We start from the raw sequence: 53,730 nt of genomic DNA, 5'->3' as shown, positions 1-53,730 counted from the left end.
AGCTGTATTTTCGGCTTCGCTTTGCAATAGCCAATAGTGGCTTAATGTCCTTTGATGCGCGTAAAGAATCACCGTGAACTTTGTATCGGTGGCTGATTATGGCGAGTGCCTTGTTATAAACAAAACGTACAGCGCCAAACTGCCGATCCAATTCGGCTTTTGCCTGATCGTTCGGATACAGCCTGACTTTCATTGCGCGTAACATGAAGATGAATATACTGTATGTATACCCAGCCATCAAGGTTGTCGTATGCATGAAGATGCGATCCGAAAGCGGCATAGCGTAACGCTACTTTATGTCCATTTGGTGTTCACAACCAAGTATCGTCGGAAGGTATTAACCGGGCAACACATATGGGATCTGTCTTGGGCATTTAAGCATGTATGCGCCAAGCATGGCTGTGAACTCGAGCAATTCGATGGTGAGCGCGATCATGTTCATCTACTTGTGAAATATCCGCCGCGCATTTCGGTGTCTTGGCTCGCGAATCAACTTAAAGCTACCGGATCACGACGGCTGAGGGGCCTGCACTCTGACTTGCGGAGGTTATCGAAAAGTTCTGCTCTTTGGAGTCGATCCTATTTTGCCTGCTCTGCCGGTGTACCGACTATAGACATTCGGCAGTACATCGAGCAACAAGAAACCCCACCAGGCTAGCGCCTGGACGCCTTATATCCGCGCCCTAAAAGGGGCGAGGGTTTACGGCGCAACTGCTAAATCAGCCTGCAGATCCGCGCGGTAGGATGAACGCACCATCGGTGCGCTGGCAACGCTTTTAAAACCAAGCTCTTTTGCGATACGACCAAACTCTTCAAATTCCTCTGGCGTCACAAAGCGATCGACGGGCAAATGATCACGGCTAGGCTGAAGATATTGGCCCATAGTGATCATGTCGATATTGTGGGCACGCATGTCCTTCATAACCTGAATCAGTTCTTCAGCGGTTTCACCCAGCCCAAGCATTAGGCCTGACTTGGTCAACACATCGGGACGGCGTTCTTTGTATTTCTTAAGAAGATCCAGTGACCACTGGTAATCTGAACCAGGGCGGATTTTCTTATACAAGCTGGGCACGGATTCCAAGTTGTGATTGAACACATCGGGCGCTTCTTTTTCGAGAATATCCAGTGCAACATCCATGCGACCACGGAAATCTGGCACCAATATTTCAATACGGATTTTTGAGCTGCGCTCGCGAGTTTCGCGAATACAATCAGCAAAATGCTGAGCGCCGCCATCGCGCAGATCATCGCGGTCTACCGAGGTAATAACCACGTATTTAAGCTGCATTTCGGCAATGGCCTCAGCCAATTCCCGTGGTTCGTTTTCAGCTAGCGCGTTAGGACGACCATGAGCGACATCACAGAAAGGACAACGCCGGGTGCAAATTTCACCCATAATCATAAATGTGGCGGTGCCACCGCTAAAGCACTCGCCCAAATTTGGACAGGCCGCCTCTTCACAGACCGATGCCAATTTATGCTTACGCAGAATACTTTTAATGCGACCAATTTCTGGGCCCGCAGGCATTTTCACCCGAATCCACGACGGCTTTGTTGGCAGCTCAACAGTGGGGATTACTTTAATGGGGATGCGTGCGACTTTTTCTGCGCCGCGCAGTTTCTCGCCCTGCACTACTTTTTTAGCCGCTTTATTCGGCGCTGATTTACCGACGATTTCGACGGCGATTTGATCAGTTTCGGTTTTCATAATTCCCCCAAGGTCTCCGGCAGCGCGTGTTCGCTTGCCTCTCGACAATTTAAATAGCCTAGCAGCCCAGCTAATTCTGCGCTCAAAGCCTGAATAAGTTCAGCTTGTGACGGCGGTGCGGTATTGCGCTGACGACGAATATCAGTCACTTCCATACCTTGATGACCACAGGGGTTGATGCGTAAAAACACACTCAAATCCATGTCAATATTCAAGCTCAATCCGTGAAACGTACAACCACGACGCACTCGCAAGCCCAGTTGCGCAATTTTTGCACCACTCTCAACATATACGCCCGGTGCGTCAGCACGAGGGTGCGCAGCAATACCCAATTTAGCCAATACGGCTACAATACTGTTTTCAATTGCAGTGACTAAGTCGCGAATACCGATTCCCAAGCGCCGTAAATCGATTAACACATAACCAACCAATTGACCTGGACCGTGGTAGGTCACCTGCCCACCGCGATCCACCTGCACCACTGGAATATCACCCGGCATCAATATATGTTCAGCCTTGCCAGCCTGCCCCTGGGTGAACACTGCATCGTGCTCTAAAAACCATAGTTCGTCTGGGCTATCGGCATCGCGAACATCAGTGTACTGCTGCATAGCGCGCCACACCGGCTCATAGGATTGACGACCGAGCTTGCGTACATAGATTGAGTCGGGGCGGCTCATCACAACACCATTTTAACGATGCCAGTCGCCTTTAAATCGGTAAAAATATTATCTAATTGCGATTTACCCGTTGCGGTTATCGTCACCGTAACAGAGACAAAACGACCCTCGCTACTGGCACGTTCAGTGATAATAGTTTCGTCAAAATCACCGGCATGGATACGCATAATTTCAATAACCCGTTCACGCAGATTGGCGTCACCATTGCCGATCACCTTGATCGGGTATGCGCAGGGAAATTCTAATAGCGGGGGATTGTCATTCATAAAATAGTCCGCGCCGCCGCAGGCGGCGCTTTGCTTATTCAATAGCGAAAGTGATCTGTAGACACTCGCCTCAGGAAACCAAATTTAAAAAGAATAAAATAATGCTGTCCCACAGACGTTTAAATATACCGCCTTCCTCAACCGCCTCGAGAGCAACCAGCGGGACTCGTACCTTTTCGGCGCCATCTAAACTCACCACCAGCTCTCCGTATTCTTCATCGGCGGCAATGGGTGCAGTGAGCACTTCGTCGACAACCAATTGGGCATCGAGGGCTTCGCTCTTGCCGCGAGGAATCGTCATATAGACGTCTTTCTGCACGCCAAGAGTCACGGTATCGCTACCGCCCTTCCAGACCTTGCTGCGAGTCAGCTCGCTACCGCCAGCATAGAGATGGTGAGTTTCATAGTAACGGAAGCCATAAGAAAGCAACTTTTGGGTTTCACGTTCACGGGCACGCTCGCCGCTCGCGCCCATCACGACTGATATCAAGCGCATGCCATCACGTTTAGCCGAGGTCACCAAGCAGTAGCCAGCTTCAGCAGTGTGGCCAGTTTTTAAGCCGTCAACACTAGGGTCGCTCCACAGTAGGCCATTACGGTTACTTTGGCGTATGCCGTTATAGACAAATTCGCGCTCGCTATAGAGTTGGTATTCTTGAGGGAAACCAATGATAGCCTTGGCCAAAAGAGCTAAATCCCGTGCCGTAGTATAGTGATCGGGATCAGGTAAGCCGTGGGAGTTCATGAAATGGCTATTGTGCATACCCAACATACCGGCATGTTGATTCATAATCCCCGCAAAGGCGTCTTCGCTACCAGCAAGATGCTCTGCCACCGCGACGCTGGAATCGTTACCCGAAGAGATCACTACACCCTTGTGCAAATCATGCAGCGCTACTTGCTTGCCGACTTCAATCCACATCAACGATGAACCGTTAAAGATGGGGTTCTGCGCCCACGCGTTTTTGCTGATAGTCACCATATCGTCATTGCTGACTTCGCCGCGCTCCAGCTCGTAAGACAGTACGTAGCTGGTCATCAACTTGGTTAAACTGGCTGGCGGTAAACGCTGATCGGCATTGTGCTCAATTAATACTTGGCCACTATTCGCATCCATCAGCAAATACGCCGACGCAGCCACACCCGGGGCCGCAGGAATAAGATTTGCCTGTGACCACACGCCCGAGGACATCAACAAACCCGCTGTAAACGCCAAAAACCTTTGCTTAAACATAGCTGCCTTTTCTGATTTCGTGAACGATTTAAGAGTCGTTGGCCTCAACCACCAAATGGGGTTTTCCTGACCAGCGCTGCTTCAATACTTTTTTCGCGGCCTGAGCCGAGTAATAATCAATAAATGGGCCTACCCGAACTCGGTGCAAGCTTTTACCGTGATCGCCACTGCTGGCAATTAATACTGGATAGCCTAAACCCGCGCTTAAATTGCGCTGCAACTCCGTTGCCGAGTTTAGCTCCTTAAAGGCACCGACCTGCAAATAATAACGAGTAGCATCAGCACCGCTAACTACCGCACTATTATCCGTGTCTATGATCTCAATTTCCACCGGTGCGGTGCCCTGATCAGAAAATCCGAGCTTTACCGCGGCAGCATATGACAGATCCATTATTCGGTCAGAATGAAATGGGCCACGATCATTCACGCGAACAACGGCCGTGCGGCCATTGCGCAAATTAGTCACTTTGACATAAACCGGAATCGGCAAAGTACGATGCGCCGCAGTCATCTCATAAAGGCTGTATATTTCACCATTAGAGGTCGCATGGCCGTCGAACTTGGTGCCATACCATGACGCGATACCACGCTCTTTGTAACGGCGATGATCTTCAAGCAAGGTATATTCCTTGCCGTTCACTATATACGGACTGACATTCCCCGACGTTCGAATCGCCTCATAACGCGGCATGGCATCAGCGATTGTTGCAGGATCTAAACGAATCAGCGGCGCGCCATCTTGCTGCTGCTGATAGCGGCCGTGATTGGTGGGCTTGGGTGTCGTTGATGCAGATGAGTCAGTGCCGCTGCCTGGCACCCGCTGCACGGGTGCACAGGCCGCGAGCAGCATGAGTACAGCAACACAGAAAACAAGACGCAGACTCAAGATCCAGCCACCCCATTGAACTTCGCCTCAATCAACTGGCTCAACTGGTAAGCCGCCATCGCATACATCGCGCTGTGGTTATAACGGGTAATAACATAGAAATTTGGCAGTCCAATCCAATATTCATCGCCGTCATCACCATCAAGGCGCATCGCAGTCGCCTTCAACTCTGGCGATAAGGCGCGATCGCTGCCTATACCGGCTTTGCTCAATTGGAGAACGGTTTTTTCCGGTTTTAGACCAGCATTAAACAAGCTGGTGTCGGCGTTCTCTTTCAGCACGGCGCCACTGACTACCGGCTGCCCAGCGCGCCAACCGTGACGTTTGAAGTAGTTAGCGACACTACCGATGGCATCGACTGGATTGTTCACAATATCTACTACACCGTCGCCGTCAAAGTCGACTGCGTAAGCGCGATAGCTGCTTGGGATAAACTGACCAAAACCCATCGCGCCAGCGTAAGAGCCTTTTAACTCGAAAGGTTCAAAGCTCTGTTCCCGGACCATCAACATGTATTCTTCCAATTGGCCAAGGAAAAACGTGCTGCGCCGCGGGAAGTCAAAACCCAATGTCGCCAGTGCATCGACGACACGATAGCTGCCTTTATTGCGCCCAAAACGTGTTTCAACACCGATAATACCAACAATCATCGACGCCGGTACGCCGTATTCCCGCTCGGCACGAGCCAAAGTAGTACGGTGCTCTTGCCAAAACTCAGCGCCTTGCGCAACTCTGGAATCTTGGATGAATATTTTCCGGTAACGCCCCCACGTCATCACTGACTCAGCGGGTCGAGACATGGCATCTAGTATCGATTGCTTCGGCTCAGCCCCCTTAAGCATCGAGACAACCCAATCCCGGTCAAAGTTATGCTTTTCAACCATCTTATTAACAAATGCTTCGGCACCAGGATGAGCACTATAATCTGCCAAACTTGGGCCGGTAAGCAGCAGAGCAGCAGCCATACCGCCGCATAACTGTTTGAACATGACTTTTAGCTTATTTTGTTTTTTCACAGTAAATCCTATTATCACTGGTGCACTAAGCGCTCATCGGCGCAAATACCCATCAAAATCCCAAACCCCACCAACAGTGTTACTAGCGAGGTACCGCCCTGACTCACCAGAGGTAAAGGAACACCTACCACCGGCAGTAAACCCGAGACCATTCCCATGTTCACAAAGACATAGACAAAGAAAGTCAGGATAATACTCCCGCCTAATAAACGGCCGAAACATTGTTTTGCCTGACTGGCGATCCAAAGACCACGACTAACGATCAAACCATAGAGTAACAATAACAGCAAAACCCCACGCAGGCCGAATTCCTCGGCAAGCACGGCAATAATAAAATCGGTGTGGCTTTCGGGCAAAAAATCCAGATGTGACTGGGTACCCAGTAGCCAACCCTTGCCTTCAAAACCTCCTGAGCCAATCGCCGTTTTCGACTGAATAATATTCCAGCCCGCGCCAAGTTTATCGCTCTCAGGATTAAGCATAGTCAGGATGCGTTGGCGCTGATAGTCATGCAGCAAAAATTCCCATATCGGGTACGCCATTACCGCTAATAAACCAAAGCAGGAAAAAATAAAGCCCCAACTAATGCCGGCCAAAAACAGCACAAAAACCCCAGACGTCGCGATTAAAATCGAGGTGCCTAAATCTGGCTGGATAATAATCAAGCCTGTTGGCACAAAAATTAGCACCAAACTCATAAAAGTATGGCGAAAACCCGGCGGCAGCGGGTGGCTCGACAAATACCACGCGAGCGCCATTGGCATGACTAACTTCGCAATCTCTGACGGTTGAAAGCGAAAGCCACCTATCGCTAGCCAACGCTGTGCACCCTTGGCGCCTACCCCCACAAAATCCACCGCAAGCAAAAGCAACACACAGCCAATATAGGCAAACGGCGCCCAGCGCTGCAATTGCTCAGGATGAAGCTGGGCAACCAAAAGCATCACCACAAACGCGACGGACAAATAACGCCCTTGGCGCATTACCGCACCCATGTCGCCGTCACTTGCGCTATACAGTACCGCTAAACCAACACCGCTTAATATCAGCAGTAAGATCAAAAGGGGAATATCAATACGCAGGCGCTGACTAATTGTGCGCTGACTGCTTATGCTGCGGTTACTTCCAGGCAGCTGACGTACAAAATCGGAATTATTCATCTACCCACACCTCAGGCGTGATATCCATTGGCATAGGGGCCGCGTTCGGATCGCCAAGCAAGTATGCTTCGAATACTTTGCGCGCCGCCGGTCCAGCGACACTGCCACCGTGTTCGCCATTCTCAATGACCACCGACACTGCAATCTGCGGATCTTCTGCAGGAGCAAACGCCACAAATAGCGCGTGATCCCAGTTGCGCTTATGCAGCGTGCTGGAATCGTATTTTTCACCCGCGGCAATACCGACAACCTGCGCGGTGCCGGTTTTTGCCGCCAAACGGTAGGTTAGTCCCGCTTTGAGCCCGCGGGCAGTACCTCGCGAACCTACCACCACCTGCTCCATGGCGCGTGTAATAGCATCCCAATGCGCAGCCGGTATGTTATCCATTCGACCCAGCACTGGCGCCACCACGGGCTCGCCATCTACCGACGCCAGTAGTCGCGGCGCCCGCAATTCACCTCGTGAGGCTACCACCGAGGTCGCTACCGCCAGCTGCAACGGCGTTGCCAGCATAAAACCTTGGCCAATCCCGACACTAATGGTCTCACCTGGATACCAGTGACTATTGCGCACCTCTTCTTTCCACGTCCGCGACGGCAGTATACCACTGCGCTCATTAGTGTTATCGATACCCGTGGGCACCCCTAAACCAAAGTGCACACCAAAATCATGAAGGCGGTCGATTCCAAGCTTATAAGCAAGCTCATAAAAATACACATCACAGGATTCCACAATCGCCTGCTCTAAGTTCATCGACGCTCCATGACCGCCCCGCTTCCAATCGCGGTAACGGCGCGTATCATTCGGTAAACTAAACCAGCCGGGGTCGGCAATTCTGGTGGAGGAAGTGACCGTACCGTAATGCAAGCCGGCCAAGCCCCAAATCGGTTTGATGGTAGAGGCCGGCGGGTACTGCCCCTGCAAAGCGCGATTATATAGAGGCAGATCCGGATCATTCTGCAGCCCGCTATAATCTGCACTACTGATTCCATTAACAAACAAATTGGCGTCGTAACTCGGGGTGCTCACCATCGCAATAATACCGCCCGTTTTCGGGTCCATTGCGACTATTGCGCCGCGCTGGCCCTCTAGCGCATCAAAAGCAACTTTCTGCACATAGGCGTCGACGTTAAGGTGAATATCACCGCCGGGCTGCGGATCATGCCGTTCCAGCACCCGTAAAATACGTCCGTGGGCGTTACTCTCAACGTTTTGGTAACCTACCGTGCCGTGGAGTAATTCTTCGTAGTATTTTTCTAAACCAATTTTACCAATGTGATGAGTGCCGCTGTAATTAACTGGGTCAATATCATCCAACTCTCGCTCACTAATCCGGCCAACGTACCCTAATACATGGGCAAATAGCTCGCCGTGAGGGTAGTGCCGCACCAATTGCGCATCGATCTCCACCCCCGGAATGCGGTAACGATTTACAGCTATTTTGGCAATTTCCTCATCGCTTACCCTAAATTTTAAGGGTACCGCTTCATAAGGTCGACGGCGACTTAGGCGCTTGCGAAACTGTTCAATATCATCGTCGGCAAGCGGGATCAGCTCGCCAATAATAGCCAAGGTGTCATCCAGCGAAGCTACACGCTCTTTAACAACCGTGAGGGTATAACTCGGGATGTTTTCTGCCAATAACACGCCGTTGCGATCAAAAATTAATCCGCGCTTAGGCGCAATGGGCAATAATTGAATACGATTGCGATCAGAATGGGTTTTGTAAATATTGTAATCGGTGATTTGCAACTGCCCGTAACGGGCAATCAAAATCGATGTCATGGTAATGACAAAAATAATAGAAATCGCCACCCTATGGCGGTATACCCGGCGTTCATAATGGGTGTTTTTAAGTTGCTGACGCCTAGTCATAGTAGACAGCCATCAGCGATGATAAGGGTGGTTATTGTTTATCGTCCACGCTCGGTAAAGCTGCTCCGCGAACAACACCCGCACTAGCGGGTGGGGCAAAGTCATCGCTGAAAGCGACCATTTCTGCCGAGCCAAACTTAAACACTTGGCGCTAAGCCCATCAGGACCGCCAACTAAAATACTGACATTGTCCCCATCCATCTGCCAATTTGCCAACGCCTCAGCCAATCCATGGGTACTAACCGCTTTGCCTAATACGTCTAACGCAATAACGCGATCGCCAGCTGGAATAGCCGCGATCATTGCCTCGCCCTCTTGGCTAATCGCGCGGCGAATATCCGTATTCTTGCCCCGCTTAGGCAGGGGCAATTCTTTAATATCAAACTGAATCTCGGCGGGCAGGCGCTTACGATACTCGGCAACACCTTCCTCAACCCAAGCGGGCATTTTAGTGCCAATGCAAATAAGGCTAACTCGCATTAGGCTCTGGCTCTGAGCCTGGCTCTGGCACCTGCCACAGACGTTCTAGATCATAAAACACACGGGCTTCCGGCAACATAACGTGCACAACCACGTCACCTAAATCGACCAACACCCACTCACCGGTCTCTTGGCCTTCCATACCAATTGGCACCAGGCCTTTCTTTTTTACTTCTACCCAAACATTGTCTGCCAAGGATTTAACATGGCGATTAGAGGTGCCACTGCACACCACCATATAATCCGTTACGCCACTCATGCCACGTACATCGAGGGTCACAATTTCCCGGCCTTTTACATCTTCAAGGGCGTCCTGCACCAGCTTTTGGAGTTGTTCAGCATTCATCAAACGGGTATTCCTATGTATTTCACTGTGTATATAAACCGTGTTCAGCGATATAGTCCGCGACAACGTCGGGAACAAGGTAACGAATTGACCTGCCAGACGCCAAGCGTCGACGGATATCAGTGGCCGAAATCGGCAACTGGATCAAACCTAAATCATAAAACCCACCCGCACTGCGTGCTGTCAGTGCAGATGCAGAACCAAGCCGGCGTCCGGCCACAAATTCCGCGACCTGCACGTCCATTCCCAACGGATAGTCCGCGCGGTGTAGAACTAGCACATTAGCCAAACTAAACAGTGCTTGCCAATCTCGCCAGCGGTGCAATTTATTAAAAGCATCACTGCCCATAGTCACCGTTATCGAAATATTACTACCGCGCTCCGCCCGCAATTCCCTGAGCGTATCCACGGTATATGATGGGGTCTCCCGCAATAATTCACGGCCATCAACCACCAGTCCAGGCTCCTGCGCCACCGCAGCGCTAACCATCGCCAAACGCTGCAGACTATCTGCCCCCGGTTCGCCCCGCAATGGCGGCCGGTGACTGGGCAATAACGCCAATTCATCCACACCTAAGGCTTCTTTAATTTCGATCGCAGTGCGCAGATGGCCGTGGTGAATCGGATCAAAGGTGCCGCCAAAAATGGCCAACGAGGCTCGCGGCCCGGCGGTCTTCGCAAGCGACTCAGTCATTTAGTTACGAATATGGCCATCGCCAAGTACCACGTACTTCTGCGAAGTCAAACCCTCGAGCCCCACTGGGCCGCGAGCGTGAATTTTGTCGGTCGAAATACCAATCTCGGCGCCCAGACCATATTCAAAACCATCGGCAAAGCGTGTTGAGGCATTAATCATCACTGAGCTGGAATCGACTTCCCGTAAAAAGCGGCGACCGGTCGTATAGTTTTCGGTCACAATCGATTCAGTGTGAGCAGAGCTATAACGCGCAATATGATCCATGGCCTCATTAACGTCGGCCACCACTTTAATCGACAGTATCGCGGCCAAATACTCGGTACCCCAATCCTCGTCACTCGCCTCCACTGCCCCCATCAGTATTTGCCGAGTGCGCGGGCAACCGCGCAGCTCAACACCTTTGGCATCTAGGGCATCAGCAATACTGGGCAATAATTCTTCAGCTCGACTCTCAGCAATCAGCAAGGTTTCCATGGTATTGCAGGTGCCGTAGCGGTGGGTTTTTGCATTTACTGCAATCGCTAGCGCTTTATCAGCATCAGCGGCGTCATCGATATAGACATGGCATATACCGTCGAGGTGCTTTATCACCGTTACCGTCGCGTCGCGGGAAATTCGCTCAATCAAGCCCTTTCCGCCGCGCGGCACAACCACGTCGACAAATTCAGGCATGGTAATGAGTTCACCCACCGCCGCGCGGTCAGTGGTTTCTAGAACCTGCACCGCATGTTCAGGCAGACCTGCAGCCACTAAACCTTCACGAATACAGGCAGCCAGCGCCTGATTGGAGTGAATTGCCTCCGAGCCACCACGCAAAATCGCGGCATTGCCAGATTTCAAACACAGGCTCGCCGCCTCGACTGTCACATTGGGGCGCGATTCATAAATGATCCCAATAACACCCAAGGGCACTCGCATTTTACCCACTTGAATACCGCTGGGCCGATAATTTAAATCGGTAATGGCGCCGACAGGGTCAGCCAAGGCCGCAACTTGGGTCAAACCTTCGATAATGCCGGCAATACCCGCAGCATTAAGCGCCAAACGATCCAATAACGCGGCATCTAGGCCAGAGGCCTCACCAGCAGCGACATCCTTGGCATTAGCGGCAAGAATCTCGTCACGCCGGGCATCAACAGCCGTCGCGATTGCCAACAGGGCGCGATTCTTAACACCGGTATCAGCGGCAGCAACCAATCGGGATGCTATCCGAGCCTGACGCCCGAGCTGATTCATATACTGCTTAATTTCCATGGCCCTACTAACCCTCTCACCTTTGCGCGACCACAAAGGTCAATACCTACCTATTCCCCCCATGCGAAGGAAGGAAAAATGACCGCTAGTATAACGGATTGGAAAAGGACTCACTATCGACAATATCTACAGTCAGCTTTGCGCTTAGCTCGATATGGCGTCAACAATGTCATGGAGGGCGTCTAAACGCGCGAGCGGCTCGTCAATGCCAAGAATTTGATAAGCATCAGCGGCAGGCAGCGGCAGCAATTGCGCAAGGCTATTTGCTAAAGCACCCGCCGACGCCACATTCAACTGCATCCCCAAACGCTCAACATGCGGATGCTCACCCAATTGCTGCAATAAATCATGCAGCTCTGTGCTCCTCGGCGGTAAAGGCACATCCTCCTGCTCAGGCAGCCAGCTTATTTTGCCCATGTATAGACCGCTCTTGTCTTGGCGAGCGGATTCAATGCTAAAGCGCCGACGCCCCTCGACCACAATTCCTAGCAGCCCATCTGGCAACTGGTCCCAGTCAGCAATATGCGCTTCAGTACCAATTACAGCTAACGCGGTTTGGGGCTCACTAGGTTTAAGTACCTCGGCGCCGCCTTCAGCCAGCCAAACAATGCCGAAACTTTGCTGATTACGCAGAGAATTACGAATTAAATCTATGTAGCGACGTTCAAAAATTCGCAAGCCCATCCGCCCGCCCGGCAGCAACACTGTATTCAGCGGGAATAGCGGTAGCTCTTGATCAACGTCCAGCGTGGAATCAGACATGCCCTTCCGGCCCTAAGGGTTTCACAACTAAGATTAATTTAGGCAACAGCAACATGGCACCCAACAAAGCCGCTACCATCGCTAGACCCGTTAGCAAACCGAAATAAATACTCGGAGTGAAATTTGATAAGGCCAAAATCGAAAAGCCAAATACAATAATGACCGAGGTGTAGTACATTGCTTTACCAATACTGGCATGACAGCGGTACATCGTCGCAATATAGTTGCGGTCTTTCGGAAATTCTTCTTTAAATCGATGCACGTAATGAATGGTGTCATCTACACCAATACCCACCGTAATCGCCGCAATGGTGATCGTCATCATATCTAAAGGAATGCCTGCCAAGCCCATTCCGCCCAATACCGCACCCGCCGCCAGCAAATTTGGTGTTAGGGCAATCATGGCGAGGCTCAGTGAGCGAAACAACACCATAAACATGGCCAGTATCGCCACAAATACGGCACTCAACGTCATAATCTGCGAGGTAAACAAGCTTTGCAGCATATTGTTATATAAAACCAACATTCCAGTAAGATGCACTTGCTCAGGCTCAAAGCCCAGTTCATTAACCAAATGATCTTCAATATCAATTAACAACTGCTTGCGATTAAGAGTACGGCTAGTTTCCTTCACCCGCACGCTAATGCGCACTTGGTCTACTTCGGACGACATATAGGGATCAATCAAAATTGACGAGATCGACTCCGGCAGCGAACGCTGGGCCAGCGCCAACTGAAGGTCGTCGACATTACCCATTATGATTTGCATCAACTCATAAAAGGTCGACAGTGACAACACCTTGCCGGTCTCCGGAAAACTATCGACATAGTCGTGTACGGATTTGATCCGCTGCAGGCCGGCAACAGTAAACCACTCGCTCTGGGCTGCGCCGCCACCGCTAAAGTCGTCGCCAAAGTCATCGGCAAAATCATTACTGAAATCGTCGAAATCATCGCCACCCGCGCTCGCAGGTGCTGCCACGGCGGGCGCCTTTTTAGGTAGATCCAAAATAATATCGAGGGGAATTGTACCGCCCAACTCGGCGTCAATAGTTTCCATGCCCTGATAAATTTCAGTAGTGTCGTGAAAATAATCAATAAAGCGGTTTTCAACCTTGAGCTGCGAGATTCCCACGACACTCAAGACCAGCAAGCCCAACGACACGACAATAATCGTTTTCCCGTAATGCTCGGCTGCCTGCGCAAAATAGCGTGTAGACCCACCCGATTCAGCACTCGCTACCTTTTCGGCGCGGGGCTTTAAAAGCATTAGCACGCAGGGCATCACAATGAAGGTCAAAATTAGTGCCGATGTCACCCCGATCGTCATCATCCAGCCAAAATCAATTACCGGCCGAATGCCGCTGACCACCAAGGACGCAAAGGCGACCAAAGTCGTTAACGAAGTGTAAATACAGGGCCGCAACATCACCCTAACCGTTTGCGACACCAGCGTAAATTGATCCGCCCCGGGTTGCGCAGCTGCGTATTCACGGAAACGCACCACCAAGTGAATTGTGACCGATAATGTGATGATTAACAGCAAGGCAACAAAATTTGCAGAGATAACCGTGAGCCGCCAATCGAGAAAACTCAGCAAGCCCAGCATAAATACCACATTCAACACGCAGGTCGACAAGGGAATAAGCACCCAGCGCAGGCTGCGGAAAATAACCACCAACAACGCGACAATAAACAGTAGTATTCCCGCACCAAATACCCGCAAATCACTTTTAACAAAGGCTATCATATCCACCGCGATCATCGGCACGCCGCCGAGAAACACCGTAGCATCATCGCGATAATCATTAACAATATCTCGCGCAAGAGCGACTAACTCCGCCTGCTGGTCGTGCGCCTGAGCGGTATAATCAGCAAAGGTTTTTTCTAATGTCGCCAGCTCGGCCTGTTCCCCAGCACTGGCATTTTGTGCAGTTACTTTCGCGCGCAGATCATCGCGCTGATTAAGCAATTCGAAGTAGCGCTCATCGCGATTGATATTCACTTGTATTGCCGTTGTACTGCCGTCGGTACTCGTCAGCAGGGACTTGTATATAGGGCTGGTTGATAACTCTTCACGAACCAGCGCCATATCAACACCCGGCGTACGCAGGGTTGGAATATCGCCGGCCGTCACCTGGCTCAAGGACACTCGAGGGCTTTCCAAAAGTGGCACATCCAAAATAGACGTCACCGAGGAAATATTGGGCAAAGCCGCCATGCGGTCACGAATTTCACCTATGGTTTGCAGCTGCTCAGGAGCAAACAAATCGCCCTTGGGCTGGTAGGTCACCAAGAGAAAATCTTCCGAACCATAGCGTTTGCTTATTTCTCGGTAATACGCCAGCGACTCGTCGCCTTCCAATACCAGCGCATCGGCTGAGGCATCTAACTGCAAAGTCGGAATATAACTCCCCAACCAGCCGACAAGGGCGAGTAATATCGCTAAAACCCAAAAGGCATTACGCAGTATTACGCGTTGATACACCGACAATAACATTGCACTCATAGTTGTCCCTTAAGCATCGTATATTGCCGACTTCGCTAGCCCGGCTCTCTTTATAAAATCGATTATTACTCGCCCCAGCGCGGCAGCAGATCCTGCGGCACACCGAGGTGATCCAAAATTCTCGCCACCACAAAATCAATTAAATCAGCGACGCTCTGCGGTTTGCGGTAAAAACCCGGCGAGGCCGGCATTACCGTCGCGCCCATTTGCGTCAAACTGAGCATATGCTGCAAGTGAATCGCCGACAGCGGCATTTCTCTTGGCACCAAAATTAATTGGCGACGCTCTTTGAGCGCAACATCCGCAGCACGTTCAATTAAATTGTTACTGGCTCCGCAGGCAATGGCTGAAAGCGTTCCCGTGCTCGCCGGACACACCACCATCGAGCTCGGCGCGCCACTGCCCGACGCGACTGCCGCCATCCAGTCTTCAGGACCATGCACCTTGAGTTGCTCAGGCGTACATTTAAAGCGCTCGCATAAATATCGCGACAAAACTGCAGGCTTAGCCGGTAGCGTTTCATCCGTCTCCGTAGCGACCACTAACAGCGCCGCCTTAGAAATCATGAAATGCACTTCGCAACCCGCCGCCAATAGACATTCCAGCAAGCGCAAACCGTATTGCGCACCAGAGGCGCCGGTCATCGCCAAGGTTACCGATTTCATTCGGCCGACTCCCAACGCTTGCGCAGTGCCGCAATTAAACGCTGATGAACACCGCCAAAGCCGCCGTTGCTCATGATGACCAAATGATCCCCGGCCGACAGGCTGGCACTAAGTTCGGCAATAGTCTGACTAAGATCCACACTTAACCTTGCACGGCTCGCGCTCGCGGCAATCACAGAGTCCAGCGACCAATCCAAACCCGGCGGCTGATACCAAATGACCTCATCGGCATCCTCGGTCGCGGGTGCCATCCGGTCCTTATATATACCCATACGCATGGTGTTAGAGCGCGGTTCTATCAACGCAACAATTCGCCCTTCGCTAACCCGGCCCCGCAAACCTTCGAGTGTCGTCGCAATTGCAGTTGGGTGGTGAGCAAAATCATCGTAAACGGAAATACCCCCAACAGTCGCCAGCAATTCCATGCGCCGCTTTACGCCCTGAAATTGATTTAATGCCTCAATCCCATCTTTGGGTTGAACACCAATATGGTGGGCTGCAGCCAAGGTCACTAGGGCATTATTCACATTATGCGCGCCAGTGTGAGACCAGTTCACTCGCCCCTGCGGCACCCCGTTATACAAAACATCGAACTGGGAGAAATCACTGCTTACCACCTTCGCCTGCCAATCTGCCGCTTCGCCAGCCTTGCTACTGACGCGCTCGATCTCGCTCCAGCACCCCATATCGAGCACTTCGTTTAAGGCTGGCTCGCCGGCGGGAATCACGATACGACCAATCGCAGGAACAGTACGCACCAAATGATGGAACTGACGTTGGATTGCGGCCAAATCAGGGAAAATATCCGCGTGGTCAAATTCTAGGTTATTTAGAATGGCCGTGTATGGCCGGTAGTGGACAAATTTGGAACGCTTATCAAAGAAAGCACTGTCGTACTCATCCGCCTCTATAACAAAGAAGTCGGATTCCCCAAGCCGCGCCGACAAACCGAAATCTGCAGGCACCCCACCAATTAAAAAGCCAGGTTGGTAACCGCAATCCTCCAAAACCCACGCTAGCATGCTACTGGTCGTGGTTTTTCCGTGCGTGCCCGCGCAGGCTAACACCCAGCGACTCTGCAACACATTATCGCTAAGCCACTGCGGCCCAGAGGTGTAGGGAATTCCACGATTAAGCACGTGCTCAACCGCCGGATTACCTCGGGACATTGCATTGCCAATAATCACCAAGTCGGGCTCCGGCGACAGATGCGCCGCCTCGTAGCCTTCCATCAGGGTAATACCCTGAGACTCTAACTGGGTGCTCATCGGCGGATAGACATTGGCATCGGAGCCAGTAACGGTATGACCTAACTCGCGAGCGAGAATAGCCAAGCCACCCATAAAGGTGCCGCAAATACCTAAGATATGAAGGTGCATAATTTAAAAAACGCCACACGAAAAAGTCTGTGTGGCATGGTATCACTGCTATGGCGCCAGCTCTACGCCGACACACCGCATTGCGCGATTACCGCAGCGAGTTAGGGCACATAGCTAATAGGGTAGTTGGGGTAGGTAAAGGTAGGCACTGATTTTGCCTCAAATTTCAGCATACGGACCCGCTGTAACAGTTTATCCTTTAAATCTGGATTAAAAAAACTGGATGATACTATTTTAGCGTCACTCACTGAGCCATTCGGCTGAATGGTTAGGCTCACAACCACAGTACCAGCACGAATGGTGCTGTCTTTACGGGCTGCCCGATTAAAAATAGCGTAAAAGCCTGTTTTGCTACGATCAAAAGCCAGCTGAATCTCTTCTAAACTGCGCGAAGGCTTGGCATTTCCGCCGCCACCGCCACTAACTGCGGTTGAGCGCGAGGGAATCGCAGCCAGCTCCTCAGTGTTATGACTCCCAATACCGGTATTGCTCTGCTGACCGCTAACGCTGCGCTGGCCCACTGCGCCATGCCCAGCGCTATTTTTACTCGCCGAGAGGCGATCTGCACTCGTTTCGGCCGGCTCGCTGCTTACCATGCCACGATCACGTAGATTTTTTTCAGAAACAACCACGCTATCGCTGGTATCGCGCATTTGCGCTAATTGCTGGCTAAATGCCATCACCCCTGCCTGCGCTGCAGTCGCCTTTGCCGCAGCCCGGCGCCGCGCTGCTGCCGCTGCGGCATCTTCGGCCTGCTTCTGTACATTAAGCGGTTTGGGCGCCGGCGCGGCTACAGGCTTAGGCTTTACTGGCTCTACTTTTTTAACGGCTGCGGCGGCAACCGGTTTTGGTTTGGGCTTTGCTATCACGGGCTTCGGCGCCGGTTTGGCAACGGGCAGCAGCTCTAAGGCATAGTTCGCAGCAGGCTTAAACGGTGTTAATTCCGGTTCGTCCATCACCCAAAACGGCAGCGCGAGCAATACCGCTATCAGCACGCTTATCACATTCCCCAGAATGCGCTTAAATCGCCGATCCGCAGCTAAGGTGATTCCCCAGTAGTCCGTGCCAAGAACCGCTTTCCCTGACACTAACTGAGCTGACAACAAGGTGCTCATGCTCCGCCTCCCTGAGCAATTTCTCGCACTGCGAGGGACACACGGTCAAATTTAGCATCGACGCAGGTAGCCAGTATCTTCTTTAACAAACTGTAAGGCGTATCCTTATCAGCAACAATATTAACATCGCGACCGCTCGCCCGCGCCTCGCCGCCTAGCTCTCTGGAATCAGTCGCGCCATCGTCCTCGGCATGAGGTATTAACTGGAGTTGCAACGCCGACGCCAACAGCCCCAGCACGCGCTGCTCTGATTGCAACGCTTCCTCAACACTCATAATCCGCGTTTCATCTAGCAAAATATCGTCGGCACTCACCGCAACCGTAACTGTGCGCTTGGCGTCGTCAGTCGCGATGGAGCTTGGTAACAGTAAATTCTTATACTCAGGAATAACCTCAACAACGAGTGCGTTCACCAAAAGGTAAAACACCAAAATCGCAAATATATCGATCAGCGACACGACGTTGATAGCAACATCGCGACCCGCTTGCTTGATCTTGCGATTCAATTTGCGCTCTTGCCGTCGACTCATGGCTGAATCTCCTTTGCGCCATTATTATCAACAGGCGCATCGCCCATCGAAATTGAAGGGAACAACACGGTACTGCCATCAACAGCAACACTACCGTCAGGATATTCGCGACTGCTATCCATTACCGCAACAATATCCGCGTAAGCAATATCCTCAGCAATAAATAAGGTCAATTTAGATTCAGTAGGGTGATCTTTTTTAATCTCGATCAACGCCTGTGTTAACCCGGCCGTGTCGTAGTCGGCGCCAACTTTCGGAAACTTTTTACGTAAACCTTCGCTGCTTACGATCTCCAAATAATCTTCAAATAAATTTACCGCCAAATCCAGCGCAGGCTCGTCACTAACAAGCGGCTGTTCGGATACCGATGGCAAACTTAATTTAAGCGCATGTAATTTACTTGCCGAAACAGAGGAGCCAACCAAAAGGAAAAACACCATCACTGCGAACACATCAATCATCGAAACAATATTTAGTTCGCCATCTGGCCGCTGACGCAGACGACGTTTCAACCGCCGCAAACGGCGTGAGCTGCGCGGTGCTTCATCGAATTCAGGCTCTATACCAAACATCGCACTCATTTCAGAACCTCAACGCTGTAGTGATTTGCTGCGGCTAATAACAGTCACAAACCGTGAGCATGCAGATTCCAAGGTGTCGACCAACTCGCCTGCCTGGCTTTGTAAATAAGCATGCGCAAAGAGCGAGGGAATCGCTACCATCAGGCCGAATGCGGTACAGCTCATGGCCTCCGAAATACCAGCCGATAATAAATTAGCTTTTTCAACTGGATCGGCGTTCCCGAGGGCGCCAAACGCAACTATCAGACCCAGTACCGTCCCCAATAAACCAAGTAACGTCGCTGCATTCGAAAAAGTCGCCAAGTAATGCGTGCGACGCTCAATAGCTGGCAGCAATGCCATCAATCCATCTTCAGTGGCGATTTCAACGTCGCTGCGACGGCTATCTATTCGCGCCTGCTCCAAGCCGCAGCTTAAAATATGAGCGACCGCCAACTTAGAATTGCCAACCAAATCTTCCGCTTCGCTGATTTTACCGGCACTTAACATCGGCCAAATCTTTTCCCAAAACTGCTTGTTATCACGAAGTGATTTATTCAAAAAAACAAAACGTTCAATACTTATTGCAACGGCAAATGCCAGCACCAGTGCAATGGGGTACATGAAGTGACCGCCATTGTTAAAAAACTCAATGAACGTCGATATAGCTTCCATAATTATTCCTCAAAATTAAAATCTAAAGTCCTAGCGTTCGTCGTCCACTAACGTGCTACCAGTTATCACTCTGTAGGCGCCACAAACGATATGCCCGGTGTGCCTGATGCCATTCGGCGTAGCGCTGAAACTCTTCTGGATTAATTTGCTGTGGCCCTTCGTCTATTAATTGCGGCGGCCGATCAATATCGCTAACCGGCTCTTCACCCCAGGGCATTAGGTACAAGCCGACCGCTGCTTCGTCATCGCCATGAATGGTCATTCCCATTTGCTGTTCGCCGCCGACAGGGTTTGCCGCTGCGACTGGTAGCGCGGCAAAAAATAGAATAAGCGGAATGATTTTCATCAGTTCACCTTCGATGTATTTACTGCGACATAATCGGTACCGGACTCTAAATTGTGGATCCATGCACTAACCAACATATTGTCACCGCCGGTGAGCTCCTGATAGCGACGGTAATGCTCGAGAGCTTGGCTACTTTGCTTTAGCACCGTCTCGTAAAGAATGCCGATATTCAAATGCGTCGGTGCGTAGTCATTTCGTGCAGCAAGTGCCTTGTTATACCAATCTAAGGCGCCGGTAAAACTGCCATTTTTACTGGTCACAAAACCCATCCAGTTTAGCGCCGTTACATTTTTAGAATCCCGTTGCAGCGCCGCCAAAAAATACTTAGCCGCCGGTTCATACTGCTCCTGTCGCGCCGCAATAATACCCAAGTTTGTTAATGGCCCAGTGGATCGCGGATAGCTTTCGCTGAGTTTTAGAAAAGCCTGTGTCGCGCCCTGAATATCGCCACTTTTCATTAGCGCCAATGCCTTCTCGAATTCTGCCGGCGACGATTTGTGCGACGATTTAACTACGTGCATAGGCTGTGGACCGGAGCTACACGCCACCACGGTTGCCAGCACCAGTAATACCGCCGAAATTTTAATTAAGCGAATCATAACTATTCTCCAACTGGGGCTGCTTGCCATATTTGGCCGGGGCTAATTCTGCCAATGCCACGAGGCTCTTCCGCATACCGGCTGTCCACACACCGTCTTTTACCCGCGCAACATTGGCCTCGAAAGCAGTAATGGCCTTTTCTTCAAATGGGTAAGCTTGCTCTTCTAGGAGCAGCGCATACTCCTCTAAGACATCACCACTCAAACCTTTGGGTTTTTCCGATTTCATCAGCGCGTGGGCAAAGTGACGGAAGAGATCACCCAACTCATGCCCAGCGACGGTGGTGATATCCGCAAAGCCATAGGATGCAGCCCGTGCCAAACTATCTATGGCGGTTTCCATAGCGCGCTGGCGGCGAGGCAGACTGCTTGTAATTGGGAGTCGTAGTTCAACTTTATTCGCGTTCCGTACATCTAGCATGGCCAATTGCAAGCTGGCATCAGCGGCAAGTAATTGCGATGCCGGTAACGGTGTGGCGGCGCGTTTATCTGCTGCAACAATCTCCCGTAGCCAGCGCAAATGCGCCGCACTATAGACTGGCGCCATATTCGCTAGACGCTGACGAAACTGCTGAGCTTCAAGTAAAGGCTCCGGGAATTGCGCAACATATGATTCGATTGCAGTCCGTGCTTGCGCCCGCTGCCCGGCTTGATCATAGAGCTTTGCTGCCATGACACTGGCCTGACGTCGGGTCTCAATATCAGTATCGTGGTGTTGCGCAATACGAGAATAAACTGCCGCTGCCAGCGCAGGTTGCGACGACTTCTGAAAGGTATCGGCCAGTAGTTTGTCGCTTTCCGCTGCCATCGCATGGCCCGGAAATTCCCGCTGGAAAGCCTGTAAAACACTGGCTGTTTTGAGCCAATTTTCAATGACGTAAAACTGCCCTGCCGCATCAAAACTCGCGTTAGCCCGCAACTCTGCATTCGGGCTTAGCTCGGCTGCGCGCAAAAATAATTTTGCTGCCAGAGTACTGTTACCACTTGTTCGCGCGGTTTCAGCGCGGCGATATACCGATACGGCTAAACGGTCAGCCGCGGTTTTACGAAGTTCAGAGTCAGCCACTAACATCGGCATTAGTTGACTGTAGTAAATTTCGGCCTGGGTGAAATTCTCCTGTGCGAAATACGCATCGGCGGTAACGCTCAAGGCCTTGCGCTGCAAACTCAGCTCCGGCCACTGACCATCAGCCAACAACGGTACACAAATCGCAATAGCGTCGTCGTATCGATTAAGGCGGTACAAATCTTCTGCGCTGGCCAGCAATATGCGACTGCGTTCGGGGTGTTGCGGAAACGTTGAGGCCAAGCGTGCGCTAGCCGCAATTACCGCTTTCTGCGCGGCATCACGTTCGGCATTTGGTGCGGCGTCGAGGAATTCTCGATAGGCTTTAACGGAAGCCAATGCCGCGTCGGCAGGCTTATCGGGGCTGGCTAAATCATAAGCCACTCGCGCGTACTGTTCAGCCGCGGCATTAAGCTCACCACCATCGTACAAGGCATCTGCATAGCGCATATTCGTTTTCGCAAATGCCGAGTCGCTCGGAAACATTGTCAGCATCGTCCGATAGCGTGCCGCGACAGCAATAAAACGGCTATGGCGTAATTCAGAATCAACTTTCGGTGTTTGTTGCGCCTCTGCGTGACGGTAGTCCAACACATCGTTCATATAGCCATGCAACAAAGCAAGTTTGGCTGCGGCAATATCTGCACCATCTTGCGCAAGCAGGTCAACAGCGTAGCGGTCAACGTAGGCCTCCTGCGCCGCGACCATTAAAGCAGTGAATCCGCCCTGCTTATAAGCGGCTATCGCCTTTTCACTGTGACTAATCGCCAATTCATGTTGCGGATAAGCGCTGGCAAAAGCATCGAACACACTGGCAGCATCGGTATAGCGCTTTTTACGCAGCAGTAAGTCACCCAAGCTGTTATAAACTAGGGGATAAAACTGATTCCCAGGTAATGCGGCGAAATAGCTATTGATACTGTGGCCCTCTGGCTTGGCAGCCAAGGCCAGGGTCAATCCGCGCAAACTGTCGCGCACAAGTTCAGCCTGTGTCGGCGCTACCAGCGCCACAAGCTGGCCGATACTATTCACCTCACTGCGCATTTTTAACTGCGTCAGAATCGCTGTAAAAGCGGCGATAGCCTCATCGGTGTGATTTAACTGATACTGGCTCCACGCATATTTATACTGCGCCATTTGCCAGTAAGGCATCGTAGAATTCTGGCTTACCAATTTTTTGTATTGCGCGCTGGCTTCGTCGTAGCGCTTGCGCAAATAAAGCATTTCCGCTGAACGAAAAAGCGCATCATTTGCACGCGAGGACATCGGGTAGTCGTTTGCTAAGCCCCGCAAGGTATCAATCGCGAGTTCACTGCGACCAGACAAGTCGTAGGCCCGAGCCAACTGATAAACAACATGGTCGTTATTTGGGTAATCAGGGAATTCAGCCAGAAGATTTTGATAGAGTCCCGCAGCCAGTGCGACCTCGTCCATATTTATATCAAGTCCCTGACCGGCGGCCTCAATCCGCAAGTCCGCGGAGCGGCGCATGGCCTCCGCGCGCACCCCAGGGGCTGACTCCATACTTAGCACCGATTCGTAATGACTTAATGCCGCGGCTTCAACCCGCTGAGTTTCCGCATCGATATCAACAATTTTCTTCGGGGCTATTTTTTCCATCATCAAACGATCAGGATTTTGACCATTGCGATCCAACAAACCACCGATGGTTTGCGTAGTGCTTCCACCTGGTTTAACGCCTTGCTGGCAGGCCGCCAGTAAACTGCAAGCGACCAACAACGTAAGTTTGAAACGGATATTGTGGTGCTTAGATATCGCCATTGCAGCGCTTGTCATCGTCTCGCCTCCCCATCCCATACCACATCGTTTAGTTTCCGACGGGTATTTTCATGGTTCCTTGCCAATGCAAAATTAGCCTCAGCCAAATACGCTTCCGTACGTTTGCGATGGCGACTTATTTCTGCAAGCGCCTCACGATCGAGATTTGCCGCCCAAGTCGCCGCACTCGCGTTTAATTTTAGCAACAGTGTTTCAAGCTCATCGGCTAGTGCGCCACGACGACTGTCCGCCATGAAGGTGTTCTGATATTCGCTCAATACCGTGCTGATATGCGTCAACTGACGATACTCACTGAGCGCGCGGTGAAATTCTGAACTATCGAGCAGTAAATCGAGATAAGCATCCTTGCTGGCAGTGAGCGCCGACAACCAAATATCCCAGCCACTGTCGTCACTCCGATCCACTTGATCAATAGCGCCGCGCAAACCGCCATTTTTAATGTCGGCACTCGCGGTGTCCAAGGTCTGTAAAGCCTGCTGCAATTGATCGCTAGCAGAAACATAATATTTTTCAGCGCGTTGCGACTGCCCAGCCCAGTGCGACATGGCATAGGGTAATATCAGCAAGCCCTCTTGTACTGCGGGGTCCAGCGGGTCGCGGCTAATCAATTCCATCCACGGCACCATCGCCGCTTGCAAATCCTCGGCCTTTTCGCCATGTGCTACCGCCCACGCCCGGCGAAACGGTGCATGACGGCGCGCCCATGCAATTTCGTCTTCGCTACCCGACCACAAATACGGCATGGACTTCGCTCCCACGCCAGGGGAATTCAAATCATTCTCGGCAGAGGAAGCCGCGCTTCGACTCGGTGTTAGTATGGCCCAGCCTAGTCCAACCAATGCTTTGTTAGCATAGGGGCTTAAGCGACGAACTTTGCTAAAGTATTCTACTGATTTTTCACTGTCGTCCTGCTTTAAAAAGTGGAAGCCAAGCGCTAAGTTTGTTTTATCCCGAAGCAGTATTTCCTCGTGCGGATAAGACTCGCCTTCGCTCAATTCAACAAGTATTGCCACACCCTCGGCATACTTCCCTTGTTGAATAAGCGCAACACCGGCGTTATAGCGTGCAAACATGGCGCTGAGCGGTGTCTTTTGATCGCCGCCGCTACGCTCAACGATGCCCTGTAGTTCCGGTAGTTCGCCGCGCAATCCCAACTCAGCTACGCTTTGGCTTAAGGCTTGCTTTTGCTTGTCAGAAAACAGTGCGACGCCAGCGCCACTTTTAATGATCGCTATGGCATCCGCCAAAGCATCAAAGGCGAGGTGACGCCTTGCATTAAAGTACGCCGCTTTTAATCGAGGCTTGCTATCACTGCCTACATTATTTTCCGGGCCGAGATCATGCACTCGTATCTCCGCCTTCGCTTGCATTTTAAACAAACCACCACGGACTAACTCCAATTTCAGCTGAGTATCATTCTTTAAGGAAATCGCTTGCTCGAAACGAGGGTATAAACGCCCAGCATGAATGCCCGCATCAACATCGATCACCACAAATTTTGCAGCAATTTTATGTTCACCAGCGGGTAATTGCAGTTCGATCAAAAGATGAAGGCCACCATTATTCAAAGCCTCTGCGTCCCGCTCACTGTAGTTGTAACGCGCTGACTCGCGTCCGTCGACACTAAAAATTACCGACTGTATAGCAAGGTCTTGCTCATGATTAGCAATGTACACAGCAACGCTATTGCCGTTATTTGGCACGGCCTCTTCGGCCATTTTGAGTTCGCTATACAAATTCAACGCTTGCGCTTTTAAGCTGGCACTATCGCCCGCATTCACCGCCGCCGACAGCAGCAGCGCAACACACCAGACGGCGTACTTTAGAATGCTAAGCGATGGAATTTTCACAAATGACACCAAACCAATTTCAGTACTTTAAGCGACTAGCGCAGGCTATGTTGGCGCTGCACTCCCTTATCGATACGATCCTTCAGCTTAGTGATAGCAAAAGCCGCGCCAACGAATTATATTTTTCGAGTTCTGACGAATTGCTTTAGCGTTTTCAGGGTATAGACTGGCTTTCTGTGCACGAGGACACAAAAATATTAAAGGCAGGGGCGTTTATTTTGAATCGAAAATTAGGTCTTATTAAAGATTAGATTTTGAACGCACCATATTAACACAAAGGGAAATAGGTATTAACCGCAATACTGCACCACAATAAAGCAACGCCACGCAGCAAGTCAAAATAAGACTAGGCATCGTGCGAAAGGAGGGTCACTAGCGCCCCAAACTCCACACTAGACACATCAACAATATAAATGAAATTCCTTGCCAGACCCGCAGTGGATTACGAGTTAACAAGGGCTGAAAGCTATCCTTGCTGTAGACCGGATTTGGATGCTGAAGGTCATGTACAAATTCAGCAATATCGTTATAGCGCAGCTCTGGGCTAATACTTAAAGCTCGGGCCAAGGCGGCGTCTAGCCAAAGCGGAACGTGCGGGTTGTAATGACATGCAGAGATATACTCAAGCCGCGTAAACGCGGCTGTTGTAGTACAATTTTCTAAACGCCCCTGATATGGCTTATGTGCTGTTAACATTTCAAACACAATTGCCGCCAGCGAAAACTGATCGGCGCGGGCTCCAGGCCGTCGACCAAGTACATGCTCAGGCGCCGAGTATTGTGCAGTCCCCAACACACGATCACGAACTATTGGTACGGCAATCTCAGCCAACCCGGCAACATAGCAGGAGCCAAAATCTATAATTTTGACCTGACCACTATCGCCCACCAATATATTATCTGGTTTAACATCCTGATGGATCGTGTCGCGCCGATGCATTGCTTGCAAACCCTTCGCAGCAGGCAAAATAATATCCAACATTTGCTGGGTAGACGGCAAGGGATTCTCGAGCATCCACTGACCGAGAGTCCTGCCCGGCTCGAACGCCGATAAATAATATAAACAGCTTGGCGACATCGGCGGGTCAATAACCGCTATGACGTTTTCACTTTCAATACGGCGCCCTACCCAACTCTCCAAAATGAAGCGCTCAATATACGCAGGGTCGTCATTGAAATTGGCAGAGGGCGTCTTCATCACATAATGCCGATCTGCAGTGGCATCATAAACTTTATAAAGCTGGCTGCGCGGGCTGGCGTGTATTTCATCCTCAATCACCAATCCGTCAATGACCATACCTACCGATAACGGCGGCGGAAACGACAATGCGGTTAATTTCCGATAGACATCGCCAGCGTCTTCCAACGGTAAGGCGTCTACTCGCAATAACTGGCAACTAAGATTGTCATCACTACCCGCAGCCAATGCGTCATCAATCATCCGCTGACAAGCAGTGTCGAGATCATCACCCGCCTCGCCAATGATTGCCTGCAAGTGAGCACTGTTCAACACATCATGAATACCATCGGTGCTGAGTAAAAAAATATCCGCCAGCGCCACATCTGCAGCGCGATAGTCGACATCTAAATTAATATCCAAGCCCATTGCACGGGTTAGGTAAGACTTACCTCGACTGATAGGCATGGCGTGATCACGCGTCAATTGCTCAAGGCAACCTTCGCGCAATCGATATATTCGGCTATCTCCGACATGAAATAAGTGAGCAGTTTGAGATTTAAAGATCGCAATACTCAGGGTTGAGACATAACCCTTTTCTGCTTGCAGATAATTTTGACCCTGACCATATAGCCAGCGATTAAGTGCGTTCAAAACTTGTTGCGCCGAACGCTTAACCGACCAAGAATCAGGGGTAGAAAAATAGTCACTCAAAAACCCGGTTACACAGGTTTCTGCTGCCTCCTTACCCGCCTCAGCCGCCGACACGCCATCCGCTATTACGGCAACCGCACCTTTGGTCGTTAACTGCTCATCCTTGGGAACGCAAATCCCCAAACTGTCTTCGTTAACGGACTTTTGCCCAGCGCTGCTGCGCTGAGCAATAGCCAAACTCAAACCACCATCAAAGTGCATGAATCATTCCCAAGGCCGATGTCACAGAGGCATTTCTGTATCGCTCAGGTACTTTAACTTACTTCTATGAGCGCAACACTACCATCATCATTTACTTCAGCGGTGTGCCCCTGAGGCTCTTCCATAAACTGAACAGCAATAAAGATAAAAGCCGCGCAAGCCGCAATAACAAGGAAAAAGTTAGATGCGCTAACGAAGGACAGTACAGTCAAAAATATTACCGCACCAACATTGCCGTAAGCTCCAGTCATACCTGCAATTTGCCCAGTCATACTGCGTTTAACCAAAGGCACTATTGCAAATACCGCGCCCTCGCCAGCCTGCACAAAGAAGGAACAGCACATGGTCGCAACCACAGCAACCCAAATAGTCCAGCTTGAATCGATAGTGCTTAGCACCATATAACCCGCAGCCAAACCAGCAATCAAAATAGAAAGTGATTTGCGGCGACCAAACTTATCTGACAAGTAACCGCCGCCAGGGCGGGCTACCAAGTTCATAAAGGCAAAACCAGACGCCAACATACCCGCAGCAACGGCAGTGAGCTCAAACGTTTCCATAAAGAACAGTGGCAACATTGAAACCACCGCCAACTCTGAACCAAAAGTTACAAAGTACGCCACATTCAAAATGGCAACCTGCTTAAACTTGTACTGCTGCATCTCTGGTATCGGCACATTATTCAAAACATCGCTATTTACACGCAATATCTGGCTAATCTGGACCACAAACAAGATCGCCAAAACCACATACAGCGCCATTGATGCCGTCCCGTTTAACATTCCCAAATTCGCTGGCGACAACTTCCAGGTCAATGTTGCAAGCGCCAAATACATGGGCACACACATAACAATATAAAACACCAAGTCACGCTTACTGCTTACAACCAAGCCACCAGATTTCTTTGGCTTAAAATAAGTTGAGCCCTTTGGGGTATTACGAGCGCGCCAGTAAAAGAACACACCGTAAAGCGAAGCCACCACACCAGTAGAGGCGATCGCGTAACGCCAGCCATCTGGGCCACCAAAGTAAAGTGCCAAGGTTGGCAGGGCCATCGCTGCAGCGGCAGAACCGAAGTTACCCCAGCCGCCGTAAACACCTTCTGCCAATCCAACTTGCCGAGCGGGAAACCATTCGCCCACTAAACGAATTCCGATAACAAAACCAGCACCAATAAAGCCCATCAAAAATCGCAACATGGCGATAGCTTCATAGCTATTAGCAAACGCGAACGCCACACAAACTATGCCGCCAGACACAAGAAGTGCACTATAAACTATCCGAGGACCGAAACGATCCACCAGCATCCCGATCACCACGCGAGCCGGGATCGTTAAGGCCACGTTCAAAATCATGAGCGCTTTAACTTGTTGATTCGTCAGATCAAAGGCTTCTTTAATCGACGACAACATCGGCGCAAAGTTAAACCACACAACAAAGCTTAGAAAGAACGCAAACCAGCTTAGGTGAAGCAATCGAATTTTTTCTTGCTTGAGATCAAGCACATTTAAAGTCGAGGAAGACATTAATAGCTCCGTTATGGCCATTTAAAGGTATTGCAACGGAACAGCAAGGCCTATGCCAAACACACGCCCATATTTCGGGCGCAAACCCTAAGCCATTGTAAGTTATGATTTATTTTTTATTCAGTAGATCCAGAACGACTTCTTTGCATTGTTTTGGCGCAATACTGTGGCCACCACCCCCTCAACAATCCGCACCAATATATGACATAACGCCCCAGCAAATCCCGCAAAGCGATTATCAAACACCGCGAATTCCGCACTATTTTGGCGCCCAACTTTGTAATACCCTTTTAAAATCAATGCCTTAATATGCAGCAAAAACGATGGCACAGCTCTTGCTAAATCTAAGCAGTATCCACATGCAGCACAGGCCGCCCAGACAGCCAACGCGCCAAGCCAAAAGTATTAAAGGAAGTAACCATGCCTGACAAACAACGCTTACTTATTATTGGGAATGGCCCCGTCGGCCACCAATTCATTGAGTCTATTATTGAAAGCGGCCAAGGCGGGCAGTTCGATATCACAGTTATAGGCGAAGAGCCTCGACCTGCATATGATCGCGTCCACCTCACCGCGTGGTTTGAAACCCGCGAAGCTGCGTCATTGAACATGGTCAAAGACGGCTTTTACAGCGACAACAATATTACCGCGCTAACCCACGAAAAAGTCATCAGCATTGACCGCACCGCACAAACGGTTAGCACGAACAAAGGAGTAGAATACGGCTACGATAAATTAATTTTGGCCACCGGTTCCTTCCCATTTGTACCGCCAGTACCTGGCCACGATCGTAAAAACTGCTTTGTTTACCGAACAATTGAAGATCTAGAAGCCATTACTGCTGCGGCGGCAACAGCCAAGGTTGGCGCCGTTGTCGGCGGTGGTTTACTGGGGCTTGAAGCAGCCAAAGCCATTTTGGACTTAGGTTTAAAAACCCATGTAATTGAATTCGCTCCGCGCCTAATGGCCGTGCAAGTCGATGAAGGCGGCGGCGCCCTGCTGCGCAGAAAAATCGAAGACCTCGGCGTGTCAGTGCACACGCAAAAAAACACCCAGCAAATTATTGATGGCGACGACTGCGTGCACAAACTGCAGTTTGCCGACGGCGCCGAGCTCGAAACCGATATTCTGGTCTTTTCTGCCGGAATTCGCCCCCAGGATGCCTTGGCTAGACAGTGCGAACTCGACGTAGGCGAGCGCGGCGGCATCGTTATCGACAACGCCTGCCGCACTTCTGATCCTGCTATCTATGCTATTGGCGAATGCGCCTTATGGGGCGGTCGCATCTATGGTTTGATCGCGCCAGGCTGGGATATGGCGCGCGTCGCCGCAGATCATGTATTAGGTGGTATCGAAGAAAAGGCCTTTACAGGCGCCGACATGAGTACAAAGCTCAAGTTGATGGGCGTAGATGTTGCCTCTATCGGCGATGCCCACGCCAGCACCCCCGGCGCGAAGTGCTACACTTTTATTGACGAAAAAGCCGAAGTTTACAAAAAAATCGTGGTCAGTAGCGACGGTCAACACCTACTGGGTTCGGTACTCATCGGGGAAGCCAACGACTACGGAACGCTGCTTCAATTTGCACTCAATAAAATTACGCTCCCCGAGCAACCCGAGAGCATGATCCTGCCAAGCTTAGATGGCAGCGCAGGTGCTGGCTTGGGTGTAGATGCCCTGCCCGACGTTGCCCAAATTTGCTCATGCAATAATGTTAGCAAGGGCGACTTATGCGCTGCAGTACAAGGCGGCGCAATGACTGTTGGCGACCTAAAAGCCTGCACTAAAGCAGCCACGACCTGCGGCGGCTGTACCGCACTGGTCGGCCAAGTGCTAAACGCAGAGTTGACCAAGATGGGCGTTGAAGTTAACACCGATCTTTGCGAACACTTTCCCTACACTCGCCAAGAAATCTTTCACTTGGTCAAAGTCGGGCATATTAAAACCTTTGATGAGCTATTGGAGAAACACGGAAGTGGCCACGGCTGCGAGATTTGCAAACCCACCGCAGCGTCGATCATGGCGTCTTGCTGGAATGACTATATTCTTGAACCCAGTCTTGCTGGCCTGCAAGACACCAACGACCGCTACCTTGCAAACATCCAGAAAAACGGCACCTACTCCGTTGTACCCCGCATGGCGGGCGGCGAAGTCACCCCAGACGGACTCATTGCGGTAGGTCAAGTCGCCAAAAAATACGATCTCTACACCAAAATTACCGGTGGCCAACGCGTGGACTTGTTTGGTGCCACCCTCGACCAATTACCCAAGATATGGACCGAGCTCATTGCCGCTGGCTTTGAGTCTGGCCATGCCTACGGCAAGTCTTTACGGACCGTAAAATCGTGTGTGGGCTCCACGTGGTGTCGCTACGGCGTGCAGGACAGCGTCGGGCAAGCCATTGACCTAGAAAACCGCTACAAGGGTCTACGCTCACCGCACAAGCTAAAAATGGCAGTGTCGGGCTGTACCCGCGAATGCGCAGAGGCGCAAAGTAAAGATGTCGGTGTTATCGCAACCGAAAAGGGCTGGAATCTCTACCTTTGCGGTAACGGTGGCATGAAGCCCCGTCACGCAGATTTGTTTGCCTCAGACATCGACACCGACACCATGCTGAAGTACATAGATCGCTTCCTCATGTTCTACGTGCGCACCGCCGACCGCTTGCAACGCACCTCTGTCTGGATGGAAAACCTCGAAGGCGGCTTAGATTACCTGCGTCAGGTCATCATTGACGACTCCCTAGGAATCTGCGGCGAACTTGAAGCGGAAATGAATCATGTTGTCGACACTTACCAATGTGAGTGGAAAACCACTGTTGAAAACCCAGAGAAAGTGAAACAGTTCCGCAGCTTTGTGAATGCCGACAGCAGCGACAAGGAAATCGTATTTATTCAAGAACGCGGTCAGATTCGTCCAGCCACCGATGCAGAAAAACTTGCTGACAGCGACCTAATTGCCGTCGCCTAAGCTTAGACCAATGCTGAATCGCGACATTCAATATCCGCGATTCAATACGCCTTATTAGAGGAACACTTTATGCCTTGGACCACTGTTTGCCATCTTGACGACATATTACCCAATGCCGGCGTAGCGGCATTGGTTGACGAAACCCAGGTTGCTATCTTTCGGGTAGACAACAAAGTCTACGCACTGGCGAACAAGGACCCTTTTAGCAACGCCAACGTGCTTTCGCGTGGCATAGTCGGCAGTTTAAAAGGCACACTTGTCGTGGCTTCGCCAATCTACAAACAGCATTTTAGCCTCGAAGCGGGTAACTGCCTCGAAGACCAATCCGTTTCAATTCCCTGCTACCAAGTCCGCACCGAAGGCGACTTGGTTCAAGTTCAAATTTAACCGCTAAATCGCCAATCAGTCGATCTAGCGTCAATAGGTAGTCTCCCCCCCCTCGTCGGTTACCACCCCGGTAGTAGCCGACCTTTTTCTACCTTTGGCAATAACACCCCACACAGTTTATAATCTGCCCAGTTTTCAATCCTAACTACTCTCTTAAATGGAAGCCCGTCATGAGCTACACGCAAATCCCGGCCGGTAAAGACCTGCCTAACGACATCTTCGTTGCCATCGAAATTCCTGCCAACAGCAGCCCAATCAAGTATGAAATTGACAAAGACTATGACGCGCTGATGGTCGACCGCTTCATGGCCACGCCAATGTTCTACCCAGCAAACTATGGCTACATCCCCAACACATTGTCTGAAGATGGCGACGCTCTGGATGTACTGGTTGTAACTCCCTACCCTGTTGTTCCTGGCTCCGTAATTCGCGCTCGCCCCATCGGCATTTTGAACATGAGCGATGAAGCAGGTAAAGATGCAAAGCTATTAGCCGTTCCCCACGACAAGCTTTCTGTGCTGTACAAAGATGTGAAAGAACCTTCAGATCTTCCACCTTTGCTCATTCAACAAATTGAGCACTTCTTTGAGAACTACAAAGATCTCGAAAAAGGCAAATGGGTAAAAATTGATGGCTGGGCAGGCAGCGAAGAAGCTCGCGCAGAAGTCATGAAAGCGGCAGCAGCGTACAAAGGCTAAATGCCACACGGGGCCGATTTAAGGCCCCACTCCCCTTCTTTCGTAAAAATTTATTTCCGAAATTAATTTCACTTTCCGATTCAAATACCGTGCATGTGAAACAAAAGGCTCGCATCGAGTTAATTTCGTGGATTAAAAGATAAAAAAAAGGGGCACGCAGCCCCATCCTTGTGCATTTCGCACGCTCAATTCAATACTAGAAATCAACCAACTTGGGGCATCGCCTTCAATAAGCGCTGATACAACTTCGAATTTTTATGAATCGACTTGTGTTTGGAATAGGCCTCAACCGCCTTATGCCAAGCGTCATCACTACCGTGGGCATTCAAAGAAAAACTGGTGCACACTGTTTTCTTCTCCACTTTAGACGCTACGCCAACCTGAAAAATCGGCGTTAAATTTCCGCTCTTTTCAGTTTTGAGTAAATAGCTAATTCCGCGTACCGTACCGTCGCTTTTAAAACAGCGATCTTCTTTCGTTTCCTCAAGATAACGACGCTGCTCAGTTTCAAGCGCCTGGTCACGCATCTTCGCCTGTTTTTCAACTTCGCTTTTCAACTTTCCTTCCAGTCGCGTACCGCCATTCTTTAGCGAGAAATATTCCTGGTACAACTTCCCTGCTACGGTACGGCGTACTCTAAAGCCGTAAAACGCCTTATTATCTAATAGTTTAACGCTCACAAGCACCTCCCTTTAATAGTTGTGCGACCTCTATATCTTGTAATATAACAGATGCACTCTAATATTACTGAGCCTAATAAGCTGCAGCGTTAGACTTCATCGTTGATATATTGATCCATGTTTAATGCTGGCAAATCGACAGATAAAACACCCACCTGCTTCGCTGGCACTCCTGCAACCGTAGAATGTGGCGCAACGCTGTTAAGCACTACACTTCCTGCGGCAATTTTAGCCCCTTCGCCAACAACAATATTACCAAGCAATTTCGCACCCGCACTGATTAACACACCATCGCGAATTTGAGGATGTCGAGGTCCGGGACCACTACCACAACCACCCAAGGTTACCGAATGCAACAGAGAAACATTGTTACCAACGACCGCCGTTTCACCAATGACCAGACCAGTAGCATGATCTACCATTACCCCGCAGCCAATTACTGCCGCCGGATGAATATCTACATCGAATACACTAGCGATCCGATTTTGCAAAAATAGTGCCAGCGATACTCTTTTCTGGACCCACAACCAATGCGCGATGCGATAAGCCTGAATTGCCTGGAAACCCTTAAAATACAAAAATGGCATCCCATAGTGATCACAAGCCGGGTCGCGATCAAAGTGCGCGCGAATATCCATCGCCGCTGAGCTAACAATCGTTGGATCACTCAAAAAGGCTTCACTGAACACATCGCGAATCAGCATCGCTGGAACTGAATCACAGCCGAGTTTAGCCGCAATATGAAAACTTAATGCATCAGCAAAACTGTCGTGGTTCAAAATACTGGCATGATAAAAACTTGCGAGTATCGGCTCGTTACGGCCGTACTCCCGCGCCTCACGTGTCATCGCAAGCCACAAATCATTCACTGCAGCACTCATACATCAACCTTATTCATTAATCCCGCAATATACTCCGGTGGATAACAAGACACCGGTACCGCGACATAGCGTGCGTAGAGCTTTGTAAACTCGCGCAGCACGCTCTCTCGCAAACATAAATCCGACACGACACTTAATACCTCATATAACAAACTTGGGCTCGCGAGCAATTCACACTTTGCAGCTAAAGGCGCATAACTTAGATGCCAGCGCTCCGGCGCGATCCCTCCACGATCCTCACCGTAGGGCCGAAAAAAACCATGGCCACCACCATTGCGAAACTGCAGATCTAACCATTGGTGCATGGGGCCAAAGACACCCGAATCCGCAACCTCTTCAGGGGTTAACTGCACGGCGTAATCAGCGCCGACGGCAGCGGCATCATAGACGTCAATGTCACTCCCCCAGTGGTGTCGTGACGCGCCGGGTAGCGCCGACCACCGCATAATCGCGTTAATCAGTTCGGATTCAGATAAAGTATTTATGTCTAGCTGCACACCAGCGCTATCTAATACCGCCCGCGTACCACTTGCCTTGGCATTCCAAATCACTAACTGGCGATCAAAACTTCGGTAACCACTGACTAGGCGCAAATCAAAACCCGCTTTTGCAGCATCGGCGCGCAACGCGGATAAAGGTGCAACAATTGCCCGATGCACAGGAATGCCACCAATCAGCTCATTGGCGGAATCATCGCGCCCTATAACTAAATCAGTACTTACTGTTGTATCTATCATGGGCGCATACTATTCAAGCGGTTTAAGGTATTGAAGCTTCATGGCATCATACTAACGCCAAACGAACTGACTTGAAATTCTGGAGTAGGAATACGTGAACGAGTCCACTGGACACGAAAAGAAAATCGCCCTCGCCCTAGGTAGTGGTTCGGCACGCGGCATGGCCCACATCGGCGTCATTCAGCGGCTTAGCGAGCTGGGCATTCGTCCTGACATCCTCTGTGGTACCTCCGTTGGCGCTATTATTGCCGCCTGCTACCTCACCGGAAAACTAGATCATTTTGAGCACTGGATCCAGTCCCTAAGCACAACCCAAGTACTGCACTATATGAGTGTGAGCCTTGGCGCGACCGGCGGCGTAGCCCAGGCAACGCGGCTCATCGAGTTTTTTTCCCGCGAGTACGGCAACCCCAACATCGAAGATTTAGATCTACCTTTTGCCGCCGTCGCCACCGACTTAGTTCGCGGTCGTGAAGTATGGTTACAACGCGGCCCGCTATGGGACGCCGTACGCGCCTCCATGGCGATCCCTGGCATACTATCACCGGTACCGTTTCGCAACTCGTGGCTAGTTGACGGCGGCTTGGTAAATCCGGTACCCGTATCGGTATGTCGCGCCCTGGGCGCTGACATTATTATTGGCGTTGATCTCAACAGCGACCTCGTTGGCCGCCAAAAAGTCATTAGCAACGCCAAGGCAGCAAAAGCCGAGGAAATTGCCGAGGAGGAGGAAGCCGAAGAAGAGCTGCCAATTTTAGAAGACGAGAATGAAGATGAAGGCGAGGACCCCTTCCTCGGCGCCGCCTTTAGTCGCTTTGCAGCCTCAGTAAAAGAGGCTGCCAGCAATTTCCGCACTAGCGATGAGGACAAAAAGCCTGAGCCGCCCGGTACAATCGCGGTAATGATGAGCGCCATCAATATTATGCAGGATCGGATCACCCGCAGCCGACTTGCCGGCGAACCTGCCGACATCATGCTGTGGCCGCGACTCGGACATATTGGCTTAATGGAGTTTAGTAGCGCTGCCGAGGCAATTCAGGAAGGCCGCGATGCGGTCGACAGAATGCTGCCAGCAATCCGCCACGCATTTAAAAGTGAAGGCGACAATCGGCTGATTGAGCCTGTTGATGCGCCGCTACCACGATCACCGCTTTAGTCGCGCACAGCTCAGGCAATTAACCATCGAAATTAAATACTATGCATGAACTTTGTCACATCAAGGAAATTTCCGACCCCGGCTCCAAAGGCTTTAAATTTGCTGAACAAAGCGTTTTTGCGGTCCACCTCCGGGGCGAGATTTACGTGTATCGCAATAGCTGCCCGCACTTGGGCATTGAGCTAAATTGGCAGGAAGATCAGTTTTTAGACTACGACGATTCCCTAATTCAATGCACAACGCACGGCGCCTTATTTATCATTGAAAATGGCCACTGCGTAGCCGGACCGTGCATGGGCAAAGCGCTCGAGCCAATTCCCTTTCACGTTACCAACGGTATGATCGTGCTGCGCACACTAGATTAAATTTCGACCGTTAGTGGCGCAGTTAACACCATTTGCTCTAGCGTAATCTCCGCCCTGTAGGCAATGACCTCCAAACCAGTGCCAAATGCAGCTTGCAAGGTTCTCGTATAAACAGGATCAATATGCGCGGCAGGCATCACCCGCTGAATCCCTTCATGCAGCACAGCAAACAGCAGTACAACCCGCGCACCTTGGCGGCGCAATTCGAGCAAATCCTCAATATGCCGACTCGCACGCTTACTCACCGCATCAGGAAACGCCCCGAGACCGCCGCCGCAGTCGAGCGTTACCGACTTTACTTCTACATAGCATTCAGGCAATTCACCCGCGGCAGGCGCGTAAAAATCAATACGACTACCCGAGGCGAGCTTTTTCTCACGCTGCCAGTTCGGATACGCCGCCAAGGCAGAAATGCCGCCCGCTTGCAGTGCTTCGTCGACTAAGTCATTGGCAAGCGCGGAGTGAATACACACATTCGCGCCAGTAGCTGTTTCCAACAACTCCCACGTCATACTGTATTTCCGTTTGGGATTTGCGCTTACCGACATCCACACCCGACTGCCCGGCACATCACAACCGGTCATGGCCCCAGTATTGGGACAATGCACCGTCACCTCTTCACCACTGTCTAAAACTACATCAGCGAGAAACCGTTTGTATCGCCGAAGTAAAATCCCACCTTGTAGCTCGCCCTGCCAATACACTCACACCACCCTTACCTTATCAAAACTAGCCTTAACCCGTGCCATTACCTAGCACTCAGCAGCGAGCAAACGCCAGCGCGCCAGCTAAACATGGTATCGTAGTCACTACAATTATTCGGTACGAGCTTAAAACCATTACATGATAAAGAAAACTCTCATCACCTTTGGCATCGTCATCACGCTTGTCGTCATCACCGTCAGCATCGTCTTAGTTCAACCGCAATTATTACGCGGGCTTATTAACAGCGGCGCCCAGCGCTTTGCTGGCTTAGAGATCAATATCGGCGACATACGCTCGCAGCTAAATCCACTACGATTTGAAGTCGACGGCCTTGAAATCCATAATCCCGAATGGCCTCGGCCCGCGTTGCTCAGCCTAGCCAATATTAGCGTAGCACTCACCGAGAATCCCTTTGGCGACAAACCGTTTTGGACACTAAAAGCGGAGTCATTAAATATTCGCCTCGAACAAAATGAGGCTGGTGAATTTAACTGGATAAGCCCGAAACTACTCGCGAACAGCAAGCCCAGCCCAGAACCAGACGCCAGCTCTGCAATGCCTACACTTCCCGGCGACTTCAATTTCAACCGGATTAGTATCAATAAAGTTAATTTGCTATGGCGCGACAAAGCCGGTACTGAACGTAGCATCTACCTGCCGAAGGTCAGCGGTGAACGCGTCGACGCTGGCAATGGCGACTTTTATATTGGGCTCGACTATCAAGAGCAGCACTTTGAACTGAAAAGCGACATTACACTGTTCGATCCAAACAGCGGCCTACTGGGCTATTCCTTGGCACTCACGCATCAGGATTTTGACTTTAACAGCGAGGGTAAGCTGGTTCTTACGCCCAAACTGTCGGGCAGTGAATTCAGCTTTAACCTCGATCTACGCAGCGCAGATAATTTGGCAGCGCTAGCCAACACCGAGATCCCAGACATACCCAGCATAAAACTTTCGAGCAAACTGGTCCTTAACCCGAATTACGAATTCACCGACATCATACTAAAACTCAATGACCAGGAAGTGCGCGGGGCCATAAGCATCGATGCGAACACATCTGCGGTTCGCGGTGACCTTAAAGCCAAATCATTTAACATTGACAAGCTCACCCCAAGTCCAGCCACCGAAGCTCCCCAACAAGATCTGGCAAACATCAAGGCTAACGACAAAGACATTACCGAGAGCCCCATAGATTGGTCCTGGCTAGACACCACCCAAGTCGCCCTTAAGCTAAACGTGGGCAGCCTCAATGCCGCAGGCTGGCAATTGCAAGAACTCAGCAGCGATATCCTTATAAAAGATGACATCCAGCTTACGCTCGCCGCCGCGAGCATAACTGAATTAGCTAATGGCCGAGAAATTTCTAATTTCAACGCTGACATTAACGCAAAACCCCTCGCCAAAATCACCGACTCAGCCGATCTCGCGGTTAATGTAAACATCAGCCAGCAGGGTTTAAACGCTGCAATTAAAGGCCAGCTCAATGTGAACGGCATGGCCGACACCGACCTCGAAGTGACGGCCAACGCCGACCACAGCAAAACCCTTTGGCAGCTCGCCCAGCTGCCCTGGCAAGAGGCTGGTGCAATCAACATCACCGCTGCCGTTCAAACCCATGCCGACCGCTATATCGCCAAGGGGAATGCACGCCTAGGCGAACAGAATACGGCGTTTGATTTACAATACGCCCTCGCGGCCAAGGAACAGCTCCCCGAACTTGGCGGCAACATTACACTAAAGGGAATTGATCTGACTTTTCTCAACGACCCCAGCACGTCAAATAGCGCCACGCCAGAAACGCCAGCAGCGAAAAAGGGCAAAAAATTAATCAGCAAAGATCCGATCGACCTTAGCGCTATGCAAACCTTAAACGCGAACATCAGCATCGCGCTTGAAGACATAGACACCGGCTACGCTGTTATCAAAAGCGCCAAGCTCAAACCTAGCTTGCAAGACGGCGTCTTGAACTTAAAGAACACGACTATCAATTTTGACGGCGGTGATGCCACCTTGCGCCTGAAATTAGACGCCAAGCAGAGCCAACCGAGCCTCACACTTAAACTCAGCATGGACGGCGAAGATTACGGAAAACTCGGCCTCGAAAAAGCTGCCGGCATCAACGGCGGCACAGGCGGCATCCGCTTGAATATCAACAGCCAAGGCGCCAGCCCGCAACTGTTAGCAGCAAATATGAACGGTAAATTAGATATTAAAATTACCGACTTAGTCGCTCAGGGCAACGCGCTTAACTTGATCGGTTCCGACGTACTAAGCGAAACCATTGATAAGCTGAATCCCTTTTCCGAAAAGAAAACCAGCACCGACATAGAATGCATCGCTATTCACTTTGACGGTAAAAGCGGTAAATTTATCAGCGATGACGGCATCGCACTGGAAACGGCTCAAACCAAAATTATCGGCACAGGCAATTTAGATCTCGGCAAAGAACAACTTTTGTTTGGCGTGTCACCCATCGCCCGCACCGGCGTCGGCATCAACGTTGGCGCTGCCGCAGGCTTAGTCAGACTTGGCGGCACCTTCAGCAAACCGAAAATAGTCGCCGATCCATCTGGGATGTTCACCTCAGGATTATCTACCGGTGCGGCGATCTACACCGGCGGCCTATCGCTGTTAGCACAGGGTTTACTCAAACGGGCTATTTACGCAGGGAGCGCATGCGATGGTGCAATTGACGAAATTCCGAGCGTGGATGAATTGCCTGAAGAATTATTAAAGCCCCAACTTCCGAGCGAGCCTGCAAATGGCAACACTGACAACGCCATAAACGAAGGCTAACAAACCTAAAGAGTGGCGCTAGCGTCACTCTTTATTTGCTGAGACTAACGACTTTAAAGCCATCATGTTCGATCAATATTTCCGCGTTAGCGAATATGCCAATTGCTTTACGCTCCAGCGGGATAAACTGATTTACGACGAATAAGGCCCGCCCCTGGCGGCTTAGCAAACGGTGCGCCGCCACAATGAACTGATCGGTTAGTGACCCGGCAACCGCAAAGCCTTTATGAAAAGGCGGATTACACAACACCGCTTCAAAGGGGCCGTTCAAACCAGACGCGCAATCGGCTAGTTCAATTTGCGCACTAATCCCCTGCGCTTCACAATTCCTTCGCGCCGCCAACAAGGCGGTCGCATTATTGTCGGTGAGTAACCAATTGGCGCCCGGCAATTGAGCTGCAGCCTTCACTGCTATAAAGCCATAGCCGCAACCAAGATCAACCAAGCTCGCCGGAGCTTGTTTAAAGCCCGTCAAAAATGCCGGCAGCTGCTCGATCAATAACGCGCTACCCCGGTCTTGCTTCTGCCAGCCAAATATACCCGGTTTGCTATACAGGGTAGGTGACTGAGCAATTTCCTGAATTTCGGTATAGTGCTGGTCTGGCAATACACCACTCGGAACCGCGCGCTTTACAATGGTCGCGATATACGCCGCGCCGCCGTGCTTTTTAATTTCGGCACTCGCGCCAACCAGCGCGGCAGCTTTTTTTGCGTAGCTGTGCAAGCCGTCATTCTTGTGACCAGCCAAGAGCAAACTGCCGCCAGTGGGCAATATCGCCAAGGCCTGATTTATTAAATAATGCACTAGGGCTTTTTCTTTCGATACGCGATAGCACACCGTTTGCGGCGGTTCCGCATTTGCAGGCATGACAAAATCACCCAGCTCAACCACATAGCCTGCGCGGCGCAATTGTTCCGCTATATCGCAGCGGTTGCTAAAACTGAGCCAATTTGCGCCGACCGCTGGCAGCGGCATTGCCGCCACATGCTCATCGGCAAACCACCACAGCGGCGTTGGCGCGACAGGAAATTGCTGATACAAGGCCATCAATGCGGTATCAGATCCGGCAGTATTGTTTTGCTCGCTGCTCATTGCTATCTCATTGTAAATTGACGGGACTAATTGTCGCGCGGCTACGTTTGCACACTGGCGACTTCGGCTGCCGTTAGATAGCGATATTCACCTTCGGCCAAATCAAGGTCGAGAACAATTTCGCCAATCGCTTCGCGGTGCAAACTGGTGACCAAATTTCCTTCAGCGCCAAACATTCGCTTCACCTGGTGGTAGCGACCTTCGCAAATTTTCAGACGGGCCACCCGCTCTCCCAATAATTCTAATTCTGCGGGTAAAGTGCGGGCCGTATCATCTTTCAAAAACACCCCGCGGCTAAAATGCACTTGTGTTTGCTCAGTAATCACTTCAGCCGTTTCCACGTAGTAACTTTTCCAACATTTGCGCTGTGGCGAGGTCACCGCGTGGGACCAGCTACCATCATCCGTAAGCAAAACCAACCCAGTGGTATCAATATCGAGACGGCCTGCCACATGCAAGCGCTCAGGGTTATCCTCTTCCATCAAATCCAATACAGTCTGGTGACGGCGATCCCGCGCGGCGCAGATATAACCTTGAGGCTTGTTTAGCATAATATAGCGCGGGCCAACAGTCCGCAGGGAATGACCGCTTAAATTCACCACAGCATCAAGCGCGACGGTTTGGCCGGGATCACGTATAGCTACGCCGTCTACCGTTATCTCGCCGGCTTTAATCAGTTTTTTAGCATCGCTGCGCGAATAGTCGGTGACGCTCGCCAAGTAACGATCCAAGCGCAGTGATTTATTGCTAACGTTGCTCACAATTCCGGCCACTCCTAAATAAGGCCGGTATTGTCAGGCATGCCGGCGCCGGCATCAAGCAAGCACCACTTAAATCGGCATAGCTGCACTTTTGCTAGCAATGCGATCACTCGACTGCGGCAGCATTTCAGTGACCGCGCCGAGGGCGACAATGCGGTAAAATATATCGTCTAGATGAGCGCTATACGATTTTTTTGGTGCGGTAAAATTAGACCGGTATTGAGCCATGGCGTTAATATCAACACGCTCTAGCAATTGAATTTTTGCCATGTAATTAATCGCTTTGCCATGAGTACTGGTCGGCAATGTTTCGGTTGGGCGCAAACTAACCACGGGCTTGTCCATTGCCACGGCTTCAGACACCATACTCAAGCTGTCTTCTGTGCAGAATATTCGTGATGCTGCGCCAAGAAAGGCATCCAAGGGTTCGCTATGACCGTCTTCGTACCATATCGCCGCGCGACAAACATCGTCATCCATGTAACGCTGCAAAATCTTAGTCGCTGCGGCACCGGTACGGCGTGAGCTGCTTATTAGCCATTGAATCCCATATTGCTCACTGAGCGCCCGAATTCCAGCACCCAAGCGATGCCAGTCTGCATCGTGATAGTCATAACCACTGCCGTCACCACCTACAAGCAATGTCCAAAGCGGACGTCCCTGATCTTGCAGTTCTTGTCCTGCGCGCTGGCACCGCACTTGATCAATACGACACAGAACCACCGATGTCGCAATCGCATTACCGCCACCCAACTCACCGTTTAGACTAAGGTGCGCTCGAATCGCGTGCTCGGGAATTGAATAACTATTACCGATCAATGCATTCGGAATTTCAAGCTGCTTACTGAAGGCAATATTAAGTGCCACTACGTTGCCGCCAAACGACACGACCAGGTCAATCATCTCAATCGCACGCTTTTCAATCCGATATAAACTAAATACCAAACTGCGCAAAAACGGCGTGGGCGACATCACCAAACGGCGCGCGAGGCGATTTAATAATTTAATTCTAGGCACTGCTTTCACAACGACGATTTCACACTCACATCGAAGACAGCGGCTCTCGATCATTCGCGCAAGCCCCAAGGACTGGCTAAGGTGCCCAGGTTTTCCGTCGTGTAGTACCAAAATACGAAAACGCTTCATTCTCAATCGCTCTACGCCGAATACAAAGATATTTATTCGGATGGCAACCCAGCGCTAATTACAATTGCCGCGGCAGCATACCGAGCTACCAATGTAGACATTCAAAATGACAGAACAATAACGCTCAGATGACCAATGAAAGTCAACGCCAAGCATTAGCACGCATGATGATTACACTTGCGATAATTACGGAGCGGATCAGGGCAAAACTTCGATGCGAAAGAAGGCGACTAGATGGCTAAGTCGCAGCGCCATCTCAAATAAAACGACGCCATTTTTCTACCTGTGCGTGCACTTACGAGTAAGGTTTTTCAAGAAGCTGAACGCGAATATCTTTGTTTATCGGGCTAACCGGTGGCCCAAACTGGTTGTAAATAGCAACATCGGCCGCATCGCGCCCGTAACCGATAACAACATAAGCACTACGAAGCTCATACTGGGTGGCATCAAAGGTATACCAACGTCCACCAACATATGCTTCAAACCACGCGTGCAGATCCATAGGCTCAAGCCCGTACATATACCCCACCACCAAACGCGCAGGAATACTTAAGCTACGACAAAGCGCTATGCCTAAATGCGATAAGTCTCGACAAACCCCAGACTGTCTTGCATTGACCTCCACCGCAGAAATCGGCACCTCACTATTACCGGGCTCAAAACGAATGGTATCGCGCAACCAGGCCTCGATCGCTTTAACCTGATCATAGCCTAGCGCTTTACCGGCAACGATCGCAGTGGCCATCTGACCAAAACGATCCGATTCGCAGAAGCGGCTAGGCAAGAGATAACAGAGAACCTCGTCAGGCAAATATTCAATATCAACAAACGGCGCGCCCGGTGACTGATCCATATGATCAGCGGTCATTACTTCGGCGGAGGTATAGACCGTAAAATGGCCCGGCGGCGCCACCAAGCGCTGACACAAATTGCCATAACCATCAGTAAATTCCATTACGGGTATGATCGGCCTGAGCATATATTCTTCGCTCGCCACCCATTGCTGGCGACCGCTGCGCAAGCGCAGCATTAGAATAAATGGCGTCGGTACAGAAATATCAAAGCTCATCTCACAGCTCGTGCGCAACCACATAAACAATCCTTTTGAGATAGCTAGAAAATAATAACGACGGACAAAGAGCAATCACTCGCCGTTAATAAAGTATTCCTTGGTGCCTTTCATTTTCATTACATCTTCAAGATGCACCAACGCCTTGGCATAGGCGGCTTGACGGAAGCTAATACCCGCCTTCTGATGCTGATACTGCCACAAGCCCTCAAATGCAGATTCGATTTTTTCTTTTAATCGGCTCTGCACCTCAAGTAAGGTCCAAGGGTAACCGGCGCGATTTTGCACCCACTCGAAATAACTTACAATCACACCACCGGAATTAGCCAAAACATCAGGGATCACCACAATATCCCGCGCAAACAATGCTTCATCAGCATCCAGGCTAATAGGCCCATTGGCCACTTCAACTATCCATTTTGCGCCAACAGCATCCACATTATCACTGTTTATCGCATTTTCCAGCGCAGCAGGGACAAGAATATCTACCGACATCGCCAAAAGCTCGGCATTGCTTATGGCTTGGTAGCTGTCACAGTTTTCGCAATTGCTCACCGAACCTTCTGGGTAGTTTGGATTTATTTGATGCGTAACCATTTTACGCTCGTGCACCAATTGCACATCCAATCCCTCGGCGCAAAAAATCCCGCCCTGCGAATCACTTAAGGCCACCACCTTATAGCCCGCCGCCGCAAGTAATCTCGCCAAATGATAGCCCGCGTTACCAAAGCCTTGGATCGCAACACTTATATCAACAGGTAGCTTACCTTCCTTGCAGCGCAAGAATTCTATGCAATAGAATGCGCCGCGACCAGTCGCCTCAAATCGCCCCTCACTGCCGCCCAAATTAACGGGTTTGCCAGTAATCACTGCGGGGTACTTAGCGCCATTAATGACTTCGTACTCGTCTCGCATCCAACCCATTATGCGCTCGTTGGTATAAACATCCGGGGCGGGAATATCGAGATCCGGCCCAACAAAGTCAGCCATCGCCCGCATATATGCCCTAGAAAGGCGCTCCAGTTCCATTCGCGACAGCGATTTAGGGTCCACAACCACACCGCCTTTGGCCCCACCAAAGGGTAAATTAACCAAGGCGCACTTTATCGTCATCCATAAACCTAGCGCCCGCATCTCGGCGTCATCAACGCAAGGATGAAAGCGGATCCCTCCCTTACTTGGCCCAAGCAACTGACTGTAATGGCAGCGATAAGCATCAAAATACTGGGTGGCACCATCGTCCATACGCACTGGTAGCGAGGCATACATCACCGCTTTCGGTCGCGATAAACCCGCCAATACTGAATCACTAATACCTGCAAGTTGTCCCATACCACGCAAGCGCTCTACCGCCTGATCGAATATCGTATTCACTGCAACACTCCGCTAATAGCGGTGACGAAAACCCCGCCACACAGGAATCAACCTCAAAATACCCGCTAACATGCGGACGAATATCGCTAACTCACAAGCACAAGCTGTTTTCTCGCTTAGTGGTTTGAACATAGCCCCGACCGACACCAATGTCTATCGCACTAGCAATGCACTCCCATGTTATTCAACTCAAACCAAGCTCACAGAGGCACACCCTCTACTTTCCCCACCAACAGATACTCGCAAAACGACACCAATCTACGCTTACATGACACAACCACTAATACACGCACCGTAAATTACTACACATTTAATAATATATTAAGCTATTTAAATAACTGTTTTTAATACACTTTAATTAACTAATGCACTCAATTAAATGCTATTACACAATAAGGTAGATAATTACTGCGGTTTTGCGGTACAAATAATAGGTGGCAGGCAAGAGAGCAACTCGAAACTGTCACATGATTAATTTCTAACACTATGGAGAGAAATAGAAATGAAAAGAAAAATATCTACTATCGTAAATTCAGTCATTGCTAGCACCGCATTAATGGCCGGCGCCGCCAACGCGGGACTATTGGGCTCCGTCGCTGACGCACTCAGCAGCCCATCGATAGATCGCTCAATTAGCGTTGAAAAATGCGTTGAGCTGCCCTCATCTGACAGTTACTTTGCGGGTGTCGCCACCCCACTAACAGGCCCGATTGGCATCGACCTGCCCGGCACAGGAACGGTTACGGTTTGCGCCGTTACCAGCTGTGACGTAACTGGTGGCGTAGAAATAGAGCCGCTAGCGCCGTCTTTCAGTGACTGCGATATTGGCTATACGGTATCTGGCGGCGGCGAAGGCTCTTGCGTAACCACCGTTAGCGTCAAGACAATACTTGGCGAGAGAACTCTACACGCCAGCCGTAGCGTGTCAGAAGATGGCGACCCACTATTCCCACTCGAGGTTTGCCTGGCAAACACCTCAGACTAAGCACTCCCGCCTCCGCTCGCGCGGAGGCTACCCACGCTATAGGGCGTAGCGGCCAACACCGATCGCCGCCCCTACATTAATTTACCCTCAATTAAGTAAGCCTACGTGTCACCAGCCCATAAAAAAACCGCGAACAAGGTCGCGGCTTTTACCAGAACATACAGCAGCTCTTATCGGGCGGCCATTTGCTCCACTTCAATCTAGCAAGTTAAAAACGAGATTACTCTGCTTCAGCACCCGCTTTTACACTAGCGTCAACCTTGATATTTGTCAGGCTACGCAAAGCGCTTTTCTTTTCTTCAACAGAGGCTTTTGCACTTGCCTTAGCTTCTGCACGCGCTTCAGCACGAGCCTGCGCATCGGCTTCGGCCTGCGCTTCTTGCTCTGCCTTACGCGCTTTAGCAGCGGCTTTTTCTTCTTCACGCTTAGCCTTGGCTTCTTCGCGCTTTGCCTCAGCAGCAGCTTTTTTCTCTGCGGCAGCAGCCATCATCGCCTCACTTTTCGCAGAGCCTTCAGCCTTCATCTTGGCTGCCTTTTCATCAAGGTTGGTGTCAACATTAACATTGGCTTCTACTTTGGCATCAGCTTTAGCTTCTGCCTTTTCTTCTGACTTAGCACTGCCACCCAAACCCAGCTTACTAAAAAAGCCGCCGTCTGCCATTACGCTAGCATTCAAACCAATTAAGCTTACGGCGAGAACTAATGCTTTCATTTTCATGGTGATAACCCTTAGTTTTATAAAAAATAATTGTTTGTACTTGTTTTGTGAGATCTATTGTAGGGCAGCACAGCCCGCAAACAAGCCTTGGATAGCGTAATTTTCACCGCAAATTCCAATAAAATTCAGACTGCTGTTCAGCTTATAGCAAGCTTATGACATTAATGCTCACGAGTAGAGCGGAAACGCACTTCCGGATAACGCTCTTCGGTCAAGGCTAAATTCACCCGGGTTGGCGCCAAATAGGTCAAATGGCCGCCACCGTCTATTGCAAGGTTTTCGGCGCACTTACGCTTAAACTCGTCAAATTTCTTTGCGTCATCACATTCAACCCAGCGCGCTGTATAAACGTTAACAGGCTCATAAACGGCCTCAACCTTGTACTCGTCTTTGAGGCGATAGCTCACCACCTCAAACTGCAAATTACCAACGGCGCCCACCACCAGATCACTATTGCGCTGAGGCATAAATACCTGCGTCGAACCTTCTTCCGACAACTGCTGCAAACCTTTCTGTAACTGCTTGGCTTTCATTGGATCTTTCAGGCGAATCCGGCGAAACAGCTCCGGCGCAAAATGCGGAATTCCGGTAAATTTAAAACTTTCTCCGGATGAAAAAGTATCGCCAATCTGTATAGTGCCGTGATTGTGTAAACCAATAATATCGCCAGACACGGCCTCTTCCACCAGCTCGCGATCACCAGCCAAAAAACTCACCGCATCAACAATTTTAACGTCTTTACCAAGGCGCACATGGCGCATTTTCATACCCTTAGTATAGGTGCCCGAGCAGATACGCATGAAGGCGATCCGGTCACGGTGTTTGGGATCCATATTGGCCTGAATTTTAAACACAAAGCCAGAAAAGGTTTCTTCCTTAGCGCTAACTTCACGACTATCAGTAGGCCGATCAAGCGGTTCTGGCGACCACTCAACAAAGCCGTCAAGCATTTCCCGCACACCAAAATTCGACAATGCCGTACCGAAAAAAACTGGTGTTTGCTTGCCGGCCAAATAAGCCTCGCGGTCAAAGAAATGGCTTGCACCGCGCACCAACTCAATTTCTTCAAGAAAGCTCTCATACTCGTCATCGAGCAAGGCGCGAGCGGCATCGCTTTCCAGCCCCTCAATGCGAATATCTTCAGCCACCACAGAACCCTTACCTGGCTGAAACACGTGAATGGTGTCAGTGTACATATTGTAGACACCCTTAAAATCGCGCCCCATACCGATGGGCCAATTAATCGGCGCCGCGGCAATACCCAACACGCTCTCGACCTCGTCTAACAACTCGATGGGATCGCGAATATCACGGTCCATTTTATTTACAAAACCCAAAATGGGCGTGTCGCGTAAACGGCAGACATTCATCAATTTGATGGTTCGGTCTTCGACACCCTTGGCACCATCAATAATCATCAGCGCCGAATCCACCGCCGTCAGAGTGCGATAGGTGTCTTCCGAGAAATCCTCATGCCCGGGCGTATCGAGCAAGTTCACGACGCGCCCTTTATAGGGAAACTGCATAACCGAGGACGTAACCGAGATCCCCCGCTCTTTCTCGAGACTCATCCAGTCTGAGGTTGCCGCGCGGTCGTTCTTTTTGCCCTTAACTGTTCCTGCCACTTGGATTAATTGCCCAAGTAGAATCAATTTCTCAGTAATAGTCGTTTTACCGGCATCAGGGTGAGAGATGATGGCAAAGGTGCGGCGCTTGGCCACTTCCTGTTGAAAGCTAATATCTGACATTAAATTGGGTCTTCTGGCTAAACAGATTCGGGACGATACGCAGAATAAAATCGAGCTGCATATATAAGAGGCGTGAGTTTAAAGGACTTGAGCAGGGCTTGCACTATTCACCGCATCAATCACCAGCAAAATGGCCTGCCAATAAATACCGAAAATGGCCACCAAAACCCCGCCAGCTCTGGTATTCCGTCGCACTGAGGGTTTCTATCTATAGCGCAAAACCCGCTTTTCCCGTAAGCTGCACGCCCGCTGTCATCAGGACATCGGCCATCACGCCGCGACGCGCGACATTATGAGATGATAGATTTTATGAGCTTTACCTCCCTGGGCTTATCCGCCCCGATACTTTCTGCGGTAACTGAAAAAGGTTACGACACCCCCTCACCAATCCAAGCCCAAGCCATTCCCGCTGTACTGGAAGGCCGAGATGTTATGGCTGCCGCACAAACCGGCACCGGTAAAACCGCAGGTTTCACCCTGCCAATACTGGAATTACTGTCTCGTGGCGAGCGCGCCAATGCCAATCAAGCCCGCGCATTAATACTGACACCAACCCGCGAACTCGCTGCCCAAATTGGCGAAAACGTGGCAATGTACGGCAAAAACCTACCCCTGCGCTCTACGGTGGTATTCGGCGGCGTAAAAATTAACCCGCAAATGATCAAACTGCGCCGCGGCGTCGATATCTTAGTAGCTACTCCGGGCCGCCTTCTGGATTTGTACAATCAAAATGCAGTGAAATTTAACCAATTAGAAATTCTGGTGCTGGACGAAGCCGACCGCATGCTCGACATGGGCTTTATCCACGATATCCGTAAAATTCTTGCTGTACTGCCAAAGCGCCGCCAGAATCTGATGTTTTCCGCCACATTCTCCGGTGACATTCGTCAGCTCGCCAAGGGCTTAGTAAACAACCCAGTAGAGATTTCAGTTAGCCCGGAAGTCACTACCGCCAAATCTGTTACCCAGTGTATTTACCCTGTTGATAAGAACCAGAAACCGGCACTGCTAACCCACCTGATTAACAGCAATAACTGGCAGCAAGTACTCATCTTCTCCAAAACCAAACATGGCGCCAACCGCTTAGCGACCCAGCTAGACAATGCCGGTATCAAAGCGGCGGCAATTCACGGCAATAAAAGCCAAGGCGCCCGCACCCGCGCACTCGCTGAATTCAAAAATGGTGATGTACGCGCGTTGGTGGCAACCGATATTGCCGCCCGAGGTCTGGACATAGACCAACTGCCACAAGTGGTTAACTTCGACCTACCGAATGTGCCAGAGGACTATGTACATCGCATTGGCCGCACCGGCCGCGCTGGTGCAACAGGTAACGCGGTATCACTGGTTTGCGCAGATGAGTTTAAATTACTGGCCGACATTGAACGCCTTATAAAGGAAATATTGCCCCGCGAAATTCCCGAGGGTTTTACGCCAGTAAATCCACTACCGGAGTCTCGACTAGGCGCGCCCAGCAACTCCCGCCCCCACCGTCCCCGGGTAGAGCACCGTGACGGTCAACGCCCTGCAGCCAAGCCCGCAGGTCGCCGTGGTCGACCCGGCGGCGGCAACCGCGGCCGAAGCGCTGCGCCAAAAGGCTAGACACATAAAAAAGCCCGCGTTTAAGCGGGCTTTTTTATGTCAAAACGAGTTAGCTGACTAATTATGCTCGGCTATCAAGCAAGCTTAATGGCTCGCGCTCAATGGAGCTACTGTGCGTGCTATACAAACTGCTCAGACGCTGCGCCTTAATATCTACCTCAGCAAACTTAGCCGTATCAATTTCAGAAGCAAGGCTGCGGTCAGCTGCTGATGCCAAGCTCTGACTGCGATTCCTACCGTCGCCATCCTCAAGCGAACTCGCAGCCAACTCGCGGCGCGCTTCAGCTTCTATTCTCGCAGCCTCTGCCGCCACCTGGCGATCCTGACTACTTGGCTCAGCAGGCGCCAATGCCGCCTGCTTAACTATCTGCATTTTATCAATCGTTGCCTGAGGCGTCGCCGCGGGGGCAATATCAATACTCACCTCACCATTCACAGCATAGGTATTGCCATCTGGCCCACGCTCAAACTCATAACTGGGGGCACCAGCGTAGCGACCACCCGACACAGAATGCGCCAGCTCGTGACTATGCACTTCGCGATCACGAGCCGCCAATTCTTGGATCTCGGTCTGTACTTGTTGCTCTTCCGCTTTTTTCGCCGCCGACTCAACGCCTCTTGCAGGGGCAGCGACCGCAGAATCACCACCGTCGTCTTCAGCCACACTATCGGGCGCAGTGGAATCACCTGACCGGCCAGTTAAAGCGCCTTTCACGCTATACACCACGCCATCGTCACCCTGTTCAGCCTCGGCTATATACAAGCGAGGAGAAGACAATATCGCCAAACGGGCCGGTGACACACCGCTATCCGCAAATATTGATAAATTAGGATCTGACTTTACCAAGCTCCGACTTTGGCTGTCGTTCTCAGCTGGCGCAGTTATTGGACGAGGCTGGAGGCTTTTGACCGGTACAGGCGCCTGCAAACCCTGCACTGCCGGCTGGGAACGCAGCTGTACGCTACCGACCACACCGGAATGCGGACGGTTTATCGGACTAACTGAGGAAGCGGAAATGGCATCCACTGTGGCGCCCCGGAAATTGACTAATATTTGATCTAATTCTAACGCATCTAACAGAATAAACCAGCGCTGTCGGCAGCGCGCTTAGATCAATAGCATGTATAGCCCTCGCCCACATACAACCGTAGCTTGTTAGCACAATATTCACTTCCGCTTGATCAGACGATTCACCTACAATAGCACCCTGAATACTCACTCGATAAACAAGGTTTTAGATCAATGTTAGAAAAAGCTTTTGAACGCCTGCTTTATGCCGCCCGCTGGCTGCTGGCCCCTATTTATTTGGGTTTGAGCTTGGCTCTATTAGCTCTGGCCATCAAGTTTTTCCAAGAAATCATCCACGTACTACCGCACGTCTTTGAAACCTCCGAGATGGACTTGGTTCTAGTCGTATTATCGCTAATCGATATCTCACTGGTTGGCGGCCTCCTGGTGATGGTGATGTTCTCTGGCTATGAGAATTTTGTATCACAAATCGACCTTGAAGAAGGGGACGATAAATTAAACTGGCTGGGTAAACTCGATACCGGCAGTTTAAAAAATAAAGTCGCCGCGTCCATTGTCGCTATCTCCTCAATTCATCTTTTGAAGGTATTTATGAATGCCGACAAAATAGATAACGACAAATTATTCTGGTACGTAATCATTCACCTGACATTCGTGATATCAGCTTTCGCCATGGGCATACTCGACAAATTAACTCGACACTAGTATCGGTCTAGGCGACCTAAAATAGGTCGCCAGATACATAACCCTTACAAAAGCGCAGTTAAATTTTCATTCGTTTTCACGCCCTTCTCCCGTGCAGCCAAAAAGCCTTGTGCGCTCACCAAAACTTAAACACGACATATTTCGCCTTCGTTAAGAAATTATGCACACTACGCCATCTCGGCATGCCCCAAATACTTAAGCAGCTGACGATGGCGATGACTAAAAAATATACCCACAAATTTATTGGCAAGCCATCCGGCGAAACGGGGCTCAAATGTAAGCTCATCTATTAGCAGGCAGCCTCCATTTGCCGGTTCAACACGGCGCTCGTGACGCCAACTGCGCATTGAACCCATTGTCGATTGCTCAACAAAGCTGATCTCGGGCTCAATTTTTTCAAGTGTAAAATCTGAAAAATCGAATGGTAATATTTTGAAGAGTAAAAACCAGCTACGAAACAACGGCTTACCCGATTCAAAGGAAATCGATTGTAGATCCTTTACGCCGGCGGGCATTGTCATCCGCAGAATGGGTGACATCTCCTTCGATATACTCTCCACTGAGGTCATCCACGCCCACGCCTGAGCGGGAGTAGCCTTTATATGGCTAGAATAGCGTGCCGTGTATTGCATTGTTCAAACACCTCGAGCCAAGACGGACAGATCGGACTTCAATTTACCCGTGTGACTTCTCCTCACCCTACGCTTCGCTAGGGTGAGGCTTCTCACTTCTTAGGCCGCTGCCGACACTGTGCCGGTCTTACGCAGGCCTCCATGAGCAGAAACAACGAGCCCCGTCGCTTTTAACTTCAGAATACCTTGCTGCTTAATGTTAATCGCTGCATTCGTATCGCGATCTAGGACGGCGCCACAGGCGCAAGTCCAGACTCGGATATTCAAAGGCAGCTTTTCAATCTTATCACCACAGCAAGAACAGGTTTTGGTTGAGGCAAACCACTGGTCAATTTTGACCAGATGCTTTCCGGCTTGCCTCGCCTTGTAGTCCAGCTTTTCGATTTGACTATGCCAGCTTGCGTCGGCAA

The 53,730-nt window shown here is 50.6% G+C and carries 53 protein-coding genes; 11 read left to right on the top strand and 42 right to left on the bottom strand.

The annotated features are described in order from the left end of the window. Positions 1–280: helix-turn-helix domain-containing protein (locus ABD836_RS19010; RefSeq protein ID WP_344939102.1), on the bottom strand; the 280-nt coding region annotated here is incomplete at its 3' end. Between ABD836_RS19010 and tnpA the strand changes: the two genes are divergently transcribed. Continuing rightward, positions 251–658, top strand: coding sequence for an IS200/IS605 family transposase (gene tnpA / locus ABD836_RS19005; RefSeq protein ID WP_344939100.1), 408 nt, complete (start codon positions 251–253; stop codon positions 656–658). The two genes, ABD836_RS19010 and tnpA, sit on opposite strands and share 30 nt — an antisense overlap. Positions 659–700: 42 nt before the next feature. Here tnpA and lipA read toward each other — a convergent pair whose 3' ends face one another. The 24 genes from lipA to ABD836_RS18885 all read right to left on the bottom strand — a co-directional run bounded on the left by lipA (position 701) and on the right by ABD836_RS18885 (position 25,462). Further along, positions 701–1,711: a lipoyl synthase gene (gene lipA / locus ABD836_RS19000; protein WP_344939097.1), complete on the bottom strand. Its 1,011-nt coding sequence runs from the start codon at positions 1,709–1,711 to the stop codon at positions 701–703. After that, positions 1,708–2,391, bottom strand: a complete 684-nt coding sequence (gene lipB / locus ABD836_RS18995; RefSeq protein ID WP_344939094.1) for a lipoyl(octanoyl) transferase LipB — start codon at positions 2,389–2,391, stop codon at positions 1,708–1,710. Before lipB ends, lipA begins: the two co-directional genes overlap by 4 nt. Further along, positions 2,391–2,657, bottom strand: coding sequence for an HP0495 family protein (locus tag ABD836_RS18990; protein WP_344939091.1), 267 nt, complete (start codon positions 2,655–2,657; stop codon positions 2,391–2,393). The genes lipB and ABD836_RS18990 overlap by 1 nt, the downstream gene beginning before the upstream one ends. Positions 2,658–2,727: 70 nt before the next feature. After that, positions 2,728–3,891: a D-alanyl-D-alanine carboxypeptidase family protein gene (locus ABD836_RS18985; protein WP_344939088.1), complete on the bottom strand. Its 1,164-nt coding sequence runs from the start codon at positions 3,889–3,891 to the stop codon at positions 2,728–2,730. A gap of 28 nt (positions 3,892–3,919) precedes the next feature. After that, positions 3,920–4,777 (bottom strand): septal ring lytic transglycosylase RlpA family protein, encoded by an 858-nt coding sequence (locus ABD836_RS18980; protein WP_344939085.1) that lies wholly within the window; start codon positions 4,775–4,777, stop codon positions 3,920–3,922. Beyond that, a complete protein-coding gene (gene mltB / locus ABD836_RS18975; protein WP_425583052.1) occupies positions 4,774–5,766 on the bottom strand; it encodes a lytic murein transglycosylase B in 993 nt (330 codons plus the stop codon). The genes ABD836_RS18980 and mltB overlap by 4 nt, the downstream gene beginning before the upstream one ends. Before the next feature lie 41 nt (positions 5,767–5,807). Further along, entirely contained in the window at positions 5,808–6,953 is a 1,146-nt protein-coding gene (gene rodA, locus ABD836_RS18970) for a rod shape-determining protein RodA (protein WP_344939079.1), read from the bottom strand. After that, a complete protein-coding gene (gene mrdA, locus ABD836_RS18965; protein WP_344939077.1) occupies positions 6,946–8,829 on the bottom strand; it encodes a penicillin-binding protein 2 in 1,884 nt (627 codons plus the stop codon). Before mrdA ends, rodA begins: the two co-directional genes overlap by 8 nt. Positions 8,830–8,841: 12 nt before the next feature. Then, on the bottom strand, positions 8,842–9,309 hold the full coding sequence (rlmH, locus tag ABD836_RS18960) for a 23S rRNA (pseudouridine(1915)-N(3))-methyltransferase RlmH (protein WP_344939075.1): 468 nt from the start codon (positions 9,307–9,309) through the stop codon (positions 8,842–8,844). Beyond that, positions 9,299–9,655 carry a ribosome silencing factor gene (gene rsfS / locus ABD836_RS18955; protein WP_344939073.1) on the bottom strand — a complete coding sequence of 119 codons (357 nt, stop codon included), beginning with the start codon at positions 9,653–9,655 and terminating at the stop codon, positions 9,299–9,301. The genes rlmH and rsfS overlap by 11 nt, the downstream gene beginning before the upstream one ends. Positions 9,656–9,677: 22 nt before the next feature. After that, positions 9,678–10,349: a nicotinate-nucleotide adenylyltransferase gene (gene nadD, locus ABD836_RS18950; protein ID WP_344939071.1), complete on the bottom strand. Its 672-nt coding sequence runs from the start codon at positions 10,347–10,349 to the stop codon at positions 9,678–9,680. Then, the gene (locus tag ABD836_RS18945; protein WP_344939068.1) at positions 10,350–11,606 is read right to left on the bottom strand and encodes a glutamate-5-semialdehyde dehydrogenase; all 1,257 of its coding nucleotides are present in this window, start codon (positions 11,604–11,606) and stop codon (positions 10,350–10,352) included. It lies immediately after the preceding gene. 144 nt (positions 11,607–11,750) lie between these two features. Then, on the bottom strand, positions 11,751–12,368 hold the full coding sequence (locus tag ABD836_RS18940; RefSeq protein ID WP_344939066.1) for an LON peptidase substrate-binding domain-containing protein: 618 nt from the start codon (positions 12,366–12,368) through the stop codon (positions 11,751–11,753). After that, positions 12,361–14,877: an efflux RND transporter permease subunit gene (locus ABD836_RS18935; protein ID WP_344939063.1), complete on the bottom strand. Its 2,517-nt coding sequence runs from the start codon at positions 14,875–14,877 to the stop codon at positions 12,361–12,363. The genes ABD836_RS18940 and ABD836_RS18935 overlap by 8 nt, the downstream gene beginning before the upstream one ends. 65 nt (positions 14,878–14,942) lie before the next feature. Further along, on the bottom strand, positions 14,943–15,542 hold the full coding sequence (locus ABD836_RS18930) for a flavin prenyltransferase UbiX (protein ID WP_344939060.1): 600 nt from the start codon (positions 15,540–15,542) through the stop codon (positions 14,943–14,945). Continuing rightward, positions 15,539–16,921, bottom strand: a complete 1,383-nt coding sequence (gene mpl, locus ABD836_RS18925) for a UDP-N-acetylmuramate:L-alanyl-gamma-D-glutamyl-meso-diaminopimelate ligase (RefSeq protein WP_344939057.1) — start codon at positions 16,919–16,921, stop codon at positions 15,539–15,541. The genes ABD836_RS18930 and mpl overlap by 4 nt, the downstream gene beginning before the upstream one ends. Before the next feature lie 101 nt (positions 16,922–17,022). Beyond that, positions 17,023–18,036: a TonB family protein gene (locus tag ABD836_RS18920; protein WP_344939054.1), complete on the bottom strand. Its 1,014-nt coding sequence runs from the start codon at positions 18,034–18,036 to the stop codon at positions 17,023–17,025. After that, entirely contained in the window at positions 18,033–18,566 is a 534-nt protein-coding gene (locus ABD836_RS18915; RefSeq protein ID WP_344939050.1) for an ExbD/TolR family protein, read from the bottom strand. The genes ABD836_RS18920 and ABD836_RS18915 overlap by 4 nt, the downstream gene beginning before the upstream one ends. After that, the gene (locus ABD836_RS18910; RefSeq protein WP_344939047.1) at positions 18,563–19,147 is read right to left on the bottom strand and encodes an ExbD/TolR family protein; all 585 of its coding nucleotides are present in this window, start codon (positions 19,145–19,147) and stop codon (positions 18,563–18,565) included. The genes ABD836_RS18915 and ABD836_RS18910 overlap by 4 nt, the downstream gene beginning before the upstream one ends. A gap of 9 nt (positions 19,148–19,156) precedes the next feature. Continuing rightward, positions 19,157–19,801 (bottom strand): MotA/TolQ/ExbB proton channel family protein, encoded by a 645-nt coding sequence (locus ABD836_RS18905; RefSeq protein WP_344939044.1) that lies wholly within the window; start codon positions 19,799–19,801, stop codon positions 19,157–19,159. A 55-nt stretch (positions 19,802–19,856) separates the two neighbouring features. Next, complete coding sequence (locus ABD836_RS18900) at positions 19,857–20,147, bottom strand: hypothetical protein (protein WP_344939041.1); 291 nt, start codon at positions 20,145–20,147, stop codon at positions 19,857–19,859. Further along, complete coding sequence (locus tag ABD836_RS18895) at positions 20,147–20,746, bottom strand: tetratricopeptide repeat protein (RefSeq protein WP_344939038.1); 600 nt, start codon at positions 20,744–20,746, stop codon at positions 20,147–20,149. The genes ABD836_RS18900 and ABD836_RS18895 overlap by 1 nt, the downstream gene beginning before the upstream one ends. Continuing rightward, entirely contained in the window at positions 20,730–23,609 is a 2,880-nt protein-coding gene (locus tag ABD836_RS18890; protein ID WP_344939035.1) for a tetratricopeptide repeat protein, read from the bottom strand. Before ABD836_RS18890 ends, ABD836_RS18895 begins: the two co-directional genes overlap by 17 nt. After that, positions 23,606–25,462, bottom strand: coding sequence for a hypothetical protein (locus ABD836_RS18885; protein WP_344939032.1), 1,857 nt, complete (start codon positions 25,460–25,462; stop codon positions 23,606–23,608). The genes ABD836_RS18890 and ABD836_RS18885 overlap by 4 nt, the downstream gene beginning before the upstream one ends. A gap of 2 nt (positions 25,463–25,464) precedes the next feature. Between ABD836_RS18885 and ABD836_RS18880 the strand changes: the two genes are divergently transcribed. Further along, positions 25,465–25,611 carry a hypothetical protein gene (locus ABD836_RS18880; protein ID WP_344939029.1) on the top strand — a complete coding sequence of 49 codons (147 nt, stop codon included), beginning with the start codon at positions 25,465–25,467 and terminating at the stop codon, positions 25,609–25,611. A 223-nt stretch (positions 25,612–25,834) separates the two neighbouring features. Here ABD836_RS18880 and ABD836_RS18875 read toward each other — a convergent pair whose 3' ends face one another. The 3 genes from ABD836_RS18875 to ABD836_RS18865 form a co-directional block, all read right to left on the bottom strand. Beyond that, on the bottom strand, positions 25,835–27,553 hold the full coding sequence (locus ABD836_RS18875; RefSeq protein ID WP_344939026.1) for a bifunctional protein-serine/threonine kinase/phosphatase: 1,719 nt from the start codon (positions 27,551–27,553) through the stop codon (positions 25,835–25,837). A 53-nt stretch (positions 27,554–27,606) separates the two neighbouring features. Next, on the bottom strand, positions 27,607–29,079 hold the full coding sequence (locus ABD836_RS18870) for a NarK family nitrate/nitrite MFS transporter (RefSeq protein WP_344939023.1): 1,473 nt from the start codon (positions 29,077–29,079) through the stop codon (positions 27,607–27,609). Positions 29,080–29,199: 120 nt separating this feature from the next. Beyond that, positions 29,200–29,409 (bottom strand): hypothetical protein, encoded by a 210-nt coding sequence (locus ABD836_RS18865; RefSeq protein ID WP_344939020.1) that lies wholly within the window; start codon positions 29,407–29,409, stop codon positions 29,200–29,202. Positions 29,410–29,499: 90 nt separating this feature from the next. Between ABD836_RS18865 and nirB the strand changes: the two genes are divergently transcribed. The 3 genes from nirB (at position 29,500) to ppa (ending at position 33,134) form a co-directional block, all read left to right on the top strand. Next, positions 29,500–32,049: a nitrite reductase large subunit NirB gene (gene nirB, locus ABD836_RS18860; protein ID WP_344939017.1), complete on the top strand. Its 2,550-nt coding sequence runs from the start codon at positions 29,500–29,502 to the stop codon at positions 32,047–32,049. A 69-nt stretch (positions 32,050–32,118) separates the two neighbouring features. Beyond that, positions 32,119–32,436: a nitrite reductase small subunit NirD gene (nirD, locus tag ABD836_RS18855; protein ID WP_344939014.1), complete on the top strand. Its 318-nt coding sequence runs from the start codon at positions 32,119–32,121 to the stop codon at positions 32,434–32,436. A gap of 170 nt (positions 32,437–32,606) precedes the next feature. Next, positions 32,607–33,134, top strand: a complete 528-nt coding sequence (ppa, locus tag ABD836_RS18850) for an inorganic diphosphatase (protein WP_008251782.1) — start codon at positions 32,607–32,609, stop codon at positions 33,132–33,134. A 203-nt stretch (positions 33,135–33,337) separates the two neighbouring features. Here ppa and ABD836_RS18845 read toward each other — a convergent pair whose 3' ends face one another. The 3 genes from ABD836_RS18845 to ABD836_RS18835 all read right to left on the bottom strand — a co-directional run bounded on the left by ABD836_RS18845 (position 33,338) and on the right by ABD836_RS18835 (position 35,432). Then, positions 33,338–33,814 carry a hypothetical protein gene (locus ABD836_RS18845; protein WP_344939011.1) on the bottom strand — a complete coding sequence of 159 codons (477 nt, stop codon included), beginning with the start codon at positions 33,812–33,814 and terminating at the stop codon, positions 33,338–33,340. An 89-nt stretch (positions 33,815–33,903) separates the two neighbouring features. Beyond that, on the bottom strand, positions 33,904–34,695 hold the full coding sequence (cysE, locus tag ABD836_RS18840; RefSeq protein ID WP_344939008.1) for a serine O-acetyltransferase: 792 nt from the start codon (positions 34,693–34,695) through the stop codon (positions 33,904–33,906). Next, positions 34,692–35,432 (bottom strand): M15 family metallopeptidase, encoded by a 741-nt coding sequence (locus tag ABD836_RS18835; protein ID WP_344939005.1) that lies wholly within the window; start codon positions 35,430–35,432, stop codon positions 34,692–34,694. The genes cysE and ABD836_RS18835 overlap by 4 nt, the downstream gene beginning before the upstream one ends. A gap of 94 nt (positions 35,433–35,526) precedes the next feature. Between ABD836_RS18835 and ABD836_RS18830 the strand changes: the two genes are divergently transcribed. Then, positions 35,527–36,588, top strand: coding sequence for a patatin-like phospholipase family protein (locus ABD836_RS18830; RefSeq protein WP_344939001.1), 1,062 nt, complete (start codon positions 35,527–35,529; stop codon positions 36,586–36,588). Between the two features lie 41 nt (positions 36,589–36,629). Next, a complete protein-coding gene (locus tag ABD836_RS18825) occupies positions 36,630–36,953 on the top strand; it encodes a Rieske (2Fe-2S) protein (protein ID WP_344938998.1) in 324 nt (107 codons plus the stop codon). On the opposite strand, the gene sfsA is transcribed toward ABD836_RS18825, so the two are convergent. Continuing rightward, positions 36,950–37,657, bottom strand: coding sequence for a DNA/RNA nuclease SfsA (sfsA, locus tag ABD836_RS18820; protein ID WP_344938995.1), 708 nt, complete (start codon positions 37,655–37,657; stop codon positions 36,950–36,952). The two genes, ABD836_RS18825 and sfsA, sit on opposite strands and share 4 nt — an antisense overlap. A gap of 139 nt (positions 37,658–37,796) precedes the next feature. Between sfsA and ABD836_RS18815 the strand changes: the two genes are divergently transcribed. Then, complete coding sequence (locus ABD836_RS18815; RefSeq protein ID WP_344938991.1) at positions 37,797–40,457, top strand: AsmA family protein; 2,661 nt, start codon at positions 37,797–37,799, stop codon at positions 40,455–40,457. Positions 40,458–40,488: 31 nt separating this feature from the next. Here the strand turns inward: ABD836_RS18815 and ABD836_RS18810 are convergent, their stop codons facing one another. The 5 genes from ABD836_RS18810 to ABD836_RS18790 all read right to left on the bottom strand — a co-directional run bounded on the left by ABD836_RS18810 (position 40,489) and on the right by ABD836_RS18790 (position 45,900). Next, a complete protein-coding gene (locus tag ABD836_RS18810; protein ID WP_344938988.1) occupies positions 40,489–41,550 on the bottom strand; it encodes a class I SAM-dependent methyltransferase in 1,062 nt (353 codons plus the stop codon). 41 nt (positions 41,551–41,591) lie between these two features. Beyond that, positions 41,592–42,311 carry a pseudouridine synthase gene (locus tag ABD836_RS18805; RefSeq protein WP_344938985.1) on the bottom strand — a complete coding sequence of 240 codons (720 nt, stop codon included), beginning with the start codon at positions 42,309–42,311 and terminating at the stop codon, positions 41,592–41,594. A 69-nt stretch (positions 42,312–42,380) separates the two neighbouring features. After that, positions 42,381–43,457 (bottom strand): ELM1/GtrOC1 family putative glycosyltransferase, encoded by a 1,077-nt coding sequence (locus tag ABD836_RS18800; protein ID WP_344938982.1) that lies wholly within the window; start codon positions 43,455–43,457, stop codon positions 42,381–42,383. A 295-nt stretch (positions 43,458–43,752) separates the two neighbouring features. Beyond that, positions 43,753–44,550: a transglutaminase-like domain-containing protein gene (locus tag ABD836_RS18795; RefSeq protein WP_344938980.1), complete on the bottom strand. Its 798-nt coding sequence runs from the start codon at positions 44,548–44,550 to the stop codon at positions 43,753–43,755. 51 nt (positions 44,551–44,601) lie between these two features. Then, positions 44,602–45,900: a Glu/Leu/Phe/Val family dehydrogenase gene (locus ABD836_RS18790; protein WP_344938978.1), complete on the bottom strand. Its 1,299-nt coding sequence runs from the start codon at positions 45,898–45,900 to the stop codon at positions 44,602–44,604. Positions 45,901–46,402: 502 nt separating this feature from the next. Between ABD836_RS18790 and ABD836_RS18785 the strand changes: the two genes are divergently transcribed. Beyond that, positions 46,403–46,885 (top strand): hypothetical protein, encoded by a 483-nt coding sequence (locus ABD836_RS18785; RefSeq protein ID WP_344938975.1) that lies wholly within the window; start codon positions 46,403–46,405, stop codon positions 46,883–46,885. Positions 46,886–47,105: 220 nt separating this feature from the next. On the opposite strand, the gene ABD836_RS18780 is transcribed toward ABD836_RS18785, so the two are convergent. Both ABD836_RS18780 and ABD836_RS18775 read right to left on the bottom strand, forming a co-directional pair. Beyond that, positions 47,106–47,603 carry a hypothetical protein gene (locus ABD836_RS18780; protein ID WP_344938973.1) on the bottom strand — a complete coding sequence of 166 codons (498 nt, stop codon included), beginning with the start codon at positions 47,601–47,603 and terminating at the stop codon, positions 47,106–47,108. 161 nt (positions 47,604–47,764) lie between these two features. Next, a complete protein-coding gene (locus ABD836_RS18775) occupies positions 47,765–49,351 on the bottom strand; it encodes a peptide chain release factor 3 (RefSeq protein ID WP_344938971.1) in 1,587 nt (528 codons plus the stop codon). A gap of 309 nt (positions 49,352–49,660) precedes the next feature. Here ABD836_RS18775 and ABD836_RS18770 point away from each other — a divergent pair, with 309 nt between their 5' ends. Then, complete coding sequence (locus ABD836_RS18770; protein WP_344938968.1) at positions 49,661–50,953, top strand: DEAD/DEAH box helicase; 1,293 nt, start codon at positions 49,661–49,663, stop codon at positions 50,951–50,953. 61 nt (positions 50,954–51,014) lie between these two features. Here ABD836_RS18770 and ABD836_RS18765 read toward each other — a convergent pair whose 3' ends face one another. Beyond that, positions 51,015–51,980: a putative metalloprotease CJM1_0395 family protein gene (locus tag ABD836_RS18765; protein ID WP_344938965.1), complete on the bottom strand. Its 966-nt coding sequence runs from the start codon at positions 51,978–51,980 to the stop codon at positions 51,015–51,017. A 216-nt stretch (positions 51,981–52,196) separates the two neighbouring features. On the opposite strand from ABD836_RS18765, the gene ABD836_RS18760 reads away from it, so the two are divergent. Beyond that, positions 52,197–52,688: a TIGR00645 family protein gene (locus ABD836_RS18760; RefSeq protein ID WP_344938961.1), complete on the top strand. Its 492-nt coding sequence runs from the start codon at positions 52,197–52,199 to the stop codon at positions 52,686–52,688. A 167-nt stretch (positions 52,689–52,855) separates the two neighbouring features. Here ABD836_RS18760 and ABD836_RS18755 read toward each other — a convergent pair whose 3' ends face one another. Continuing rightward, complete coding sequence (locus ABD836_RS18755; protein WP_344938958.1) at positions 52,856–53,320, bottom strand: SRPBCC family protein; 465 nt, start codon at positions 53,318–53,320, stop codon at positions 52,856–52,858. Positions 53,321–53,419: 99 nt separating this feature from the next. After that, positions 53,420–53,730 (bottom strand): zinc ribbon domain-containing protein (locus tag ABD836_RS18750; RefSeq protein WP_344938955.1); only part of this gene is annotated, 311 nt, incomplete at its 5' end.

The organism is Zhongshania borealis, assembly GCF_039539625.1.
Taxonomy (GTDB): Bacteria; Pseudomonadota; Gammaproteobacteria; order Pseudomonadales; family Spongiibacteraceae; genus Spongiibacter; species Spongiibacter borealis.
The sequence above is the reverse complement of the archived record's forward strand: the minus strand, read 5'-3'. Positions and strand labels throughout refer to the sequence as shown.

Excerpts from the sequence above, each read along its gene's own strand:
- ABD836_RS18985 (WP_344939088.1), bottom strand. The coding sequence starts at position 3,891 with ATGTTTAAGCAAAGGTTTTTGGCGTTTACAGCGGGTTTGTTGATGTCC.
- ppa (WP_008251782.1), top strand. The coding sequence starts at position 32,607 with ATGAGCTACACGCAAATCCCGGCCGGTAAAGACCTGCCTAACGACATC.
- ABD836_RS18945 (WP_344939068.1), bottom strand. The coding sequence starts at position 11,606 with ATGGAAATTAAGCAGTATATGAATCAGCTCGGGCGTCAGGCTCGGATA.
- ABD836_RS18875 (WP_344939026.1), bottom strand. The coding sequence starts at position 27,553 with ATGCACTTTGATGGTGGTTTGAGTTTGGCTATTGCTCAGCGCAGCAGC.
- ABD836_RS18795 (WP_344938980.1), bottom strand. The coding sequence starts at position 44,550 with ATGTGGTTGCGCACGAGCTGTGAGATGAGCTTTGATATTTCTGTACCG.
- ABD836_RS18880 (WP_344939029.1), top strand. The coding sequence starts at position 25,465 with ATGACACCAAACCAATTTCAGTACTTTAAGCGACTAGCGCAGGCTATG.
- rlmH (WP_344939075.1), bottom strand. The coding sequence starts at position 9,309 with ATGCGAGTTAGCCTTATTTGCATTGGCACTAAAATGCCCGCTTGGGTT.
- ABD836_RS18780 (WP_344938973.1), bottom strand. The coding sequence starts at position 47,603 with ATGAAAATGAAAGCATTAGTTCTCGCCGTAAGCTTAATTGGTTTGAAT.
- nirB (WP_344939017.1), top strand. The coding sequence starts at position 29,500 with ATGCCTGACAAACAACGCTTACTTATTATTGGGAATGGCCCCGTCGGC.
- mrdA (WP_344939077.1), bottom strand. The coding sequence starts at position 8,829 with ATGACTAGGCGTCAGCAACTTAAAAACACCCATTATGAACGCCGGGTA.
- lipB (WP_344939094.1), bottom strand. The coding sequence starts at position 2,391 with ATGAGCCGCCCCGACTCAATCTATGTACGCAAGCTCGGTCGTCAATCC.
- ABD836_RS18835 (WP_344939005.1), bottom strand. The coding sequence starts at position 35,432 with ATGATAGATACAACAGTAAGTACTGATTTAGTTATAGGGCGCGATGAT.
- mltB (WP_425583052.1), bottom strand. The coding sequence starts at position 5,766 with ATGTTCAAACAGTTATGCGGCGGTATGGCTGCTGCTCTGCTGCTTACC.
- ABD836_RS18755 (WP_344938958.1), bottom strand. The coding sequence starts at position 53,320 with ATGCAATACACGGCACGCTATTCTAGCCATATAAAGGCTACTCCCGCT.
- nirD (WP_344939014.1), top strand. The coding sequence starts at position 32,119 with ATGCCTTGGACCACTGTTTGCCATCTTGACGACATATTACCCAATGCC.
- tnpA (WP_344939100.1), top strand. The coding sequence starts at position 251 with ATGCATGAAGATGCGATCCGAAAGCGGCATAGCGTAACGCTACTTTAT.
- cysE (WP_344939008.1), bottom strand. The coding sequence starts at position 34,695 with ATGAGTGCTGCAGTGAATGATTTGTGGCTTGCGATGACACGTGAGGCG.
- ABD836_RS18785 (WP_344938975.1), top strand. The coding sequence starts at position 46,403 with ATGAAAAGAAAAATATCTACTATCGTAAATTCAGTCATTGCTAGCACC.
- rodA (WP_344939079.1), bottom strand. The coding sequence starts at position 6,953 with ATGAATAATTCCGATTTTGTACGTCAGCTGCCTGGAAGTAACCGCAGC.
- ABD836_RS18940 (WP_344939066.1), bottom strand. The coding sequence starts at position 12,368 with ATGTCTGATTCCACGCTGGACGTTGATCAAGAGCTACCGCTATTCCCG.
- ABD836_RS18770 (WP_344938968.1), top strand. The coding sequence starts at position 49,661 with ATGAGCTTTACCTCCCTGGGCTTATCCGCCCCGATACTTTCTGCGGTA.
- ABD836_RS18800 (WP_344938982.1), bottom strand. The coding sequence starts at position 43,457 with ATGAAGCGTTTTCGTATTTTGGTACTACACGACGGAAAACCTGGGCAC.
- nadD (WP_344939071.1), bottom strand. The coding sequence starts at position 10,349 with ATGACTGAGTCGCTTGCGAAGACCGCCGGGCCGCGAGCCTCGTTGGCC.
- ABD836_RS18895 (WP_344939038.1), bottom strand. The coding sequence starts at position 20,746 with ATGATTCGCTTAATTAAAATTTCGGCGGTATTACTGGTGCTGGCAACC.
- ABD836_RS18930 (WP_344939060.1), bottom strand. The coding sequence starts at position 15,542 with ATGAAATCGGTAACCTTGGCGATGACCGGCGCCTCTGGTGCGCAATAC.
- lipA (WP_344939097.1), bottom strand. The coding sequence starts at position 1,711 with ATGAAAACCGAAACTGATCAAATCGCCGTCGAAATCGTCGGTAAATCA.
- ABD836_RS18815 (WP_344938991.1), top strand. The coding sequence starts at position 37,797 with ATGATAAAGAAAACTCTCATCACCTTTGGCATCGTCATCACGCTTGTC.
- ABD836_RS18920 (WP_344939054.1), bottom strand. The coding sequence starts at position 18,036 with ATGAGCACCTTGTTGTCAGCTCAGTTAGTGTCAGGGAAAGCGGTTCTT.
- ABD836_RS18990 (WP_344939091.1), bottom strand. The coding sequence starts at position 2,657 with ATGAATGACAATCCCCCGCTATTAGAATTTCCCTGCGCATACCCGATC.
- ABD836_RS18825 (WP_344938998.1), top strand. The coding sequence starts at position 36,630 with ATGCATGAACTTTGTCACATCAAGGAAATTTCCGACCCCGGCTCCAAA.
- ABD836_RS18935 (WP_344939063.1), bottom strand. The coding sequence starts at position 14,877 with ATGAGTGCAATGTTATTGTCGGTGTATCAACGCGTAATACTGCGTAAT.
- rsfS (WP_344939073.1), bottom strand. The coding sequence starts at position 9,655 with ATGAATGCTGAACAACTCCAAAAGCTGGTGCAGGACGCCCTTGAAGAT.
- mpl (WP_344939057.1), bottom strand. The coding sequence starts at position 16,921 with ATGCACCTTCATATCTTAGGTATTTGCGGCACCTTTATGGGTGGCTTG.
- ABD836_RS18810 (WP_344938988.1), bottom strand. The coding sequence starts at position 41,550 with ATGAGCAGCGAGCAAAACAATACTGCCGGATCTGATACCGCATTGATG.
- ABD836_RS18910 (WP_344939047.1), bottom strand. The coding sequence starts at position 19,147 with ATGAGTGCGATGTTTGGTATAGAGCCTGAATTCGATGAAGCACCGCGC.
- ABD836_RS18890 (WP_344939035.1), bottom strand. The coding sequence starts at position 23,609 with ATGACAAGCGCTGCAATGGCGATATCTAAGCACCACAATATCCGTTTC.
- ABD836_RS18760 (WP_344938961.1), top strand. The coding sequence starts at position 52,197 with ATGTTAGAAAAAGCTTTTGAACGCCTGCTTTATGCCGCCCGCTGGCTG.
- ABD836_RS18900 (WP_344939041.1), bottom strand. The coding sequence starts at position 20,147 with ATGAAAATCATTCCGCTTATTCTATTTTTTGCCGCGCTACCAGTCGCA.
- ABD836_RS18915 (WP_344939050.1), bottom strand. The coding sequence starts at position 18,566 with ATGAGTCGACGGCAAGAGCGCAAATTGAATCGCAAGATCAAGCAAGCG.
- ABD836_RS18775 (WP_344938971.1), bottom strand. The coding sequence starts at position 49,351 with ATGTCAGATATTAGCTTTCAACAGGAAGTGGCCAAGCGCCGCACCTTT.
- ABD836_RS18905 (WP_344939044.1), bottom strand. The coding sequence starts at position 19,801 with ATGGAAGCTATATCGACGTTCATTGAGTTTTTTAACAATGGCGGTCAC.
- ABD836_RS18870 (WP_344939023.1), bottom strand. The coding sequence starts at position 29,079 with ATGTCTTCCTCGACTTTAAATGTGCTTGATCTCAAGCAAGAAAAAATT.